Origin of the sequence: Pseudomonas delhiensis (assembly GCF_900187975.1) — a bacterium.
Lineage (GTDB): Bacteria > Pseudomonadota > Gammaproteobacteria > Pseudomonadales > Pseudomonadaceae > Pseudomonas > Pseudomonas delhiensis.
In genome coordinates this window covers 112,387-165,311 of the sequence record NZ_FZPC01000017.1, presented here as the reverse complement: position 1 = coordinate 165,311, position 52,925 = coordinate 112,387, and the positions used below count along the sequence as shown (strand labels likewise).

49 protein-coding genes and 1 pseudogene (1 of these 50 running past the window's edge) are annotated in these 52,925 nt (G+C 66.1%); 28 read left to right on the top strand and 22 right to left on the bottom strand.

Features of this window, described 5'->3' with window-relative positions:
* Positions 1 to 274: 274 nt before the first annotated feature.
* The 9 genes from CHC02_RS16820 to ehuR form a co-directional block, all read right to left on the bottom strand.
* On the bottom strand, positions 275 to 1,654 hold the full coding sequence (locus CHC02_RS16820) for an aspartate aminotransferase family protein (protein ID WP_089392593.1): 1,380 nt from the start codon (positions 1,652 to 1,654) through the stop codon (positions 275 to 277).
* Between the two features lie 13 nt (positions 1,655 to 1,667).
* Positions 1,668 to 3,125, bottom strand: a complete 1,458-nt coding sequence (locus CHC02_RS16815; protein ID WP_089392592.1) for an NAD-dependent succinate-semialdehyde dehydrogenase — start codon at positions 3,123 to 3,125, stop codon at positions 1,668 to 1,670.
* A gap of 131 nt (positions 3,126 to 3,256) precedes the next feature.
* Positions 3,257 to 3,910, bottom strand: a complete 654-nt coding sequence (locus CHC02_RS16810; protein ID WP_089392591.1) for a 7-cyano-7-deazaguanine/7-aminomethyl-7-deazaguanine transporter — start codon at positions 3,908 to 3,910, stop codon at positions 3,257 to 3,259.
* A gap of 447 nt (positions 3,911 to 4,357) precedes the next feature.
* A complete protein-coding gene (locus CHC02_RS16800; protein ID WP_089392589.1) occupies positions 4,358 to 4,840 on the bottom strand; it encodes an Lrp/AsnC family transcriptional regulator in 483 nt (160 codons plus the stop codon).
* Between the two features lie 28 nt (positions 4,841 to 4,868).
* Positions 4,869 to 5,885, bottom strand: a complete 1,017-nt coding sequence (doeB, locus tag CHC02_RS16795) for a N(2)-acetyl-L-2,4-diaminobutanoate deacetylase DoeB (protein ID WP_089392588.1) — start codon at positions 5,883 to 5,885, stop codon at positions 4,869 to 4,871.
* A 4-nt stretch (positions 5,886 to 5,889) separates the two neighbouring features.
* Positions 5,890 to 7,080 carry an ectoine hydrolase DoeA gene (gene doeA, locus CHC02_RS16790; RefSeq protein WP_089392587.1) on the bottom strand — a complete coding sequence of 397 codons (1,191 nt, stop codon included), beginning with the start codon at positions 7,078 to 7,080 and terminating at the stop codon, positions 5,890 to 5,892.
* Positions 7,081 to 7,222: 142 nt separating this feature from the next.
* Positions 7,223 to 8,215, bottom strand: coding sequence for a cyclodeaminase (locus tag CHC02_RS16785; RefSeq protein WP_089392586.1), 993 nt, complete (start codon positions 8,213 to 8,215; stop codon positions 7,223 to 7,225).
* Positions 8,208 to 9,185 carry a hydroxyectoine utilization dehydratase EutB gene (gene eutB, locus CHC02_RS16780; RefSeq protein ID WP_089392585.1) on the bottom strand — a complete coding sequence of 326 codons (978 nt, stop codon included), beginning with the start codon at positions 9,183 to 9,185 and terminating at the stop codon, positions 8,208 to 8,210. Before eutB ends, CHC02_RS16785 begins: the two co-directional genes overlap by 8 nt.
* Before the next feature lie 216 nt (positions 9,186 to 9,401).
* Positions 9,402 to 10,796, bottom strand: a complete 1,395-nt coding sequence (ehuR, locus tag CHC02_RS16775; protein ID WP_089392599.1) for a MocR-like ectoine utilization transcription factor EhuR — start codon at positions 10,794 to 10,796, stop codon at positions 9,402 to 9,404.
* A gap of 405 nt (positions 10,797 to 11,201) precedes the next feature.
* On the opposite strand from ehuR, the gene ehuB reads away from it, so the two are divergent.
* The 4 genes from ehuB to ehuA are packed head-to-tail and all read left to right on the top strand — an operon-like array spanning position 11,202 to position 14,286.
* Entirely contained in the window at positions 11,202 to 12,056 is an 855-nt protein-coding gene (gene ehuB / locus CHC02_RS16770) for an ectoine/hydroxyectoine ABC transporter substrate-binding protein EhuB (protein WP_089392584.1), read from the top strand.
* A 60-nt stretch (positions 12,057 to 12,116) separates the two neighbouring features.
* The gene (gene ehuC / locus CHC02_RS16765) at positions 12,117 to 12,773 is read left to right on the top strand and encodes an ectoine/hydroxyectoine ABC transporter permease subunit EhuC (protein WP_009614465.1); all 657 of its coding nucleotides are present in this window, start codon (positions 12,117 to 12,119) and stop codon (positions 12,771 to 12,773) included.
* A complete protein-coding gene (gene ehuD, locus CHC02_RS16760; RefSeq protein WP_089392583.1) occupies positions 12,773 to 13,429 on the top strand; it encodes an ectoine/hydroxyectoine ABC transporter permease subunit EhuD in 657 nt (218 codons plus the stop codon). The genes ehuC and ehuD overlap by 1 nt, the downstream gene beginning before the upstream one ends.
* 23 nt (positions 13,430 to 13,452) lie before the next feature.
* The gene (ehuA, locus tag CHC02_RS16755; RefSeq protein WP_089392582.1) at positions 13,453 to 14,286 is read left to right on the top strand and encodes an ectoine/hydroxyectoine ABC transporter ATP-binding protein EhuA; all 834 of its coding nucleotides are present in this window, start codon (positions 13,453 to 13,455) and stop codon (positions 14,284 to 14,286) included.
* 384 nt (positions 14,287 to 14,670) lie between these two features.
* Here ehuA and CHC02_RS16750 read toward each other — a convergent pair whose 3' ends face one another.
* The 7 genes from CHC02_RS16750 to CHC02_RS16720 form a co-directional block, all read right to left on the bottom strand.
* Complete coding sequence (locus tag CHC02_RS16750; protein ID WP_089392581.1) at positions 14,671 to 17,124, bottom strand: TonB-dependent siderophore receptor; 2,454 nt, start codon at positions 17,122 to 17,124, stop codon at positions 14,671 to 14,673.
* Positions 17,125 to 17,239: 115 nt separating this feature from the next.
* The gene (locus CHC02_RS16745; RefSeq protein ID WP_089392580.1) at positions 17,240 to 18,190 is read right to left on the bottom strand and encodes a FecR domain-containing protein; all 951 of its coding nucleotides are present in this window, start codon (positions 18,188 to 18,190) and stop codon (positions 17,240 to 17,242) included.
* Complete coding sequence (locus tag CHC02_RS16740; protein ID WP_089392579.1) at positions 18,187 to 18,696, bottom strand: sigma-70 family RNA polymerase sigma factor; 510 nt, start codon at positions 18,694 to 18,696, stop codon at positions 18,187 to 18,189. The genes CHC02_RS16745 and CHC02_RS16740 overlap by 4 nt, the downstream gene beginning before the upstream one ends.
* Before the next feature lie 101 nt (positions 18,697 to 18,797).
* Positions 18,798 to 19,064, bottom strand: a complete 267-nt coding sequence (locus CHC02_RS16735) for a PilZ domain-containing protein (protein WP_089392578.1) — start codon at positions 19,062 to 19,064, stop codon at positions 18,798 to 18,800.
* A gap of 56 nt (positions 19,065 to 19,120) precedes the next feature.
* Entirely contained in the window at positions 19,121 to 20,434 is a 1,314-nt protein-coding gene (locus CHC02_RS16730; RefSeq protein ID WP_089392577.1) for an Nramp family divalent metal transporter, read from the bottom strand.
* A 16-nt stretch (positions 20,435 to 20,450) separates the two neighbouring features.
* Complete coding sequence (locus CHC02_RS16725) at positions 20,451 to 21,338, bottom strand: lysophospholipid acyltransferase (protein ID WP_089392576.1); 888 nt, start codon at positions 21,336 to 21,338, stop codon at positions 20,451 to 20,453.
* A gap of 270 nt (positions 21,339 to 21,608) precedes the next feature.
* A complete protein-coding gene (locus tag CHC02_RS16720; RefSeq protein ID WP_089392575.1) occupies positions 21,609 to 22,175 on the bottom strand; it encodes a DNA-3-methyladenine glycosylase I in 567 nt (188 codons plus the stop codon).
* Positions 22,176 to 22,355: 180 nt separating this feature from the next.
* Here CHC02_RS16720 and glyQ point away from each other — a divergent pair, with 180 nt between their 5' ends.
* From glyQ to CHC02_RS16695, 5 genes are all read left to right on the top strand, one after another.
* Positions 22,356 to 23,303, top strand: coding sequence for a glycine--tRNA ligase subunit alpha (gene glyQ, locus CHC02_RS16715; RefSeq protein WP_058487944.1), 948 nt, complete (start codon positions 22,356 to 22,358; stop codon positions 23,301 to 23,303).
* Positions 23,303 to 25,357: a glycine--tRNA ligase subunit beta gene (gene glyS, locus CHC02_RS16710; RefSeq protein ID WP_089392574.1), complete on the top strand. Its 2,055-nt coding sequence runs from the start codon at positions 23,303 to 23,305 to the stop codon at positions 25,355 to 25,357. The genes glyQ and glyS overlap by 1 nt, the downstream gene beginning before the upstream one ends.
* An 80-nt stretch (positions 25,358 to 25,437) precedes the next feature.
* On the top strand, positions 25,438 to 25,974 hold the full coding sequence (gene gmhB, locus CHC02_RS16705) for a D-glycero-beta-D-manno-heptose 1,7-bisphosphate 7-phosphatase (protein ID WP_176450333.1): 537 nt from the start codon (positions 25,438 to 25,440) through the stop codon (positions 25,972 to 25,974).
* A 13-nt stretch (positions 25,975 to 25,987) separates the two neighbouring features.
* Positions 25,988 to 26,755, top strand: a complete 768-nt coding sequence (locus tag CHC02_RS16700) for a lysophospholipid acyltransferase family protein (RefSeq protein WP_089392572.1) — start codon at positions 25,988 to 25,990, stop codon at positions 26,753 to 26,755.
* Positions 26,756 to 26,924: 169 nt separating this feature from the next.
* Positions 26,925 to 27,725: an NUDIX hydrolase gene (locus CHC02_RS16695; protein ID WP_089392571.1), complete on the top strand. Its 801-nt coding sequence runs from the start codon at positions 26,925 to 26,927 to the stop codon at positions 27,723 to 27,725.
* A 46-nt stretch (positions 27,726 to 27,771) separates the two neighbouring features.
* On the opposite strand, the gene dinD is transcribed toward CHC02_RS16695, so the two are convergent.
* The 5 genes from dinD to dnaA all read right to left on the bottom strand — a co-directional run bounded on the left by dinD (position 27,772) and on the right by dnaA (position 35,025).
* Entirely contained in the window at positions 27,772 to 28,611 is an 840-nt protein-coding gene (dinD, locus tag CHC02_RS16690) for a DNA damage-inducible protein D (protein WP_089392598.1), read from the bottom strand.
* A 167-nt stretch (positions 28,612 to 28,778) separates the two neighbouring features.
* Complete coding sequence (gene gyrB, locus CHC02_RS16685) at positions 28,779 to 31,199, bottom strand: DNA topoisomerase (ATP-hydrolyzing) subunit B (protein WP_089392570.1); 2,421 nt, start codon at positions 31,197 to 31,199, stop codon at positions 28,779 to 28,781.
* A complete protein-coding gene (gene recF / locus CHC02_RS16680) occupies positions 31,196 to 32,302 on the bottom strand; it encodes a DNA replication/repair protein RecF (protein WP_089392569.1) in 1,107 nt (368 codons plus the stop codon). The genes gyrB and recF overlap by 4 nt, the downstream gene beginning before the upstream one ends.
* Positions 32,303 to 32,312: 10 nt before the next feature.
* A complete protein-coding gene (gene dnaN, locus CHC02_RS16675; RefSeq protein WP_089392568.1) occupies positions 32,313 to 33,419 on the bottom strand; it encodes a DNA polymerase III subunit beta in 1,107 nt (368 codons plus the stop codon).
* 37 nt (positions 33,420 to 33,456) lie between these two features.
* Positions 33,457 to 35,025: a chromosomal replication initiator protein DnaA gene (gene dnaA / locus CHC02_RS16670; protein ID WP_089392567.1), complete on the bottom strand. Its 1,569-nt coding sequence runs from the start codon at positions 35,023 to 35,025 to the stop codon at positions 33,457 to 33,459.
* 540 nt (positions 35,026 to 35,565) lie between these two features.
* Here dnaA and rpmH point away from each other — a divergent pair.
* The 7 genes and pseudogenes from rpmH (at position 35,566) to CHC02_RS16635 (ending at position 41,551) form a co-directional block, all read left to right on the top strand.
* Complete coding sequence (gene rpmH / locus CHC02_RS16665) at positions 35,566 to 35,700, top strand: 50S ribosomal protein L34 (RefSeq protein ID WP_003100258.1); 135 nt, start codon at positions 35,566 to 35,568, stop codon at positions 35,698 to 35,700.
* Positions 35,701 to 35,714: 14 nt separating this feature from the next.
* Positions 35,715 to 36,122, top strand: coding sequence for a ribonuclease P protein component (rnpA, locus tag CHC02_RS16660; RefSeq protein WP_074980762.1), 408 nt, complete (start codon positions 35,715 to 35,717; stop codon positions 36,120 to 36,122).
* A complete protein-coding gene (gene yidD / locus CHC02_RS16655) occupies positions 36,115 to 36,363 on the top strand; it encodes a membrane protein insertion efficiency factor YidD (RefSeq protein WP_089392566.1) in 249 nt (82 codons plus the stop codon). The genes rnpA and yidD overlap by 8 nt, the downstream gene beginning before the upstream one ends.
* Positions 36,364 to 36,365: 2 nt before the next feature.
* Complete coding sequence (gene yidC, locus CHC02_RS16650; RefSeq protein WP_089392565.1) at positions 36,366 to 38,114, top strand: membrane protein insertase YidC; 1,749 nt, start codon at positions 36,366 to 36,368, stop codon at positions 38,112 to 38,114.
* A 67-nt stretch (positions 38,115 to 38,181) separates the two neighbouring features.
* The gene (gene mnmE, locus CHC02_RS16645) at positions 38,182 to 39,549 is read left to right on the top strand and encodes a tRNA uridine-5-carboxymethylaminomethyl(34) synthesis GTPase MnmE (protein ID WP_089392564.1); all 1,368 of its coding nucleotides are present in this window, start codon (positions 38,182 to 38,184) and stop codon (positions 39,547 to 39,549) included.
* 299 nt (positions 39,550 to 39,848) lie between these two features.
* Positions 39,849 to 40,477 (top strand): annotated as a pseudogene (locus tag CHC02_RS16640) (type I restriction enzyme subunit R domain-containing protein); the annotation flags it as partial.
* A gap of 30 nt (positions 40,478 to 40,507) precedes the next feature.
* Positions 40,508 to 41,551: a virulence RhuM family protein gene (locus CHC02_RS16635; RefSeq protein ID WP_089392563.1), complete on the top strand. Its 1,044-nt coding sequence runs from the start codon at positions 40,508 to 40,510 to the stop codon at positions 41,549 to 41,551.
* Between the two features lie 119 nt (positions 41,552 to 41,670).
* On the opposite strand, the gene CHC02_RS16630 is transcribed toward CHC02_RS16635, so the two are convergent.
* Positions 41,671 to 42,339, bottom strand: coding sequence for a hypothetical protein (locus CHC02_RS16630; protein ID WP_089392562.1), 669 nt, complete (start codon positions 42,337 to 42,339; stop codon positions 41,671 to 41,673).
* A gap of 793 nt (positions 42,340 to 43,132) precedes the next feature.
* Between CHC02_RS16630 and mnmG the strand changes: the two genes are divergently transcribed.
* The 12 genes from mnmG to atpD all read left to right on the top strand — a co-directional run.
* Positions 43,133 to 45,025, top strand: a complete 1,893-nt coding sequence (gene mnmG, locus CHC02_RS16625) for a tRNA uridine-5-carboxymethylaminomethyl(34) synthesis enzyme MnmG (protein ID WP_089392561.1) — start codon at positions 43,133 to 43,135, stop codon at positions 45,023 to 45,025.
* Entirely contained in the window at positions 45,025 to 45,699 is a 675-nt protein-coding gene (rsmG, locus tag CHC02_RS16620) for a 16S rRNA (guanine(527)-N(7))-methyltransferase RsmG (RefSeq protein ID WP_089392560.1), read from the top strand. The genes mnmG and rsmG overlap by 1 nt, the downstream gene beginning before the upstream one ends.
* Positions 45,692 to 46,480, top strand: coding sequence for a ParA family protein (locus CHC02_RS16615; RefSeq protein ID WP_074980755.1), 789 nt, complete (start codon positions 45,692 to 45,694; stop codon positions 46,478 to 46,480). The genes rsmG and CHC02_RS16615 overlap by 8 nt, the downstream gene beginning before the upstream one ends.
* Positions 46,481 to 46,497: 17 nt before the next feature.
* Complete coding sequence (locus CHC02_RS16610; RefSeq protein ID WP_089392559.1) at positions 46,498 to 47,370, top strand: ParB/RepB/Spo0J family partition protein; 873 nt, start codon at positions 46,498 to 46,500, stop codon at positions 47,368 to 47,370.
* Between the two features lie 149 nt (positions 47,371 to 47,519).
* On the top strand, positions 47,520 to 47,927 hold the full coding sequence (locus CHC02_RS16605) for a F0F1 ATP synthase subunit I (RefSeq protein ID WP_089392558.1): 408 nt from the start codon (positions 47,520 to 47,522) through the stop codon (positions 47,925 to 47,927).
* 16 nt (positions 47,928 to 47,943) lie between these two features.
* Complete coding sequence (atpB, locus tag CHC02_RS16600; protein WP_089392557.1) at positions 47,944 to 48,813, top strand: F0F1 ATP synthase subunit A; 870 nt, start codon at positions 47,944 to 47,946, stop codon at positions 48,811 to 48,813.
* Positions 48,814 to 48,922: 109 nt separating this feature from the next.
* Positions 48,923 to 49,180 carry a F0F1 ATP synthase subunit C gene (gene atpE / locus CHC02_RS16595; RefSeq protein ID WP_003457994.1) on the top strand — a complete coding sequence of 86 codons (258 nt, stop codon included), beginning with the start codon at positions 48,923 to 48,925 and terminating at the stop codon, positions 49,178 to 49,180.
* A gap of 51 nt (positions 49,181 to 49,231) precedes the next feature.
* Complete coding sequence (locus tag CHC02_RS16590; protein ID WP_009614410.1) at positions 49,232 to 49,702, top strand: F0F1 ATP synthase subunit B; 471 nt, start codon at positions 49,232 to 49,234, stop codon at positions 49,700 to 49,702.
* An 11-nt stretch (positions 49,703 to 49,713) separates the two neighbouring features.
* Positions 49,714 to 50,250 (top strand): F0F1 ATP synthase subunit delta, encoded by a 537-nt coding sequence (locus CHC02_RS16585; protein ID WP_089392556.1) that lies wholly within the window; start codon positions 49,714 to 49,716, stop codon positions 50,248 to 50,250.
* An 18-nt stretch (positions 50,251 to 50,268) separates the two neighbouring features.
* Positions 50,269 to 51,813, top strand: a complete 1,545-nt coding sequence (gene atpA / locus CHC02_RS16580) for a F0F1 ATP synthase subunit alpha (protein ID WP_043270154.1) — start codon at positions 50,269 to 50,271, stop codon at positions 51,811 to 51,813.
* A 52-nt stretch (positions 51,814 to 51,865) separates the two neighbouring features.
* Entirely contained in the window at positions 51,866 to 52,726 is an 861-nt protein-coding gene (gene atpG, locus CHC02_RS16575; RefSeq protein WP_089392555.1) for a F0F1 ATP synthase subunit gamma, read from the top strand.
* A gap of 30 nt (positions 52,727 to 52,756) precedes the next feature.
* Positions 52,757 to 52,925, top strand: partial view of a F0F1 ATP synthase subunit beta gene (gene atpD / locus CHC02_RS16570; RefSeq protein ID WP_009614399.1) — the 5' end (the start) only. The gene runs 1,208 nt beyond the window's last position; 169 of the gene's 1,377 nt are visible here — the first part of the coding sequence; its start codon is at positions 52,757 to 52,759; the stop codon falls past the right edge of the window.

Here is a 52,925-nt window from a genome sequence, read left to right as displayed (position 1 = left end):
ACAGGCCTAATACATAGATGCAATCGGGTTCCTCTGTTCAAAAGCGGGTTGACGGTGGGGGTGAGTCCATACATAGGAGCGGGCCCTGCCCGCGATTCGCGCGCAGGGCGCGCTCCTACAAGGGAACGGTGTGGTGGGGCAGCGTAGGAGCGGATCTCATCCGCGAATCGCGCCGCGATGGCCGGCTTTTCGTAGGAGCGAGCTTGCTCGCGAACGGCCCCGCTGCGAAGTCTGTTCGCGAGCAAGCTCGCTCCTACAAGTGCATGCCGGGGGTTCAGAGCACCTCCGCCGCCACCGCGTCCACCGCGGCCTTGGCGATGCCCACCACTTCGTCCGCCTCGGCGCGGGTCAATACCAGCGGCGGGGCGAAGCCGAGGATGTCGCCGTGGGGCATGGCGCGGGCGATCATGCCGCGCTCAAGGCACGCCGCCGAGACCTTCGGGCCGACCTTCAGCGCCGCGTCGAAGGGCGTGCGCGCCTCGCGGTCGGCCATGAACTCCAGCGCCGCCAGCATGCCGTCGCCGCGCACCTCGCCCACCAGCGGGTGGCCCTCGAAGGCCTGGCGCAGCTGCTGGTTGAGGTAGCCGCCGACGTCCGCCGCGTTGGCGGTGATGTTCTCGCGCTCGAGGATGTCCAGGTTGGCCAGGGCCGCCGCCGCGCAGATGGGGTGGCCGGAGTAGGTCCAGCCGTGGCCCATGGCGCCCTCGCGGGTGGAGGCGCTGTCGATCACGTCCCAGACCTTCTCGCCGACGATAACCGCCGACAGCGGCGCGTAGGCGCTGGTCAGGCCCTTGGCGGTGGTGATCAGGTCCGGGCGCATGCCGTAGCGCTGGCTGCCCATCCTGTCGCCCAGGCGGCCGAAGGCGCAGACCACCTCGTCGGCGATCAGCAGCACGTCGTACTTCGCCAGCACCGCCTGGATCGCCGCCCAGTAGCCCTGGGGCGGGACGATGATGCCGCCGGTGCCCATCAGCGGTTCGCCGATGAAGGCCGCCACGGTGTCCGGGCCTTCGGCGAGGATCAGGTTCTCCAGCTCCTCGGCGCAGTGGCGCACGAAGGCCGCTTCGTCCATGCCCGCCGGGGCCTTGTAGAAGTGCGGGCAGAGGGTGTGCTTGACGCCTTCCACCGGCAGGTCGAAGTGCTGGTGGAAGCTGGCCAGGCCGGTGAGGCTGCCGGTGACGATGCCCGAGCCGTGGTAGCCGCGCTGGCGCGAGATGATCTTCTTCTTCTGCGGGCGGCCCAGCACGTTGTTGTAGTAGCGCACCAGCTTGACCTGGGTCTCGTTGGCGTCGGAGCCGGAGAGGCCGTAGTAGACCTTCTTCATACCCGCCGGCGCCCAGTCGCGGATGATCCGCGCGGACAGCTCGATGATCGCCTCGGACGCGTGGCCGACGTAGGTGTGGTAGTAGGCCAGCTGTTTGGCCTGCTCATGGATGGCGTCGGCCACTTCGGTACGGCCGTAGCCGATGTTCACGCAGTACAGCCCGGCGAAGGCGTCCAGCAGCTCGCGGCCCTGGTGGTCGCGGATGCGCACGCCCGAGGCGCCGGTGATGATGCGCCCGGGCAGGGCGCCGCTGGCATGGTCGTGGGCGTGGGTGGAGGGGTGCATGAAGTGCGCACGGTCCTGTTCGAACAGCTTGGCGTAGTCGGTCATGGCGGTGTTCTCCTCAGATGGCGCCGTGGTGCAGGCAGAAGTACTTGGTCTCGACGAAGGGCTCGAAGCCCTCGCTGCCGCCCTCGCGGCCCAGGCCCGAGGCCTTCATGCCGCCGAAGGGGATGGGGTGGCCGGTGAACCGGGCGCCGTTCACCGCGACCATGGCGAATTCCAGGCGGCGCATCAGCGGCCACACCTGGTCGAGGCGCTGCCCACAAATGTAGGCCGCCAGGCCGTATTCGCTATCGTTGGCCAGCTCGACGGCCTGCTCCAGGTCGTCGTAGGCCGTCACCCCGGCGATGGGAGCGAAGTTTTCCTCGCGCCAGATGCGCATGGCCGGGGTGACGTCGGCCAGCAGCGTGGGCTGGTGGAACCAGCCGCCCAGGGCATGGGGCTCGCCGCCGGCCAGCAGGCGCGCGCCGCTGTCGATGGCCTCGCGCACCCGCTCGCAGGTGGCGTCGAAGGCCGCCTGGTGCATCAGCGGGCCTATGTCGCTGCGCTCGTCGCTGGCCGGGCCCACGCGCAGCTTCCGTACGGCGGCGGCGAAGCGCTGCAGGAAGGGTTCGTAGAGTTCGCGGGCGACGAGGATGCGGTTGGCCGCGCAGCAGTCCTGGCCGGAGGTCTGGAACTTGGCGTCTACGGCGAATTTCACCGCCTGCTCCAGGTCGGCGTCGGGCAGCACTATGAAGGGCGCGTTGCCGCCCAGCTCCAGCGCCACCTTCTTCACGTCCTGGGCGGCGGCCTGCAGCACCAGCTTGCCGACGCGGGTGGAGCCGGTGAAGCTGACCGCGCGCACGCGGCTGTCGCGCACCAGGGTCTCCATGGCCATCTGCGGCTCGCCCAGCACCACGTTGAAGGTGCCGGCGGGCAGCCCGGCCTCCTCGGCCAGCTGGGCCAGGGCGAAGGCCGAGTAGGGCGTCTCGTGGGCCGGCTTGACCACCACCGTGCAGCCGGCGGCCAGGGCGGCGGCGGCCTTGCGGGTGATCATCGCCGCGGGGAAGTTCCAGGGGGTGAGCAGCACGGCCACGCCCACCGGTTCCATCACCGTGCCCAGGTGGGCGCCGGGGATGTGGCTGGGGATGTTGCGCCCGTCCAGGCGCCGGGCCTGCTCGGCGAACCAGGGGATGAAGCTGGCGGCGTAGTCGATCTCGCCACGCGCCTCGGCCAGGGGCTTGCCCTGTTCCAGGCAGAGGATCTGCGCCAGGTCCTCGCGGTGCTGGCGGATCAGCTCGGCCCAGCGCAGCAGGGGCGCGGCGCGCTGGTCCAGGGAAAGCTTGCGCCAGGCCGGGAAGGCCGCGGCGGCGGCGTCCACCGCGGCGACTATCTGCTCGCGTTCGAGCAGCGGCACGTGGCCGATGACTTCGCGGTCGGCCGGGTTCTCCACGGCGACGCTGGCGCCGCTGGCGCTGTGCAGCCAGTGGCCGTTGACGTAGCACAGCGACTTGAAGAGCAGGGGATGGGCGTAGGACATGACGGCGTCTCCTCGCAGGTGGCATGGAGACCATCCTAGGGGGAGCGCCGTGGCGGTTTTTTCCTAAGGCCGGGGCGGCGGCGGCAATTCTTTCCGCAGATGCGCCGCGGGCTTGGCGTTTTTCGCCCGCCTCAGCAGGCGCTGGCGGAACGCCGGCCCAGGCCCTGGAGGATGGCGCGCAGCAGCACGCCGTAGAGCGGCACGAAGAGGATCAGCATGACCGCCAGCTTGACGCCGTAGTCCACCGTGGCGATTTCCACCCAGTGCTGCGCCATGAAGGGATTGTCGCTGCGCCAGAAGGCGATGGAGAAGAAGGTGAAGGTGTCCAGCAGGTTGCCGAACAGGGTCGACACCACCGGGGCGATCCACCACTGGCGCAGCCGGCGCAGGCGGTCGAACACCTGGATGTCGAGGAACTGGCCGAGCGCGTAGGCGAGGAAGCTGGCCAGGGCGATGCGCCCGACGAAGGTGTTGAACTCGCCCAGCGCGGCGAAGCCGCGGTAGCCGCCGTCCTGGAACAGCACCGAGACCACGTAGGAGGCCAGCAGCGCCGGCCCCATCACCCGGGCGATGACGCGCCGCGCCGGGCTCTTGCCGAGCAGGCGCACGGTGAGGTCGGTGGCCAGGAAGATGAACGGGAAGCTGAACGCGCCCCAGGTGGTCTGCCAGCCGAACAGGGTCATGGGCAGTTGCACCAGGTAGTTGCTGGCGATGATCACGAGGAGGTGGAAAACGACCAGGCCGGCCAATGCGCCGCGCCGAGCCGCCGGGGAAAGCGCCGACATGCTGGATCCTTTTTCGTCGATGGGGTGAGGGAACCCATGCCCGGCCCTGTGCCGAGCGGGGCGCATTCTATAGGAGATTGAACCTGGAGTCAGGTTTTTTTGGGTGTTTTTTGTGCAGTGGGGTGGGGTTGTTGTGGGGGCAAGGTTGCTCGCGAAGGGTGTTCTGCCGGAAGGGATTGGCTGGGGGGCCAAGAACGCCCTCTCCCTAACCCTCTCCCTGAAGGGAGAGGGGACCGTTGGGCAGACGCTGATGTTCTGGAGTCAGCCGGCGACGCCGAAGGTTTCCGGCTGAAACCATTCCTCCTCTCGGCACGGACTAGCCCCCTCTCCCTTCAGGGAGAGGGCTGGGGAGAGGGAGCGGAGGTGGCCTGAAGTGCCATTGCCTGCGGGAAATGCTGTTCGCGAGCAAGCTCGCTCCTACGAAAAGAAAGACAGCGCAGCGCGGCGTCAGGCGCCCTCCAGCGCCTCCGCCGGCACAGCCGTATCCAGCGTCTTGATCACCTTGGTAACGATGTAGGTGAAATACCGCTCGATCCCCAGGTCCTCCAGCAGCAGCTGGTCGATGAAGCGCTGGTAGTGGTCGACGTCGCGGGCCTGGACCATGGCGATGTAGTCCACCCCGCCGCCGGTGGCGTAGCAGAAGCCCACCTCCGGCGCCTGCTGCAGGCGCTGTTCGAAGCGGCGCATGTCCTGGGCGGTGTGGCGGCCCAGGGTGATCTCCACCAGCACCTGCTGCTGGCGGAACAGCGCCGGCCAGTCGATCTGCGCGCGGTAGCCCTTGATCAGGCCGGCCTCCTCTAGCTTGCGCACGCGCTCCCAGGCCGGGCTGACCGAGAGGTTGATGGCCTCGGCCAGGCTCGATTTGGTGATGCGCCCGTCGCCGGCGAGGATGCGCAGGATCTTCAGGTCGTAGCGGTCGAGCTTGATCATCGCCACCTCCGGCGCCGCGGCGCGCGCATCAGTCCAGGACCTCGGCGACCACCGCCAGGGTGTCGCCGCTCTGCACCAGGCCGGGGAAGTGCCGGGCGGCGAGGATGCCGCCGCGCCTGGCGCGGTACTCCACCGGCGCGGCGCCGGTGCGCAGCACGTCGTGCACCCGCGCCAGCACCTCGCCGCGCTCCACGCGCTCGCCGAGGTCGCGGCACATCTCCAGCAGGCCCTGGTGTTCGCTGGCGACGAAGCAGTCGCCGTCGGGCATGTCGAGCATCACCGAGGGTGCGTGCTCGACCTCGCCACGCAGGATGCCGGCCTGCACCAGCACGTTGCGCACGCCACGGCGGGCGATGGCCACGCTGCGCGCGGTGCTGCTGCCGCCGCCGCCCAGCTCGGTGGTGACGAACAGCTTGCCCTGTTCCTCGGCGGCGGTGTCGTACATGCCCACCGCGTCCAGTTCCAGCATGCGCATGGCGTAGGGCGCGGCGAAGGCGCGCATCAGTGCTTCGCTGGCTTCCTGCTGGGTCTTGTCCGGCAGCACGTGGCAGGCGGCGAAGGGCAGGAAGTCGAGGGTGCGGCCGCCGGAGTGGATGTCCAGGACCAGGTCGGCCAGCGGCAGCAGGGTGCGCTGGAAGTAGTCGGCGATCTTCTGCGTCACCGTGCCGTCCGGGCGGCCAGGGAAGCTGCGGTTGAGGTTGCCGGCGTCGATCGGCGAAGTGCGCTTGCCGGCGAGGAAGGCCGGGGTGTTCATGAAGGGCACGATGATCACCCGGCCGCGGATGTCCTCGGTGCGCAGTTCCTGGGCCAGGCGGCTGAGCGCCACCGGGCCTTCGTATTCGTCGCCATGGTTGCCGCCGGTGAGCAGCGCGGTGGGCCCCGCGCCGTTCTTCACCACGCAGATGGGGATCATCACCGCGCCCCAGGCCGAGTCGTCCCGCGAGTAGGGCAGCTTGAGGTGGCCGTGCTGCACGCCGTCGCGCGCGAAATCGACGCTGGCGGCGATGGGGTTGTCGCGTAGCCCCTTATCGAGTGGCAGTGTCATCGCTTCACTCCTTCACGAACAGCTGGCGCGGATAGTCGCAGAAGGTCTGCACGCCAGTGTCGGTGATCAGGATGCTTTCGGTGATCTCCAGGCCCCAGTCGTCCATCCACAGGCCGGGCATGAAGTGGAAGGTCATGCCCGTCTGCAGCACGCTCTCGTCGCTGGGACGCAGGCTCATGGTGCGTTCGCCCCAGTCCGGCGGGTAGCTGATGCCGATGGGGTAGCCGCAGCGGCTGTCCTTGTGGATGCCGAACTTCTGCAGCACGCCGAAGAAGGCGCGGGCGATGTCGCCGGTGGTGTTGCCCGGCTTGGCTGCCTCCAGGCCGGCGGCGATGCCTTCGACCACGGCCTTTTCCGCGTCGAGGAAGTGCTGCGGCGGCTTGCCCAGGTAGACGGTGCGCGACAGCGGGCAGTGGTAGCGCTTGTAGCAGCCGGCGATTTCGAAGAAGGTGCCGGCGCCGCGCTGGAAGGGCGTGTCGTCCCAGGTCAGGTGCGGCGCGCTGGCATCCGCCCCGGTGGGCAGCAGCGGGACTATGGCCGGGTAGTCGCCGCCGTGGCCGTCGGCGCCGAGGATGCCGGTGCTGTAGATCTCCGCCACCAGCTCGTTCTTGCGCATGCCCGGCTCGATGCGTTCGAGGATGTGCGCGTGCATCTTCTCGACGATGCGCGCGGCGATGCGCATGTATTCGATCTCGCGCGGGGACTTTACTGCGCGCTGCCAGTTGACCAGCGCTGTGGCGTCGACGAAGCGCGCCTGCGGCAGGTTGGCCTGCAGCGAGCGGAAGGAGGCGGCGCTGAAGTAGTAGTTGTCCATCTCCACGCCGATGGCCAGGGCGTCCCAGCCCCGCGCGGCGATGACCTCGCGGGCCAGGTAGTCCATGGGGTGGCGCTCGCTGGACTGCACGTAGTGGTCCGGGTAGCCGACGATGTCGTCGGCGCCCATGAACACCGTGCGGCGCGCGCCATTGGCGTCCTGGCCGCGGCCGAACCACACCGGCTCGCCGTCCAGCGCCAGCAGCACGCACTGGTGCACGTAGAAGGACCAGCCATCGTAGCCGGTGAGCCAGGCCATGTTCGACGGGTCGCTGACCAGCAGCAGCTCGATGCCGCGCTGCTGCATGCTGGCGCGGACCTTGGCCAGGCGCTGGGCGTATTCCTCCCGCGCGAAGGGGAGGTTGACGACGATTTCGGGCATGCGGAAATCCTCTGGGTGAGTGGTGTCACGGGGGGCTCTTGTAGGAGCGAGCTTGCTCGCGAATCCGCCCAGCGCCGGCGCGGCCGAAGAATCTGTTCGCGAGCAAGCTCGCTCCTACAGGTGTTTGTCCGGTATGAAGCGGTCAGCTGTGGAACTTGAACCCCTTGCCCATGCGCTGCGCGCGCTGGAAGGCCAGGCCGGCGATGGCGGTGTCCTGGGCGCCGGTGCCGGTGAGGTCGCAGAGGGTCACGTCGCGGGCGCCGCGGCGGCCCGGGCGCTGCCCGGCGATGACCTGGCCGAGTTCGGCGAAGTCGGCGCCCGCCGCCACCGCGCCGGCCTCGATGGCGTGGTGCAGCTCGCCCAGCACGCGAGTCTGGCTCAGGCGGTCGGCGACGTAGCAGTCCAGCGCCGCCAGCGCGTCGGCGGCGATCTCGTTCTTGTGCTCGGCGTCCGAGCCCATGGCGGTGATGTGCAGGCCCGGGCGCAGGTGGCGCCTCTCGATCAGCGGCTCGCGGCTGGGGGTGGTGGTGATGGCGATGTCGGCGCCTTCCAGGGCCTCGTCGACGCTGGCGCAGGCGGTGACCGGGATGCCCAGGGCGCTGCTCAGTTCCGCGGCGCACTGGCGCGCCTTGGCCGTATCGCGGGCCCAGAGGCTGGCACGCTCGATCGGCCGCACCAGGCACAGCGCCTTGAGCTGCAGGCGCGCCTGCTCGCCGGCGCCGAGGATGGCCACCTGGCGGGCGTCCTCGCGGGCCAGCCATCTGGTCGCCACGGCGCCGGCGCAGGCGGTGCGCACGGCGGTGAGGTAGCCGTTGTCCAGCAGCAGGGCGTCGAGCAGGCCGGTGTGTGCCGACAGCAGCATCATCATGCCGTTGAGGCTGGGCAGGCCGAGCCTGGGGTTGTCGAAGAAGCCCGGGCTGACCTTGATGGCGAAGCGCGGCAGGCCGGGCAGGTAGGCGGTCTTCACGTCCACCTCGCCGTTGTGCTCGGGGATGTCCAGGCGCAGGATCGGCGGCATCGCCACCGCCGCCGTGGCCAGCAGGCGGAAGGCCTGCTCGACGGCGTCGAGGCTTTCGGGGTCCAGCGCCACGCAGGCGCGCAGGTCGGCTTCGCTGAGCAGGGTGACGTCAGCCATGGAGGTCTTCCTCGATGATGCGTTGGTGTTGTTCGATGGCGATGTTGCGGCCGCTGACCACCACCACCACCGGCCCTTCGGCGGCGATGCGGCCCTCCAGCAGCGCGGCGATGCCCACCGCCGCGGCGCCTTCCACCACCTGGCGCTCCTCGCGGTAGGCGTGGCGGATGCCGGCGGCGATGGCGTTCTCGTCGAGCAGGTGCAGCTCGTCGCAGTAGGCGCGGGCGAGTTCGAAGGTGTAGCGGTTGTCCAGGCCGATGCCGCCGCCGAGGGAATCGGCGAGGGTCGGCAGCTCTTCCACCTCCACCGGGTGGCCGGCTTCCAGGCTGGCGGCCATGGCCGCGCCGCGGGCCATGCTGATGCCGTGCAGGCGGATCGACGGGTCGGCGGTTTTCAAGGCCAGGGCCACGCCGCCGAACAGCCCGCCGCCGGACAGCGGCACCAGCACCTGGCGCACCTGCGGCAGCTGTTCGAGGATTTCCAGGCCCAGGGTGCCCTGGCCGGCGATAACTTGCGGGTGGTCGAAGGGCGGCAGCAGGGCGGCGCCCTGCTCGCGGGCGATGCGTTCGGCCTCGGCCTGGGCGTCGTCCTGGCTGTCGCCGACGATGCGCACCTCGGCGCCCAGGGCGCGGATGGCCTCGACCTTGTTCGCCGGCACCAGGCGCGACAGGCAGATGCTGGCCGGCACGCCAAGCGCGCGGGCGGCATGGGCGAGGGCGCGGCCATGGTTGCCGGTGGAGGCGGCGACCACCCCGCGGGCCTTCTGCGCGTCGTCCAGCTGGGCGATGGCGTTGCTGGCGCCGCGCAGCTTGAAGCTGCCGGTGGCCTGCTGCGATTCCAGCTTCAGGTACACCGGCGCGCCGAGCAGCGCGGACAGGCTGGGCGAGTGCTCCAGCGGGGTCTGCCGCACCAGGCCGCGGATGCGCTGGCGGGCGCGGTACAGCTCGATCAGGGGGATCTCGTTGGCCATGGCGGCCTCCCGACAATGCAGTCGGGCCGAGTGTATGAGCGGGAAATTGTCGCGTTGAATGTACTAGGACGATGTCGTGGAGATTGTCATTCGGCGTGGTAATGGACGATGGGTATCGCTGCGCCGGCGTTTGTCCCACACCTGTAGGAGCGGGCCCTGCCCGCGATTCGCGCGCAGGGCGCGCTCCTACAAGGGGAAGGGGCCTCGGTGGGTCGTTCAGAAATCGTGGATCTTCGGGTATTGGCCGAACAGCTCGCGCATGTCGTCCAGGGCCTGGGCCATGCGTTCGTCGCTGCATTCGGCGCCCATGCACAGGCGCACCGCGCGCGGGCGCGGGGTGCCGCGGACCATGAAGGGGTCCGGCGAGGTCACGGCGATGTGGCGGTGGCGCAGTTCGCGCACCAGGCTGTCCAGCTCCCAGTGCTCGGGAATGCCGATCCAGCAGCTCAGGGCCTGCGGCGCATGGCCCAGCAGGTGCTCGGCGAAGCGCTCGGACACCAGCGCCTGGCGCGCCGCCAGCAGGCGGCGCTGGCGTTCCACCAGGGCCTGGGCGTTGCCGTTGTGGATCCAGCGGGTGGCCACTTCGGCCAGCAGCGGCGCGGCCATCCAGCTGTTCACCCGCAGGATGCTCTCGGTGCGCAGGGCCAGGCGCCGCGGCACCACCAGGTAGCCGATGCGCAGGCCGGTGAGCACGCTCTTGGTGAAGCTGGTGCAGTAGAACGACAGGTCCGGCAGGTAGTGGCTCAGGGGCGGCGCGCGGCGCTCGCCCAGCAGCGGGCCGTAGACGTCGTCCTCGATGACGTAGACGCCGAAGCGCTGGGCGATGGCGGCGATCTCCCGGCGCCGCGCGTCGCTCATCAGGCTGGAGGTGGGGTTGTTCAGGTTGGGCGTGCACACCAGCGCGGTGACCCGCTCGTTGGCGCAGAGGTCCTCGAAGTGCTCCGGGTCGATGCCCTCGCGGTCGATCTCCACGCCCTTCAGGGTGAAGCCGAGCACCTGGGAATTGCCGATCACCCCGTGGTCGGTGAGCTGCTCGCAGAGCACCACGTCGTCGGGCCCGGCCAGGGAGGCGAGGGCGAGGAAGATGGCGTGGGCGGCGCCGTTGGTGATCAGCAGGTCGTCGCGCTCGCAGCGCAGGCCCTGCTGCGCCAGCCATTGCGCCGCCGCCTCGCGGTGGCTGTCGAAGCCGGCGATCGGCCGGCAGGCGCGCATCCACGGCTGGTCCGCTTCCTGGGCCAGCTGGCGGCAGGTGTCCTGCCACAGGCGGTCGTGCTCGTCGGTGTGTACGATGCTGGCGATGGAGAAGTCCACCAGGGCGCGCTCCGGGTGGTCGAGCATGTAGCGCGACACGCCCTCGGTCATGCGCCGCGAGACAAAGCTGCCGCGGCCCACCTCGCAACGCACCAGGCCCTGGCGCTCCAGCTCCTTGTAGGCGTTGGTCACCGTCTGCACGCTGATGCCCAGGCCGTCGGCCACCTGGCGTTGCGGCGGCAGGCGCTGGCCGTCGTGCAGGCGGCCCTGCTCGATTTCCGCGGCGATGGCCTGGACCAGTGTCTTGTACTTGGATTCGCCGACCCGCAGGCCGGCCAGCGCCTGGCGCCAGCTTTCCATGATGGGCATTCCCCTTCGGTCTCCGGCACAGGGTGATGGATCAGGGCATTTCCATGGATTGTCCTAGTGCAATTCCGGTACTGGGAAGCCTTTTGTATGCTCGGGCCGACCAGCCGGTCATGCCGCCGCCCGCCGCGGCGCAAGGCCGGCGCAGAAAAAAGCCGCGGATGGGGCGCTCGCGACAGGGCGTTTTTTCCGCCGCGACGGCGCCGATCGGGAACAGCCGCAAGGCCGGACGGCTTAGTCTGCAACGCAACGAATGCCCTGCGTCGGGGCAGTACTTCGGAAGGCCCGCCCGGCGGGTCCCACATAACAACAACAGTCGCACGACATCGCTACCTGCCATCCACCGCCGCGCCCCAACACCACAACAAGGCCGGCACGAGAAGATCAGGAGATCCGAAGATGAGTACCGCCCCCCTTTCCCTGCGTCGCCTGAACCTGGCCTGCGCCCTGCTGGCGGGCCTTGCGGCCAGTTTCGCCAGCCAGGCCGAGACCACCCTGGAACGCATCCAGAGCACCGGCACGGTGCGCATCGGCTACGCCAACGAGGCCCCCTTCGCCTACACCGAGACCTCCGGCAAGGTCACCGGCGAGTCGCCGGAGATCGCCACCAAGGTGTTCGCCGCCATGGGCGTGAAGAAGGTCGAGCCGGTGCTCACCGAGTGGGGCGCGCTGATCCCCGGGCTGCGCGCCGGGCGCTTCGACGTGATCGCCGCCGGCATGTACATCACCCCGCCGCGCTGCCAGCAGGTGATCTTCACCGACCCGCACTACCAGATCCCCGACACCCTGCTGGTGAAGAAGGGCAACCCGAAGAACCTGCACAGCTACGCCGACGTGGCGAAGAACCCGGACGTGCGCCTGGCGATCATGTCCGGCACCGCCGAGCTGGGCTACGCCCGCGCCGAGGGGGTGAGCGACGAGCAGATCGTCCAGGTGCCGGACACCACCGCGCAGCTGCAGGCGGTGCGCGCCGGCCGCGCCGACGCCAGCGTCGGCACCGCGCTGACCATGAAGGGCCTGGCGGCCAAGGGCGGCGACGGTGTCGAGGCCATCGCCGACTTCAAGGACGACCCGGCCCACATCGGCTACGGCGCCCTGGCCTTCCGCCCGGAGGACAAGGACCTGCGCGACGCGGTGAACCAGCAACTGAAGAAGTGGCTGGGCAGCGACGAGCACCTGCAGACGGTCAAGCCGTTCGGCTTCGACAAGTCCAACCTGACCGACAAGAGCGCCGCCGAGCTCTGCAAACAGTGACCGCAGGGGGCCCCGCCCCCTCGGCCGTTCCGTCGAACCTGTCGATACGGGATGCGCAACATGGGTGAATTGCTTCCGCTGCTGCTGGAGGGCGCCTGGGTCACCGTCCAGGTCACCTTCTTCGGCTCGCTGCTGGCCGTGGCCCTGGCCATAGTCGCCGCACTCGGCCGCCTGGCGCCCTGGCCGGCGGTACGCTGGCTGGCCATCGGCTACATCGAGCTGTTCCGCGGCACCTCGCTGCTGGTGCAGCTGTTCTGGCTGTTCTTCGTACTGCCGCTGCCGCCGTTCAACCTGGAGCTGGGCGCCTACACGGTGGCCATCCTCGGCCTGGGCCTGCACATCGGCGCCTATGGCGCGGAGGTGATGCGCGGGGCCATCGGCTCGGTGCCCAAGGGGCAGTACGAGGCGGCGCTGGCGCTGAACATGACGCCGTTCACGCGCTTTCGCCGGATTATCCTGCCGCAGGCGCTGCTGTGCGCCATACCGCCGGGCACCAACCTGCTGATCGAACTGCTGAAGAACACCTCGCTGGTGTCGCTGATCACCCTCTCGGACCTGACCTTCCGCGCCCGCCAGCTGGACCAGGCAACCTTCGAGACGCTGAAGATCTTCACCCTGACCCTGGTGCTGTACTTCGCCATGGCCCAGGCCATCGTCTTCCTCATGCGCCGCCTGGAACGCCGGCTGGGGCATGGGCGCATCCGGGGAGGCCTGTGATGAAGCTGTTCGACTGGCAATTCGCCTGGCAGATCCTGCCGCAGCTGCTGCACGCCTCGCTCAAGACCATCGGCATCACCCTGGTCGGCTTCGCCCTGGCGGTGGTCTTCGGCCTGCTCTTCGCCCTGGCCCGGCGCAGCCGGCACATCTGGCTGTCGTGGCCGGCGGCCTGGCTGATCGAGTTCATCCGCAGCACGCCGCTGCTGATCCAGGTGTACTTCCTGTTCTACGTGCTGCCCAGCTACGGGCTGAACATGACCTCGCTGGTGGCCGGCACCCTGGGCATCGCCCTGCACTACGCCTGCTACACCGCCGAGGTCTACCGCGCCGGCCTGGAGTCGGTGCCGCGCGGGCAGTGGGAGGCGGTCACGGCGCTGAACTTCTCGCCGTGGCGGGCCTACCGCCAGGTGATCCTGCCCCAGGCCATCCGCCCGGTGCTGCCGGCCCTGGGCAACTACCTGATCGCCATGTTCAAGGACACCCCGGTGCTCTCGGCGATCACCGTGGTGGAAATCATGCAGCAGGCCAAGAACATCGGTTCCGACAGCTTCCGCTACCTGGAGCCGATCACCCTGGTCGGGGTGTTCTTCCTGCTCATCAGCATCAGCCTGGCCGGCGTGGTCCGCCAGGTGGAAAAACGCACGGCACTGCCATGAAAGCGCCCACCGGAGGAAACCCCATGACCGTCCTGTCCATGACCACCCGGCCGCTGGCCGACGAGGCCCCGCGGGCACAGACCGCCCAGCCGATGGTGCGCTTCCGCGACGTGTGCAAGAGCTACGGCAGCTTCACCGTGCTGAACCACCTGGACCTGGAGGTGGGCGCCAACGAGAAGGTCGCCATCATCGGCCCCAGCGGCTCCGGCAAGTCGACCCTGCTGCGCGCCCTGATGACCCTGGAGAGCATCGACAGCGGGGTGATCGAGGTGGACGGCGACCCGCTCACCCACCAGTTGCGCAACGGCGAGCCGGTGCGCGCCTCGGAGGCCCACGTGCGCCGTGTGCGCGGCAAGATCGGCATGGTGTTCCAGAGCTTCAACCTGTTCCCCCACATGAGCGCCCTGAAGAACGTGATGGAAGCACCGGTGCAGGTGCTGGGCATGCGCCGCGACGAGGCCCGCGAGCGCGCGGTGGAGCTGCTGGAGATGGTCGGCCTGGGCAACAAGCTGGAGCACTACCCCTCGCAGCTCTCCGGCGGCCAGCAGCAGCGCGTGGCCATCGCCCGCGCCCTGGCCATGCGGCCGAAGGTGATGCTGTTCGACGAGGTGACCTCGGCGCTGGACCCGGAGCTGTGCGGCGAGGTGCTCAACGTGGTACGCCGGCTCGGCACCGAGCACAACCTGACCATGCTGATGGTCACCCACCAGATGGGCTTCGCCCGCGAGTTCGCCGACCGGGTGTGCTTCTTCCACCAGGGCAACATCCTGGAGCAGGGCACCCCGGAACAGCTGTTCGGCCACCCGCAGCACGAGCGGACGCGGTGTTTCCTGAGTGCGGTGAACGAGGCGAGTTGATGGGGTGGTTTTTGTAGGAGCGAGGGGGGCGCCTAGCTCTTGCTCGCGAACAGGGCTCAACTGTGATGTCAGTGTGTTGGCTCAGCTCCGCTCCCTCTCCCCAGCCCTCTCCCTGAAGGGAGAGGGGGCTTGTCCGTGCCGAGAAAAGGAATGGTTTCAGCCGGCAGTCCCTGTGCTAGCCGGCTGACTCCAGAACATCAGCGTCTGCCCAACGGTCCCCTCTCCCTTCAGGGAGAGGGTTAGGGAGAGGGCGTTCTTTGGCCCCCTGCCAATTCCTGCCGACGGAACACCGTTCGCGAGCAAGCTCGCTCCTACGAAAAGCCAAGCCCACCCACACCGTAGGAGCGCGCCCTGCGCGCGATTTCGCGGGCAGGGCCCGCGGTATCAGAACCGATACTCCGCACTGACCAACAGGTTGCGCGGCTCGCCGTAGTAGCCGCCGTAGAAGGTGGTATCCAGCGCGCTCAGGTACTTCTTGTCGAACAGGTTGTTGACGTTGAGCGTCGTCGACAGCTGCTCGCTGAGCTGGTAGCGCGCCATCAGGTCGACCACCGTGTACTGCTCCTGCCTGGCCTTGACCGTCTTGCCCAGGTCCCAGGGCGTGTCGGTGAAGTGGATGCCGCTCTGCCAGTTGGCGCCGCCGCCGACGGTCAGGCGGCTCCAGGCGCCTGGCAGGCGGTAGGTGGTCCACAGCTTGAACATCTCCGCCGGCGCCACCGTGTTGATGCGCTCGCCCTCGGCGTCCTTGGTGACGCTGTGGCTGTAGCTGGCGGTGAGGTTCCAGCCCGGCGCCAGTTCGCCGCCGGCCTCCAGGTCGAAGCCCTTGGTCCTGGCGCCCTGCACGGCGCGGTAGGCGGGTTCGTCGAGGGTGCCCACTACGACCTGCCCGGGGTCGGCCTCGGCCAGGTTGTCCTGCTTGATCTCGTAGTAGGCGATGCTGGTGTTCAGGCGGCCGTCGAAGAACTCGCTCTTCAGGCCCACTTCGTAGTTGTCGCCCTCGCGCGGGTCCAGCGGCCGGCCGCTGCGGTCGCGCTCGCTCTGCGGGCGGAAGATGCTGGTGTAGCTGGCATACACCGAGTGCTGCTCGCTGAGGTCGTAGACCACGCCGGCGTAGGGCGTGACCTGGCCGCTCTCGCGCATGCGCGTGGTGCTGCTGAAGTCGGCGAAGGCGGGCACCACGTAGTCCAGCGAGTAGCTGTACTTGTAGTCGCTGGCGCGGGCGCCGAGGATCACCGACAGGGCGTCGGTGGGGCGCAGGCGGGTGGCCAGGTAGACGCCCTGCTGGTAGATCAGGGTGTCGTTGTCCATCAGTTGGCCCTCGGACACCGGGCGCGGCGTGCGGTTGTCCCAGGTGTAGATGTTCACCTCGCGGCCTTCGAGGTCGTCGAGGTCGGGGTCGTTGTGGTCCTCGTACTTCGACCAGCTGTAGCCGAGCACCAGCTCGTGCTCGCGGCCCAGCAGCTGGAACGGCCCCTTGGCCATCAGGTCGACGCCGGTCTGCTTCTGCCAGCCGCTGCCGTTGCCACCGTACAGGCGCAGGCCGTCGCCGGTCACTTTGTCCGGGTAGCCCCAGCTGGCCGAGGCCAGGGACAGGTCGCGGGTGCTGTAGAGCTGGTTGAGCGCGAGTTTCAGCGACCAGTCGCCGGCCAGGCGCTGCTCCAGGGTGTAGAAGGTGCTCAGGGTGTCCTGGTCGCGGTGGCTCCAGCGCGAGGCCGGGTTGAAGGAGCGGGAGAAGTCGGTCTGGCTGCCGTCGCTGTAGAAGATCGGGAAGCTGCCATAGGAAACGCCGCGCGGCGCGTACTTCTGGTAGTCGACGCCGAGGGTGAGCAGGGTGCTGTCGCTCAGGTCGGCCTCGAGGATGCCGTAGTAGACCTGCTTTTCCTGCTGGTAGTGGTCGACGTAGCTGTTGTTCTGCTGGTAGGCGATGACACTGCGCCCGCGCAGCCGGCCGTTGTCGGTCAGCGGCCCGGAGACGTCCGCCTCGGTGCGGTACAGGTCCCAGGAGCCGAGGCCGGCGCTGACGTAGCCCTGGAACTCGGCGGTGGGTTTCTTGCGCACCAGGTTGACCGTGCCGGAAGGGTCGCCGGCGCCGGTCATCAGCCCGCTGGCGCCGCGCAGCACTTCCACCCGGTCGTAGATGGCCATGTCCGACAGGCTCTGCGGTGTGGCGGTGGTGCTGGGGATCAGGGTGGTGGGCACGCCGTCGTACTGGAAGCTGTCCACCGTGTAGCCGCGCGACCAGATGTTGAAGCGCTCGCTGTCGTAGTGCTGCACCGAGACGCCGGGGGTCTGCTCCAGCACGTCGGTGAGGCTGTGCAGGCCCTGGTCGGCGATGCGCTGGCGGGTCATCACGCTCACCGTCTGCGGCGTCTCGCGCAGGGACAGGCCGAGGCCGGTGGCGGTGCTGCTGGCGCCGGTGGTGTAGGCGCGGGTGGCCTCGCTGGGCGCGTCGGGGGCGAACTCCGAGACCACGGTGTCGTCCATCTTCAGCGCCGCGTCGGGCCGTGGCGCCAGGGTGTAGCTGCCGTCGGCCTGGCGCTCGGCCTGCAGGCCGGTGCCTTCGAGCAGGCGGTCCAGGGCGGTTTCCACCGGGTAGCTGCCCTGCAGCCCGGGGCTGCGCTTGCCGGCGGTGAGGTTGGCGTCCACCGAGAGCAACACCCCGGCCTGGCTGGCGAAGCGGTTCAGGGCCTGGTCCAGGCCGCCGGCGGGAATGGCGTACTGCTGCTGCGCCTCGGCCGCCCAGGCCGGCGGGCAGAGCAGAGGGGTGACGGCCAGCGCGGCGGCGAAGGTGCCGGGGCGCAGGGCGGCGGCCAGGCGAGCGAGGGGCATTCTGGGCATTGCGGGAGGTTCCTCTTGGGCAGGGCTCTGCAGGGGGTTCAAGAGGTATCCCGGACGAGCCGGCGAAACCGACAAGCGCCGCTGGAGTTTTTTTCGATGAACCGTTGGCGGCGAGTCAGGCGCGGCGTTCCACCGTCACCCAGTAGCGGGTGCGGTAGCTCACCCGCACCGGCAGGCTGCGCTCCAGGGCGGCGAGCACACGGCCGGTGTCGGCCAGCGGGAACACGCCGGTGAGCAGCAGCCCGGCGGCATCCTCGGCGCAGCGCAGCAGGCCGGGGCGGTGGCGCCCCAGTTCGGCGAGGAACTGCCCCAGCGGCTGGCGCTCGGCGATCAGCCGGCCTTCGCTCCAGGCGCTGGCGTTGCCGTCGGCGGCCTGCAGCGCACCGATGCCCCCGGCGTTGAACCACAGGCGCTGGCCGGCCTGCAGGCGCACGGCGGCGGCATGCCGCGGCAGGATGTCGAGCTGCCCCTGGTAGAGGTCGACGCGGCTGCCGCCGTCCAGTTCGCGCACGGCGAAGCGCGCGCCGCGGGTGCGGATGTCGCCGGCGGCGGTCTCGACCACCAGCGGCCGCGCCTCCTGCACGGCCTGGCAGAGGATTTCCCCGGCCAGCAGGCAGATGCGCCGCTGGCTGGCGTCGAAGCGGATGTCCACGGCGCTGTCGCTGTTCAGGTCCAGCTGGCTGCCGTCGGCCAGGCGCAGGTGGCGCCGTTCGCCCTTGGCGGTGCGCTGGTCGGCGAAGGTCTCGCGCCAGGGCAGGTCGCCGGCCAGGTAGGCGCTGCCGCCGGCGGCCAGCAGCAGGCCGAGCGTCTTCAGCAGATCGCGGCGGCGGCGGTCCGGCAGCTCGCCCAGCACCTGGCGGGCGGTGGCGGCGGGCACGCTGGCTAGGGTGCCCTGCAGCTGCTGCAGGCGCTGCCAGGCGCGGCGGTGCTCGGGGTCGGCGGCATGCCAGGCGGCGAAGGCGGCGTGCTGGTCGGTGTCCAGCTCGCCGCCCCAGTGCAGCATCAGCCACTGGCTGGCGCGTTCGACCACGGCCGGGGCCACCGGCGCTTCGGCTGGGCGCTTCATGCTTCGTAGAGCACCTGGTAGCAGGCCTGGATGGCGCGGATCATGTACTTCTGCACCGAGCTGAGGCTCACCCCCAGGCGCTCGGCGATCTGCGCGTAGCTCAGCCCCTCGAACTGCGACATGAGGAAGGCCGCGCGCACCTTGGCGGGCATGCGCTCGAGCATGGCGTCGATGCGCACCAGGGTTTCCAGGATGATGGCGCGGGTTTCCAGGGACGGGGTTTCCGGCTCGGGCAGCTGGGCGATGCTGTCCAGGTAGGCCTGTTCGATGCGCTGCCGGCGCCACTGGTCGACCACCAGGTTGCGGGCGATCTGCACCAGGTAGCTGCGGCCTTCCTGGCGGGCCGGGTAGCGGCCGGAGACCAGCAGGCGCAGGAAGGTGTCATGGGCGATGTCGGCGGCGCGCTCGCGGTCGCCCAGGCGCCGCCGCAACCAGCCGTGCAGCCAGCCGTGGTGGTCGAGGTAGAGCTGCTGCAGGGTTTGCTTCGCGCCAGTTGCCGCCGACATGGGCCGCCCATCCGCTCAATTGATAAGTATTATCATTAACGTCTTGGCGGCGGAATATACGGCCCAGCCGGGGCCGGCGGCAAGCCTGGGCGCGGCGAACCTCAGTCGGAGTCGACGAAACGCAGGCCGGCGCCCTCGGCGTCGGTGCGCATGACTTCCATCTGCAGCACCGGCGCTTCCATGGGCAGGTCCTGCACCTGGCCCTGCACGCGGGTGCCGGGAGGGAGCGCGGCCAGCGCCGCGTGGCGCACGTAGACACCGCCGTCGGAGAGGTCACGGGTGTGGCCGATGACCTCGCCGAAGCTCGCGTGGACGATCTTGATCCTGCACTTCATCGGGGTACGCGGGTACTGCCTCTGATTCGCCATGCTCGGCATCCGTCCGGAATGTCAGCGGCATAGTCGGCCCGATCCGCCGCCGCCGGTCAAGCGGCCAGTTGCCCCAGCAGCCAGAGGTTGGCGCCGCTGATGACGACGAAGAGCAGCCAGGCCAGCGCGCGGGTCGGCCAGCGGTTGGCGAATTCGCCCATCAGCGCGCGGTCGCCGGTGAAGCGGATCAGCGGCCAGAGCGCGAAAGGCAGTTGCAGGCTGAGCACCACCTGGCTGAACACCAGCAGCTTGCCCACCGCCCTGTCGCCCATCAGCATCACCCCCAGCAGCGCCGGGATCAGTGCCAGGGCGCGGGTGATCAGGCGCCGCTGCCAGCAGGGGATCTTCATCTGCAGGAAGCCTTCCATGATCACCTGGCCGGCGATGGTGCCGGTGAAGGTGGAACTCTGCCCGGAGGCGAGCAGCGCCACGCCGAAGAGGATCGCGGCCAGGCCGGCGCCGACCAGGGGTTCGAGCAGGCGGTAGGCGTCCTGGATCTCGGTGACGTCGGAATGCCCGGTCTCGTGGAAGGCGGCGGCGGCGAGGATCAGGATGGCGGCGTTGATCAGCAGCGCCAGGCTCAGCGAGACCACGGTGTCCAGCCGCGCCAGGCGGATCGCCGAGGCCTTGCCCTGGCGGCCAGCCACCGCGCGGGTCTGCACGATGGAGGAGTGCAGGTAGAGGTTGTGCGGCATCACGGTGGCGCCGAGGATGCCGATGGCCAGGTACAGCGGCTCGCGCTGGCCGAGGGTGTCCAGGCTGGGCACGAAGCCGGCGGCGACGTCCGGCCAGTAGGGCTTGATCAGCACCAGCTCGACCACGTAGCAGGCGCTGATGGTGATGATCAGCCCCAGCATGATCGCCTCCAGGTGGCGGAAGCGCTGGCCCTTGAGGCCGAGGACGATCAGGGTGTCGAGGGCGGTGAGGAGGATGCCGCCGGTGAGGTTCACGCCCAGCAGCAGGTGGAAGGCCAGGGCGCAGCCGAGCACTTCGGCCAGGTCCGTGGCGATGATCGACAACTCCGCCAGCAGCCACTGCGCCTTGGCCATGGCCGGGCTGTAGCGCTGCCGCGAGAGCTGCGCCAGGTCCTGCCCGGTGACGATGCCCAGGCGCATGGCCAGGCACTGCAGGACCATGCCGGCCAGGCTCGACAGCAGCACCACGTAGAGCAGCTGGTAGCCGAAGCCGGAACCGGCCTCGATGGCCGTGGCCCAGTTGCCCGGGTCCATGTAGCCGATGGAGACCAGCAGGCCGGGCCCGGCGAACTGCAGGATGCGCTTCCACAGCGGCGCGCTGGGCGAAACGACGACGCTGCCCCTGACCTCGGAAGGGCAGAAGGGCGCGGTGGCGGTGGTCGGTAGTCCCCACATGCTGGCGTCCCTCAGCTCAGTACCACTTGGCTTCGCCTTCGGGGCGTTTCTTGAAGCGCTTCATGGTCCACATGTACTGGCTCGGGTAGTCGCGCACGTAGCGGGCCAGCTCGCGGCTCAGGGCGGCGACCGAGACTTCCATGTTCTTGTCGTACATGTCCGCCGGCGCGGCCTCGAGGATCACCTTGTAGCCGCTGCCGTCGGGCAGGCGCACCGCGTGGAAGAACACCCCGCGGGCCTTGCCGCGCGACAGCAGGGACGGCACGAACTTGCTGGTCAGCGCGGTGGTGCCCAGGTAGGGCACGAACAGCCCCGAGCCCAGGTCCGGCTCCGGGTCGCACGGGATGCCGACGCAGCCACCGCGCTTCACTTCCTTGATCACGCTCATGATGCCTTCCGGGGTGGACGGCGCCACGCGGTTGCCCAGCTGCACGCGCTGCTTCTTCAGCAGCTCGTCCACCGCCTTCAGCTTCGGCGGACGGTAGAAGATGATCGGCTTGGCGTAGGAGCAGTAGAAGTGGTTGAGCACTTCCCAGTTGCCCAGGTGGCTGGTGATGCCGACCAGGCCGTCGCCGGAGGCCAGGGCCTCTTCCAGCACCTCCATGCCCTCCACCTCGCGGATGTACTGCAGCGACTTCTGCGGCGGCCAGATCCAGGCGCAGGCGCTCTCGGTGAGGGTCCTGCCGATGTCCATCAGGCTGCGCCCCACCAGCTTGTCCAGCTCCGCGGCGGACAGCTCGGGGAAGCAGTGCGAGATGTTGATGCGCGCCACCTCGCGGGAGCGGTTGGGCAGCTTCCACATCAGCCAGCCGATGGCGGCCCCCAGCCCCTGCACCGCCCGCCAGGGCAGCATGGCGAACAGGCGCAGCCCGCCCACCACCAAGGCACCTTTGAATTTCTCCACGGAATGCTCCTTCAGCCGAATGCGCACATTCTAACCAGCGGGCATGGGCGAAGGCGAAAGGCGCGCGGCAATGGGGGCGATAGAAACAGCTTGAATCCACCGTAGGGCGCATAACGCCTACAGCGTTATCCGCCGTTTGGCCTTGGTCCAAGGCAGCTCCGGGTTTGGCCACGGAACGCCTCTTTCCGAGTGCTCCGAGCTCAACCGCGAAGCCGAGCATGAGCTAGGTGAAACGGCGTATAACCGCGAACGGTTATACGCCCTACGGTGCTACGAACTCCATCCGCGATCGGACAGCTCCGCGTGACGATCGCAATCGAGAGTGTGGTCCATCACCATCCCCGTGGCCTGCATGAAGGCGTAGCAGATGGTCGGCCCGACGAAGGTGAAGCCGGCCTTCTTCAGCGCGCGGCTCATGGCCTCGGCTTCGGGCGTCACCGCCGGGACGTCGCCGCGGCCGCTGAAGCGGTTGACCTTCGGCCGGCCGCCGACGAACGACCAGAGGAACTCCACCGGCTCGGGCAGCGCCAGCCAGGCCTGGGCGTTCTGCCGCGCGGCCCTGAGCTTGGCCAGGTTGCGGATGATACCCGGGTCCTGCATGCGCTGCTCGATCTCCTCGTCGCTCATGCGCGCCAGGCGCTGGGGGTCGAAGCCGAACAGCACCTCGCGGTAGCGCTCGCGCTTGCGCAGCACGGTGATCCACGACAGCCCGGCCTGGGCGCCCTCCAGCACCAGCATCTCGAACAGCGCCTGGGGGTCCCTCTGCGGCACGCCCCACTCGGTGTCGTGGTAGGCGATGTACAGCGGGTCGTCGTTGCACCAGAAGCAGCGGGGCATGGCGGTCGTCCTGAGGGGCCGGGGGAAACCCCACTATAACCGCAATACTGTATGTAGATACAGTCATCGCACGCTTTCCGCCGCTTGCGTACCCCCCGAAAATGCGTGTGCACCCCAAGCGGCACGCGGCTTCGGGTATACTGCGGGGTTTTCGTCGCATACCCAGCACAGGTGAAATTCGTGAGCCAGACTACGCCCGCCGTGCGCACCTTCCAGGACCTGATCCTCGCCCTGCAACAGTACTGGGCCGACCAGGGCTGCGTGGTGCTGCAGCCCTACGACATGGAAGTTGGCGCCGGCACCTTCCATACCGCCACCTTCCTGCGCGCCATCGGCCCGGAGACCTGGAACGCCGCCTACGTGCAGCCCAGCCGCCGACCCACCGACGGCCGCTATGGCGAGAACCCGAACCGCCTGCAGCACTACTACCAGTTCCAGGTGGTGCTCAAGCCCAACCCGGAGAACTTCCAGGAGCTCTACCTTGGCTCGCTGAAGGCCATCGGCATCGACCCGCTGGTGCACGACATCCGCTTCGTCGAGGACAACTGGGAATCGCCGACCCTCGGCGCCTGGGGCCTGGGCTGGGAAATCTGGCTGAACGGCATGGAAGTCACCCAGTTCACCTATTTCCAGCAGGTGGGCGGCATCGAGTGCTACCCGGTCACCGGCGAGATCACCTACGGCCTGGAACGCCTGGCCATGTACATCCAGGGCGTCGACTCGGTGTACGACCTGGTCTGGGCCGACGGCCCCTTCGGCAAGGTCACCTACGGCGACGTGTTCCACCAGAACGAGGTGGAGCAGTCGACCTACAACTTCGAGCACGCCAACGTCGAGAAGCTGTTCGAGCTGTTCGACTTCTACGAAAGCGAAGCCAACCGCCTGATCGAGCTGCAGCTGCCGCTGCCGACCTACGAGATGGTCCTCAAGGCCTCGCACACCTTCAACCTGCTGGACGCCCGCCGCGCCATCTCGGTGACCGAGCGCCAGCGCTACATCCTGCGCGTGCGCACCCTGGCCCGTAACGTGGCGCAGAGCTACCTGCAGGCGCGCGCGCGCCTGGGCTTCCCCATGGCCACACCCGAACTGCGTGACGAAGTACTGGCCAAGCTGAAGGAGGCCGAATAATGAGCGCGAAGGATTTCCTCGTCGAACTGGGCACCGAAGAGCTGCCCCCCAAGGCCCTGAAAAGCCTCGGTGAAGCCTTCCTGGCCGGCATCGAGAAGGGCCTGAAGGCCGCCGGCCTCTCCTACTCGGCCGCCCGCTACTACGCCGCGCCGCGCCGCCTGGCCGTGCAGATCGACCAGCTCGCCGTGCAGCAGCCCGACCGCACCGTCAACCTCGACGGCCCGCCGCTGCAGGCCGCCTTCGACGCCGCCGGCAACCCGACCCAGGCCGCCCAGGGCTTCGCCAAGAAGTGCGGCGTGGACCTGGCGCAGATCGACAAGAGCGGCCCCAAGCTGAAGTTCAGCCAGAGCATCCCCGGCCAGCCGGCCGTGGGCCTGCTGCCGGGCATCGTCGAGACCTCGCTGGCCGAGCTGCCGATTCCCAAGCGCATGCGCTGGGCCGCCCGCCGCGAGGAGTTCGTGCGCCCGACGCAGTGGCTGGTGATGCTGTTCGGCGATGAGGTGGTGGATTGCGAGATCCTCACCCGCAAGGCCGGCCGCGAGTCCCGCGGGCACCGCTTCCACAACCCGGACAACGTGCTGATCTCCAGCCCCGCCAACTACCTGGAAGACCTGCGCAGCGCCCACGTGCTGGCCGACTTCGCCGAGCGCCGCGAGATCATCGCCAAGCGCGTCGCCGAACTGGCCGCCGAGCAGCAGGGCACCGCCATCGTGCCGCCGGCCCTGCTGGACGAAGTGACCGCCCTGGTCGAATGGCCGGTGCCGCTGGTGTGCTCCTTCGAGGAACGCTTCCTCGCCGTGCCCCAGGAAGCGCTGATCACCACCATGCAGGACAACCAGAAGTACTTCTGCCTGCTGGACGCCAACGGCAAGCTGCTGCCGCGCTTCATCACCGTGGCCAACGTGCAGAGCAAGGCCCCCGAGCACATCGTCTCGGGCAACGAGAAGGTCGTGCGCCCGCGCCTGACCGACGCCGAGTTCTTCTTCAAGCAGGACCAGAAGCAGCCGCTGGAGACCTTCAACGAGCGCCTGAAGAACGTGGTGTTCCAGGCCCAGCTCGGCACCGTGTTCGACAAGGCCCAGCGCGTCTCCGCCCTGGCCGCCTTCATCGCCGAGCGCATCGGCGGTGACGCGAAGAACGCCGCCCGCGCCGGCATCCTGTCCAAGTGCGACCTGGCCACCGAGATGGTCGGCGAGTTCCCGGAGATGCAGGGCATCGCCGGCTACTACTACGCCACCGCCGGCGGCGAGGCCAGGGATGTCGCCCTGGCGCTGAACGAGCAGTACATGCCGCGCGGCGCCGGCGCCGAGCTGCCGAGCACCCTGACCGGCGCCGCGGTGGCGGTGGCCGACAAGCTCGACACCCTGGTCGGCATCTTCGGCATCGGCATGCTGCCCACCGGCAGCAAGGACCCGTACGCCCTGCGCCGTGCCGCCCTGGGCGTGCTGCGCATCCTCATCGAGAAGCAGCTCGACCTCGACCTGGGCGAGGCCATCGCCTTCGCCGTCGGCCAGTACGGCGACAAGGTCAAGGCCGAGGGCCTGGCCGCCCAGGTCCAGGACTTCATCTTCGACCGCCTGCGCGCGCGCTACGAGGACGAAGGCGTCGACGTGGCCGTGTACCAGGCCGTGCGCGCCCTGACGCCGACCGCGCCGCTGGACTTCGACCAGCGCGTGCAGGCCGTGCAGGCCTTCCGTCAGCTACCCGAAGCCGAGGCCCTGGCCGCCGCCAACAAGCGCGTGTCGAACATCCTGGCCAAGGCCGAGGGCGAGGTGCCGGCAAGCGTCGACGCTGGCCTGCTCAACGAGGCCGCCGAGAAGGCGCTCGGCAGCGCCGTGGCGAACGCCGAAGGCGAAGTGGCTCCGCTGGCCCAGGCTCGCGACTACCGCGCCGCCCTGGCCCGCCTGGCGGCCCTGCGCGCACCGGTGGATGCCTTCTTCGAGGAAGTCCTGGTCAACGCCGACGACAGCGCCGTGCGCGCCAACCGCTACGCCCTGCTGGCGAAGCTGCGCGGCCTGTTCCTCGGCGTTGCCGACATTTCCCTGCTGGGCTGACGCCCAGTGGCTACAGGCTTCAGGCCCCAGGCTGCAGGTGATGCAGCCCGGCCTGCAGCCTGTGGCTTGCAGCCTGTAGCCTGAACATGAAACTACTGATCCTCGACCGCGACGGTGTCATCAACCAGGACTCCGACGCCTACATCAAATCCCTCGACGAGTGGATTCCGCTTCCCGGCGCCATCGCCGCCATCGCCCGCCTGAGCCGGGCCGGCTGGACGGTCGCGGTGGCCACCAACCAGTCCGGCATCGCCCGCGGCTACTACGACCTCGCCACCCTGGAAAGCATGCACGCGCGCCTGCGCGAACTGGTGGCGGAGCAGGGCGGCGAACTGGGGCTGATCGTCCATTGCCCCCATGGACCCGACGAAGGCTGCGAGTGCCGCAAGCCGAAGCCGGGTATGCTCAGGCAGATCGCCGCGTACTACGACGTTTCGCTCAAGGGCGTCTGGTTCGTCGGCGACACCCGGGGTGACCTGGAAGCCGCCCTGGCCGTCGATTGTCAGCCCGTGCTGGTGAAGACCGGCAAGGGCGAACGCACCCTGGCCAAGGCGCTGCCCGAAGGCACGCTGGTCTTCGACGACCTGGCCGCCGTCGCCTCCCACCTCTTGCCCTAAGGACCCGCTGACCATGTCGACAGTGCAGGCCATCAGAACCGTTCTCTTCTACCTGCTGCTGTCGGCCAGCGCCTTCCTCTGGGGCACCCTCAGCCTGCTGATCGCGCCCTTCCTGCCGTTCCGCGCGCGCTACCGCTTCGTGGTCCAGCGCTGGTGCCGCTTCGCCGTCTGGCTGGCCTGGCACATGGTCGGCGTGCGCTATCGCCTCAGCGGGCTGGAGAACATCCCGCAGAAGCCCTGCGTGATCCTCTCCAAGCACCAGAGCACCTGGGAGACCTTCTTCCTCTCCGGCTACTTCGAACCGCTGAGCCAGGTACTCAAGCGCGAACTGCTGTTCGTGCCCTTCTTCGGCTGGGCGCTGGCCCTGCTCAGGCCCATCGCCATCGACCGCAGCCAGCCCAAGCTGGCCCTCAAGCAGCTCGCCAAGCAGGGCCACGAGCGCCTGCAGCAGGGCGCCTGGGTGCTGATCTTCCCGGAGGGCACGCGCATCCCCACCGGCGAGCTGGGCAAGTTCTCCCGCGGCGGCGCGGCCCTGGCGGTGAACGCCGGCCTGCCGGTGCTGCCCATCGCCCACAACGCCGGGCACTGCTGGCCGAAGAACGGCTGGGCCAAGCACCCGGGCACCATCGAGGTGGTGTTCGGCCCGCTGATTCACGCCGAAGGCGAGGGCCCGCGCGCCATCGCCGAACTCAACCAGCGCGCCGAGGAATGGGTGGCCCGGACCCTGCGCGAGATGGGCGAGCTGCCGGCGCAGGCGGCGCCCAAGGCCGACGTGGCCTGAGCCGGATAGCCAGGCTGTAGAGGACAGGGCCCAATGGGCCCTGTTTTCGTTTCTGGCGCACGATCGGGCGCCACGGCACCCATCCCCTGGTTTTTGTCCGATACGCCCTCCACGCGCGCCCCAGGCGGCCTATAAGCTCAAAGGCAGGCCCCAGGGAAGAGCGCTCGCCATGCCCCCGATCGAACCGCGTCCAGCCACCTCCATCCTGCTCCTGCGCGAAGCGGAGGAGGGCACGGGGCTGGAAGTCTTCATGCTGCAGCGCAACCCCCAGGTGGCCTTCTGCGGCGGCGCCCTGGTGTTCCCTGGCGGCAAGCTGGAAGACGCCGACGGCCACGCACGGCTCCGCCAGCACTGCCTGGGCGCCGATACCCTGGACGACGACGAACTGCGTTTCCGCGTGGCTGGCCTGCGTGAGTTGTTCGAGGAGAGCGGCGTTCTGCTGGCCCGCCGGCAAGGCTGCGAAGGGCTGCTCGACGGTGCCGCCCTCGCCGAGCTGAAGGCTCGCTGGCAGCGCCACATCCAGGGCGACGCCAGGCGCTTCCTGGAACTGCTGCAAGAGGAGGCCCTGCTCCTCGCCATCGACCAGCTGGAACCCTTCGCCCACTGGGTCACCCCGGCCTTCCTCGACAAGCGCTTCGACACCCGCTTCTTCATCGCCGCCGCCCCGGCCGGGCAAGCCGCCCTGCACGATGGCGGCGAAGCGGTGGACTCGCTGTGGATCAACCCACGGCGCGCCCTGGAGGAAGGCGAAGCGGGCCGCCACAGCCTGGTCTTCGTCACCGCGCAGAACCTGCGCCTGCTGCTGGGCATCGACAACCTCGCCCAGGCCCTGGCCATGGCCCGTCAACGCCCGAGGCGCAGCGTGCAACCCTGGCTGGAGGACATCGGCGGCATCCGACACCTGTGCATTCCCGAGGATGCCGGTTATCCCGAGGCGGTCTTTCCGTTGCGGCCGGGTGGGGGGTTCTGAGAGTTGTCAGTTCACGCTGAATGGAAGCTTCAGCTCACCCAGGCCCTCAGTCATCGAGCGAAGACTTGCCTTGGAGTTTCCTGGTCGTGGATTCGATCTGCTTGATACTGTTTTCGGGAGTAGGGAGATCCTCGGGCATGGTCCCTCCCAACTCGGCAATGGTTTGTCGAACCTTGCTGCCGACTTCGAAGTGAACTTCGTTGGCCTGCTGCTTGCCTTGGATATTATCGCGACGCAGCTTTTCTTCTGCCTGTGTTGCGCGGAACAGATTGGCAGCCAGCTCGGTAGAGCCCATGTGATCGAGAATCTTCTGGCTCTTCTTCAATCCCTTGCGTCGGTGGATGGCTTTTTGGTCCAAACCACCATAAAGGCCCTGATAGCCGTGGTTCTGGAAGATGGCGAAATCCAACCCCGTCACCACACCGGCCTGCTGCGCTGCCTCCACCAGTTGCTTGTTGTGCTCGCGTAGCTCGTTGCGCAGAAGCAACCGTTTCTGGTCCTCCTTGAGCTGCTGGAAGGCCGCATCGTTGGCCAGTTCCTGGCGGCGTGTCTGCACGGCGAAGTAAGTTTGGCCAGCGGCAATCACCGGTTTGGAAGGATCACCGTTCTGTACGACCAGATAGCAGGCGTAGCGTGAAAGCCTTACATCCTGCAGTTCACGCTGGGCTCCCGAGCCAATGACAACCATTCCGAGCGCATCCTCGAAATGGTCTTCGATAGCATGTCCGCTGTTGCTACAGGCTTCTTTCGCACGTGCCAGTACCGGTAGGAAGTGACGATACTCCGAGTAGTCGAGCAGCTTGGCCAGGCTTCTTGCCGACCAATACTCCATGCCGCCTTCATCTACCTGTTTCAGTTGCTCAAACGAATGATGTTGCTCGTCCATCGTTCCCCTCCGCGAGTAACTCCGGTTGGTCATGGAGTTCTTTCACCCCCATGCCGACGGATTCTCGATCAAAAAAAGCCCCGGCACCAAGCCAGGGCTTTTTACGGGATATTAGCGGTAGCACCCGCATGGCGGGTCCAGCCAGATGGCTCTGCTACCGCGAGCCATCAAACATCCAGGTTGGACACCGCCAGGGCGTTGCTTTCGATGAAGTCGCGGCGCGGCTCCACGGCATCGCCCATCAGGGTGTTGAAGATCTGGTCGGCGGCGATGGCGTCCTCGATGGTCACCTTCAGCATGCGGCGGACGTTCGGGTCCATGGTGGTTTCCCATAGCTGGTCCGGGTTCATCTCGCCGAGGCCTTTGTATCGCTGGATGCTGTGGCGCTTGGTGCCTTCGGCCATCAGCCAGTCCAGGGCCTCCTTGAAGCTGGATACGCTCTTCTTGCGCTCGCCCTTCTGCACGTAGGCGCCTTCTTCCATCAGGCTGTTCAGCTTGGCGCCCAGCTCGGTGACCGAGCGGTAGTCGTTGCTGGCGAAGAAGTCGCGGTTGAAGGTCACGTAGTTGGACAGACCGTGGGCGATCATCTCCACCTCCGGCAGCCACAGGTGGCGCTCGCGGTCCTCACGCAGGCTGGCGGTGTAGGTCAGGCCGGACTTCTCGGAGGTCTTCAGGCGCGCCTGGTACTGCTCCAGCCAGGCCTGCATGGCGGCCTGGTCGCCCAGTTGCTCGACGTCGATGCGCGGCAGGTAGACGAAGTGCTCGGTCAGGTCCTGCGGGTACAGGCGCGACAGCCGGGAGAGGGTGCGCATGACGGTACGGTACTCGTTGACCAGCTTCTCCAGCGCCTCGCCGGACAGGCCCGGGGCGCTTTCGTTGACGTGCACGCTGGCGTCTTCGAGGGCCGACTGGGTCATGTATTCCTCCATGGCCACGTCGTCCTTGATGTACTGCTCCTGCTTGCCTTTCTTCACCTTGTACAGCGGCGGCTGGGCGATGTAGATGTAGCCGCGCTCGACCAGCTCGGGGAGCTGGCGGAAGAAGAAGGTCAGCAGCAGGGTACGGATGTGCGAACCGTCGACGTCAGCATCGGTCATGATGATGATGTTGTGGTAGCGCAGCTTGTCGATGTTGTACTCCTCGCGCCCGATGCCGCAGCCCAGCGCGGTGATCAGGGTGCCGACCTCCTGGGAGGAGAGCATCTTGTCGAAGCGAGCCTTCTCGACGTTGAGGATCTTGCCCTTGAGCGGCAGGATCGCCTGGGTCTTGCGGTTGCGGCCCTGCTTGGCAGAGCCGCCCGCGGAGTCACCCTCCACTATGTAGAGTTCGGAGAGGGCGGGGTCCTTCTCCTGGCAGTCGGCGAGCTTGCCCGGCAAGCCGGCGATGTCCAGCGCGCCCTTGCGGCGGGTCATCTCGCGAGCCTTGCGCGCGGCCTCGCGGGCGCGGGCGGCGTCGATCATCTTGCCGACCACGGCCTTGGCCTCGTTGGGGTTCTCCAGCAGGAAGTCGGCGAAGTACTTGCCCATCTCCTGTTCCACCGCGGTCTTCACCTCGGAGGACACCAGCTTGTCCTTGGTCTGCGAGCTGAACTTCGGATCCGGCACCTTAACCGAGATGATCGCGGTCAGGCCTTCACGGGCGTCGTCGCCGGTGGTGGCGATCTTGTACTTCTTCGCCAGGCCTTCCTGCTCGATGTAGTTGTTCAGGTGGCGGGTGAGGGCGGAGCGGAAGCCCGCCAGGTGGGTGCCACCGTCACGCTGCGGAATGTTGTTGGTGAAGCAGAGGATGTTCTCGTTGAAGCTGTCGTTCCACTGCAGGGCGACTTCCACGCCAACGCCGTCTTCCTCGCGCTGGGTGTTGAAGTGGAACACCTGGTTCACGATGTTCTTGTTGGTGTTCAGGTACTCGACGAAGGCGCGCAGGCCACCCTCGTACTTGAACAGCTCTTCCTTGCCGGTGCGTTCGTCGCGCAGCAGGATGCCCACGCCGGAGTTCAGGAAGGACAGCTCACGGATACGCTTGGCCAGAATGTCCCAGCTGAAGTGGATGCTGGTAAAGGTCTCGCCGGAGGCCTTGAAATGCACCTCGGTACCCGAACCGTCGGTCTCGCCCACCGGCCGCAGGGGGAACTGCGGCACGCCGTGGCGGTAGATCTGCTCCCAGACCTTGCCTTCGCGGCGGATGGTCAGGCGCAGCTCCTCGGAGAGCGCGTTCACCACGGACACACCCACGCCGTGCAGACCACCGGACACCTTGTAGGAGTTGTCGTCGAACTTACCGCCGGCGTGCAGTACGGTCATGATGACCTCGGCTGCGGAAACCCCTTCTTCCTTGTGGATATCGACCGGAATGCCACGGCCGTTGTCGCGGACGGTGATCGACTCGTCGGTGTGGATGGTGACGCTGATCTCGCTGCAGTAGCCAGCCAGGGCCTCGTCGATCGAGTTGTCCAGCACCTCGAACACCATGTGGTGCAGGCCGGTGCCATCGTCCGTGTCGCCGATGTACATACCCGGACGCTTGCGTACCGCGTCCAGCCCCTTCAGCACCTTGATGCTGTTAGAGTCGTACGTGTTGTTCTCGCTCATTCTTCACTCCCGAGGGTGGTCTGAGAGACATGCCCATGTTCCACGTGGAACATGGCAACCGGCGTATCCGTTCGCCAGCCGTCCTTCAAAGGTTCAGGGTCGACACAGGTGATGAATACCTGGCAACCCAAGTCTTCAAGCAACCGGCACAACGAACGCCGGTGCTTTTCGTCGAGTTCCGAGGGAAGGTCGTCCACCAGGTAGACGCACTGCCCTCGCTTGGCCTGATTGATCAGGTGCCCTTGGGCGATACGCAGGGCGCAGACCACCAGTTTCTGCTGCCCCCGCGACAGGATGTCCGCCGCGTTATGCCCGCCCAGGCGGATTCGTAGATCGGCTCGCTGCGGCCCGGCCTGGGTGTGGCCCATCTGCTGGTCGCGCAGCAAGCTGCCGTTCAATACTTCGCCCAGCTCACGATCCTTGTCCCAGCCGCGGTAATAGCTGAGGGTGAGCTGGTCCAGCTGGATCAACTCGCCCAGCGTCCGTTCGAAGACCGGTTTGAGCGTCTGGATATAGGACCGCCGATAGCCATCGATTTCGTCGCTGGCACTGCACAATTCGCGGTCCCAGGCAGCCTGCGAAGCACCGTCCAGTCTACCATGTCGGAGCCACGAGTTCCGCTGGCGCAGCGCTTTCTGCAGCCGCTGCCAGGCGACCATGAAGCGTTGTTCCACGTGGAACACACCCCAGTCGAGGAACTGCCGGCGAATCTTCGGCGCCCCCTCCAATAGACGGAAGCTGTCCGGGTTGATCAACTGCAACGGCAAGGTTTCCGCCAGCTGGGCGGTGCTGCGTGCATTCTGGCCGTCGATGCGGATCTGGAACTCGCCCTGGCGCTCCCGGGAAATACCCAGGTTGCTGATCATGCCATTGGCCAGCTGGACCTGGCCGAAGACGGTGCAGGCAGCCTGTTCGTACTGGATGACCGGTTGCAGGCGCTGGCTGCGGAAGGAACGGGCGAGGCCGAGCAGGTGGACGGCTTCGAGCACACTGGTCTTGCCGCTGCCGTTTTCGCCGTAGAGGATGTTGATGCGAGGGGAGGGGGAGAAGGTCACCGGGTGCAGGTTGCGCACCGCGGTGACCGAGACGCGGGTCAGGGACATTCAGTGAAGGTCAGAGACGCATCGGCATGACGACGTAGGCGGAGTCGTCGTTGTCGGCTTCCTGCAGCAGGGCGCTGCTGTTGGCGTCGGAGAGGATCATGCGAACCTGCTCGGTGCCCATCACGCCCAGTACGTCCAGCAGGTAGCTGACGTTGAAGCCGATTTCCAGGCTGCCGCCGTTGTAGTCGACCTGCACTTCTTCTTCCGCTTCCTCCTGCTCCGGGTTGTTCGCCTGGATCTTCAGCAGGCCGGAGGTCAGTTGCAGGCGAATACCGCGGTACTTCTCGTTGGAGAGGATCGCGGTGCGGCTGAAGGCCTCGCGCAGCAGCTGGCGGTCACCGATCACCAGTTTATCGCCGCCCTTGGGCAGCACGCGCTCGTAGTCGGGGAACTTGCCGTCCACCAGCTTGGAGGTGAAGGTGAATTCGCCGGTGGTGGCGCGGATGTGATGCTGGCCGAGGACGATGTCCACCTGGCCGTCCTGCTCGGTGAGCAGGCGCGCCAGCTCCAGGATGCCCTTGCGCGGCACGATGACCTGGTGGCGGTCCTGGGCCTCAGGCACGCCGCCGCTGAAGGAGCACATGGCCAGGCGGTGGCCGTCGGTGGCCACGGCGCGCAGGGTGCCGTTGGACACTTCCAGCAGCATGCCATTGAGGTAGTAGCGCACGTCCTGCTGGGCCATGGCGAAGCTGGTGCGGTCGATCAGGCGGCGCAGCTTGCTCTGCACCAGGCTGAAGGTCAGCGAGCCCGGGCCTTCCTCGACGGTGGGGAAGTCGTTGGCCGGCAGGGTGGACAGGGTGAAGCGGCTACGGCCGGCCTTCACCAGCAGCTTCTGCTCGTCGACGCGGATGTCGATCAGCGCGTCGCCGGGCAGGCTCTTGCAGATGTCCATGAGCTTGCGTGCCGGGACGGTGATCTCGCCCGGTTCGGCCGGTTCTTCCAGGGTGACGCGGCCAACCAGTTCGACCTCGAGGTCGGTGCCGGTCAGCGACAGCTGCTGGCCCTGGACCACCAGCAGCACGTTGGAAAGAACCGGCAGCGTCTGGCGGCGCTCGACCACACCAGCGACCAGTTGCAGGGGTTTCAACAGAGCTTCGCGTTGAATGGTGAAATGCATGGTCTAATCCCTTGCCTCGTGGGGCTGCAGCTTGGCCTCAGGTGGTCAGCGTACGCAGCAGGTTCTTGTAGTCCTCGCGGATGTCCGCGTCGGATTCCTTCAATTGAGCGATCTTACGACAGGCGTGCAGCACCGTGGTGTGGTCCCGACCACCGAAAGCCACGCCGATTTCCGGTAGGCTGTGGTTGGTCAGTTCCTTGGACAGCGCCATGGCCACCTGGCGCGGACGCGCCACCGAGCGCGAACGGCGCTTGGACAACAGGTCGGCGATCTTGATCTTGTAGTACTCGGCGACGGTGCGCTGGATGTTGTCGATGCTGACCAGCTTGTCCTGCAGGGCCAGCAGGTCCTTCAGCGACTCGCGGATCAGCTCGATGGTGATCGGCCGGCCCATGAAGTGGGAGTGGGCGATCACCCTTTTCAGGGCACCCTCAAGCTCGCGCACGTTGGAACGAATGCGCTGGGCGATGAAGAAGGCCGCGTCGTGCGGCAACTCCACCTTCGCCTGCTCGGCCTTCTTCATCAGGATGGCCACGCGGGTTTCCAGTTCCGGCGGCTCCACCGCCACCGTCAGGCCCCAGCCGAAGCGCGATTTCAGGCGCTCTTCCAGGCCTTCGATCTCCTTCGGGTAGCGGTCGCTGGTGAGGATCACCTGCTGGCCGCCTTCGAGCAGGGCGTTGAAGGTGTGGAAGAACTCTTCCTGGGAACGCTCCTTGCGGGCGAAGAACTGGATGTCGTCGATCAGCAGGGCGTCCACCGAGCGGTAGAAGCGCTTGAACTCGTTGATGGCGTTCAGCTGCAGGGCCTTGACCATGTCCGCGACGAAGCGCTCCGAATGCAGGTACACGACCTTGGCGTTCGGGTTCTTCTTCAGCAGGTGGTTGCCCACGGCGTGCATCAGGTGCGTCTTGCCCAGGCCCACGCCCCCATAAAGGAAGAGCGGGTTGTAGCCGTGCTTGAGGTTATCCGCCACCTGCCAGGCCGCGGCGCGGGCCAGTTGGTTGGACTTGCCCTCGACGAAGTTCTCGAAGGTGAAGGTGCGGTTCAGATAGCTGGTGTGCTTGAGCGCGCCTTCCACCTGCACGTTGCGCTCGGTGCGCACCGCGGGCGCCGAGGGCATGGCCGCGGCGGCGGCGAGCGGGTCGATGCTCGGGCTGGACTCATCGATGTCGGGCATCGGCTCCTGCACGTTGAGCTGCATCTGCTGCACCCGGCTGGCCGCTTCGGCCTGGGCGGGCGCCTCGGCCTGGTAGGCCTGGGCCTTGGCGGCGCGCACCTGCGCCGGCGACGGCGGCGGGGTGATGGTCGGCGCGGGCATCGCGTGACTCTGCGGCATCAGCGCAGGGCGCGGGGCTCGGCTGCGGCGGCTGCCGATGAGCAGCGAAAGGGCGGGTATCTGCCCATTGCCGCGTTCACCCAGCAGTTCGAGCAGACGCCCCATGTATTTTTCGTTGACCCAGTCCAACACGAAACGGTTCGGTGCGTAGACACGCAGCTCCCCGCCCTCGGCCTCGACCTGCAGCGGCCGGATCCAGGTGTTGAATTGCTGGGATGGCAGCTCGTCGCGGAGCAATTCCACGCACTGCTGCCAGAGTTCCACGGACACGGGTATCCCCCAGGATTTGGAAAGGAATGGAACGAAAAGGAAAGCGCAATTGTAGCCGTGCGCTACGGACTTATCCACATGAGAAATCAACAAGTGGGCAAGCAAAATCAAGGTGTTAATGATGGCATATGGCGATGGCCGGCGCACCCTGAAAGTTGTGGATAACCCCTGCATCGAGCCAGGGATGGATGGGGGTGGAAAGCTGTTGAAAACCATCGCTGTGGACAAACAGGTCTTTCTTCCCCAGATTATCCACCGCAGCTGCACAGGAGGGTCACCGCTTCTCGACACCTTCATGAAATCCGCCATGGCCCGCAAACAGTGGCCGGAATTGACTTATCCACAGATTTGGCGGCGCCCTGTAATAGTCGCTTTCACTATCCTTTAAAGACCTTTTCTCCCTGTCTTTTATTTCAGCGCAATTCCACTGGGCGATTCCGGCTGGTTGGAAATTGACCTGACTCGGGGTTTTCACTAGAATCGCCGGTCTCTTTAAACGGGGTCCCTGCGACCTCAGGTCATCAATCCAGGTACCGAACAATGAAACGTACTTTCCAACCCAGCACTCTCAAGCGCGCTCGCGTCCACGGTTTCCGCGCTCGCATGGCCACCAAGAACGGCCGTCAGGTTCTGTCGCGTCGTCGCGCCAAGGGCCGCAAGCGTCTGACCGTCTGATTCGCCCGGCACAGGTGGTGAGTCGAGGATTCGACCGGGAAAAGCGTCTTCTGACAGCCCGGCATTTCACAGCGGTCTTCGACTCCCCCAGCGCCAAGGTTCCCGGTAAGCATGTCCTGCTGCTGGCGCGCGAAAACGCTCTGGATCACCCCCGCCTCGGCCTGGTGATCGGCAAGAAGAACGTCAAGCTCGCCGTCGAGCGCAACCGCCTCAAACGCCTGATCCGCGAATCGTTCCGGCACAACCAGGAAGCCCTGGCCGGCCTGGACATCGTGGTCATTGCGCGCAAGGGGTTGGGTGAATTGCAGAACCCCGAATTGCACCAGCAATTCGGCAAGCTCTTCAAACGCCTGCTGCGCAACCGACCCCGGCCGGAAAGCGCAACCGAACCTCCGGGGGTCGCCGACAGTTCCCATGCGTAGACTGGCGCTGTTTCTCATCCAGTTTTACCGCTACGCCATCAGCCCCTTGATGGCCAGTCACTGTCGCTTTCACCCCAGCTGCTCCTGCTACGCGTACGAAGCCATCGAACACCATGGCTTCCTGCGCGGCGGCTGGCTGGCCCTGCGTCGCCTGGGCCGCTGCCATCCCTGGCATCCCGGTGGCTATGATCCCGTGCCGCCCGCCACTTCCAAGCATCGCCCATCCTCGACGGCCGAGTAACCATGGACATCAAACGCTCGATCCTCATCGTCGCCCTGGCTATCGTGTCCTATGCGCTGGTTCTCCAGTGGAACAAGGACTACGGTCAGCCCGAACTGCCGGCCCAGACCGCGTCGTTCAACCAACAGTCCCAGGGCCTGCCGGATACGTCCGTGCCTGCCACCGGCACTGCCAGCGCCGACGTACCGACCGCCCAGAGCGGCGAAACCGGGCTGCCCAGCGCCCAGCAACCGGCAGCCGCCAACGGCCAGCTGATCCAGGTGAAGACCGACGTCCTCGACCTGGCCATCGACCCCCGTGGCGGTGACGTGGTGCAACTGGGCCTGACCCAGTACCCGATGCGCCAGGATCGCCCGGACCTGCCCTTCGCCCTGTTCGAGCATGGTCAGCGCACCTACCTCGCGCAGAGCGGCCTGACCGGCACCGACGGTCCGGACGCCGCCGTCGCCGGCCGCCCGCTGTACAGCAGTGCCAAGACCCAGTACCAGCTGGCCGACGGCCAGGACCAACTGGTGGTCGACCTGAACTTCGCCCGCGATGGCGTCAGCTACATCAAGCGCTTCACCTTCCACCGCGGCCTGAAGACCGACTGCAGCGACAAGGAAAAGGCGCAGAAGAAGCTCGACTGCATCAACCCGAACGCCTACCAGATCGACGTCACCTACCTGGTCGACAACCAGAGCGGCAAGCCCTGGAACGCTTCGCTGTTCGCCCAGCTCAAGCGCGACGCCAGCGCCGACCCGTCGTCCACCACCGCCACCGGCGTGTCCACCTACCTGGGCGCCGCGGTCTGGACCCCGGAGAAGCCCTACGTGAAGGTGTCCATGAAAGACATGGACAAGGAACCCTTCAAGCAGAGCCTGCAGGGCGGCTGGGTAGCCTGGCTGCAACACTACTTCGTCACCGCCTGGGTGCCCGCCAAGGGTGACACCCACAACGTGATGACCCGCAAGGACCCCCAGGGCAACTACATCGTCGGCTTCACCGGCCCGACCCTGAGCGTGCCCGCCGGCGCCAAGGGCGAGACCAGCCTGACCCTGTATGCCGGTCCCAAGCTGCAGAAGTACCTGGGCGAGCTGTCCCCGGGCCTGGAGCTGACCGTCGACTACGGCCCGCTGTGGTTCATCGCCCAGCCGATCTTCTGGCTGCTGCAACATATCCACAGCCTGGTCGGCAACTGGGGCTGGTCGATCATCCTGCTGACCGTCGTCATCAAGCTGGCCTTCTTCCCGCTGTCCGCCGCCAGCTACAAGTCGATGGCGCGCATGCGTGCCGTCTCGCCGAAGATGGCCGCGATCAAGGAACAGCACGGTGACGATCGCCAGAAGATGTCCCAGGCGATGATGGAGCTGTACAAGAAGGAGAAGATCAACCCGCTGGGTGGCTGCCTGCCGATCCTGGTGCAGATGCCGGTGTTCCTCTCCCTCTACTGGGTACTGCTGGAAAGCGTCGAGATGCGCCAGGCCCCGTGGCTGGGCTGGATCACCGACCTCTCGGTGAAGGACCCGTTCTTCATCCTGCCGATCGTCATGGGCGCCACCATGCTGGTCCAGCAGATGCTCAACCCGACCCCGCCGGATCCCATGCAGGCCAAGGTGATGAAGCTGATGCCGATCATCTTCACCTTCTTCTTCCTGTGGTTCCCGGCCGGCCTGGTGCTGTACTGGGTGGTCAACAACTGCCTGTCCATCGCCCAGCAGTGGTACATTACCCGGCAGATCGAAGGCGCGAGCAAGGCCAAGACCGCCTGACGCCACGCCCTCGGCCCAGCCTACAGAACGCCCCCTCGTGGGGCGTTCTGCTATCCGGAGGAAAGCCATGAACGCCGCCCGTGAAACCATCGCCGCCGTCGCCACCGCCCAGGGCCGGGGCGGCGTCGGCATCGTCCGCGTCTCCGGGCCCCGGGCGCTGCCCATCGCCATCAGCCTCAGCGGCCGCGAGCCGCAGCCGCGCTTCGCCCACTACGGGCCCTTCTACGACGACGAAGGCGAGGTGATCGACGAAGGCCTGCTGCTGTTCTTCCGCGGCCCCAACTCCTTCACCGGCGAGGACGTGGTTGAGCTGCACGGCCATGGCGGCCCGGTGGTGCTCGACATGCTCCTGCAGCGCTGCCTGGAGCTGGGCTCGCGCCAGGCCCGCCCCGGCGAGTTCAGCGAGCGCGCCTTCCTCAACGACAAGCTCGACCTGGCCCAGGCCGAGGCCATCGCCGACCTCATCGAAGCCAGCTCGGCCCAGGCCGCGCGCAATGCCGTGCGCTCATTGCAGGGCGAGTTCTCGCGGCGCGTGCACCAGCTCACCGAACAGCTGATCCAACTGCGCATCTACGTCGAGGCGGCCATCGACTTCCCCGAGGAGGAAATCGACTTCCTCGCCGACGGCCACGTGCTGTCGCAGCTCGACAAGGTCCGCGCGGAACTCGCCGGCGTCCTGCGCGAAGCCGGCCAGGGCGCGCTGCTGCGCGACGGCATGACGGTGGTGATCGCCGGCCGGCCCAACGCCGGCAAGTCCAGCCTGCTCAACGCACTGGCCGGGCGCGAGGCGGCGATCGTCACCGACATCGCCGGCACCACCCGCGACGTGCTGCGCGAACATATCCACATCGACGGCATGCCGCTGCACGTCGTGGACACCGCCGGCCTGCGCGACACCGAGGACCATGTGGAAAAGATCGGCGTGGAACGCGCGCTCAAGGCCATCGGCGAAGCCGACCGGGTGTTGCTGGTGATCGACTCCACCGCGCCGGAAGCCGCCGACCCCTTCGCTCTCTGGCCGGAATTCCTCGACGAGCGCCCGGACCCGGCGCGGGTCACGCTGATCCGCAACAAGGCCGACTTATCCACAAGCCCGGTGGGCATCGAGGAAAGCGCCGACGGCCACGTCACCCTGACCCTCTCCGCGCGATCCGGCGAAGGCCTGGACCTGCTGCGCGAACACCTGAAGGCCTGCATGGGCTTCGAACAGACCGCCGAAAGCAGCTTCAGCGCCCGCCGCCGCCACCTGGAAGCGCTGCGCCAGGCCGGGCAGCACCTCGACCACGGGCACGCCCAGCTGTTGCTCGCCGGCGCCGGAGAACTGCTGGCCGAAGACCTGCGCCATGCCCAGCAGGCCCTGGGGGAGATCACCGGGGCGTTCAGCTCCGACGACCTGCTGGGGCGGATCTTCTCCAGTTTCTGTATCGGGAAGTGAGGCTTGATGATATCGATCGGCCCCGTAAAGTAGAGCGCCTCATCATCCCTCTTTAATCTGCAAATCTTTAAGGATCGTGTATGGCGCGGATGTGGATGGTACGCGGTGAAGGCGGAAGTCTGTATGAAGCCTTCAGAGAACACGGAATTGCAGCGATCGGCTGGCAACAGATCTCGGCGCAAGCTAAACCGGGAATTGCCCGCAAGCAACTGATCGCCTTGTACCAATCAGCCGAGCCGCAAATGAAGCAAGGTTCCGTGATCTCTGGCGCCTCGCAAGTGTGGCGCTTCGTCAATGAGATTCAGGACGGGGACACGCGGGCGGTGTTTGGCGATTACGTCAGCATCTACGACATCCAGGATGCGGTGGATGATGGCGCCACAGTGCCCATCTACTATGAAAGCCGCCTGGCCAAGCTGGAGCCGAGATCGACGCGCTCAATGCCCAGGTGGATGAGGTCATCGAAGACGAGGAAGACATCACTGCCCGCGAGAAGACCAAGAGTGATTGGGCAGCGCTGACCAAGTTGGTGGGTGCCCGGCCACGTCTGGAGCAGGTAGCGGCGGATCTGGTGCAGCACTTTGAAACACGTACAGCCACGCTGGAAGGCAAAGCGATGATCGTCTGCATGAGCCGCGACATCTGCGCCGAGCAGTACAACGCCATCGTCACTCTGCGTCCGGACTGGCACGACGCCGACCCGGAGAAGGGCTCGATCAAAGTGGTCATGACCGGCTCGGAGGCGGACAAGCCCTTGCTGCAACCGCACCTGTACAGCCAGCAGGTCAAGAAACGCCTGGAAAAGCGTTTCAAGGATCCCGCGGACCCGTTGAAACTGATGATCGTGCGCGACATGTGGCTGACCGGCTTCGACGCGCCCTGCTGCCACACCATGTATGTGGACAAGCCCATGAAGGGTCACAACCTGTCGAAGTGATGGCCGCATAGGGGGCTTGGTATGAATGGCAAAAAATTGATCCGCAACAGCACAGCCGAGTTTCTGATCTTCACTGGCCAGGCCGGCGAACAGAGCATCGAGGCCCGCTATGAGGACGAAACCCTGTGGCTGTCTCAGAAGCTGATGGCCGAACTGTTCGGGGTAGATGTGCGCACCGTCAGCGAGCACCTGAAGAACATCTTTGCCAGCCAGGAGCTCGTAACGGAGGCAACTATCCGGAAATTCCGGATAGTTCAGCAGGAGGGCCAGCGGGAAGTGTCCCGGTCGGTGGACTTCTACAACCTCGACGCCATCATTTCCGTCGGCTATCGGGTCAACTCCATACGCGCAACGCAGTTCCGCCAGTGGGCGACCGGCGTCCTGCGTGAGTTCGCCATCAAGGGCTATGTGCTGGATCGTCAGCGCATGGAAAACGGCAGCTTCCTGGGCGAGGACTACTTCGAGCGGCTGCTGGCGGAAATCCGCGAGATCCGCCTCAGCGAGCGACGCTTCTACCAGAAGATCACCGACATCTACGCCACCAGCGTGGATTACAACAAGGACGCACCGACGACCAAGGCATTCTTCGCCAAAGTACAGAACAAACTGCATTACGCCATCCACGGCCATACCGCTGCAGAGTTGATCCGCAAGAGGGCCGATAGCAGCAAGCCACATATGGGGTTGACTTCCTGGGCGAGCGCGCCCGAAGGCAAGATCCTGAAAACCGATGTAGCCGTGGCCAAGAACTACCTGACCAAGGACGAGCTGGACTCATTGGGGCGTATCGTCAACGCCTATCTGGAACTGGCTGAGGATCGTGCTCGCCGCAAAATTCCCATGAGCATGGAAGACTGGTCCAAGCGTCTGGACGCCTTCCTGGAGTTTGATGACCGGGAAGTGCTGCAGAACAGCGGCAAGATTTCTGCGAAACTTGCCCAGACGCATGCGGAAAGCGAATTTGAGAAGTACAGAATTGTGCAGGATCGACTGTTTGAAAGTGACTTCGACAAGGCAGTGAAAAATTTGGCAGCCAGTGATCCGAACGCTCAAGATGACGGATAAGCCTCAGGTTCCCAAATAGATCGACGTCACTTTCAACCTTTCATGCCTGAGTTCATGGCGAGCCCTACGTCTCGCCCCTATCGGGTTTGCGCCTGAAAACAAACTCTCCAGTGACTTCGCTAACGGGCCGAAGCGATCGCCTCCGCGCGTTCACAGAGTTCGGCCACGCGACGCCTGGCGGTCCCAGCGCATGGCTCCGCAGCCGCGTCCAGCAGGTCCTGGTCGATCTCGAGGAACTCCACCAGGGCTTGCTGCGCTGTGGATAACTCCGCGAGGCCCGACGGGACCTCGGGTTCCTCATCCTCAGCTTCCAGGAAAGGCGCACCCGCCAGCCAACCCAGGTAGAGCGGGCGCAGGTCGCCGCCCCGCAATTCTTCCCGCAGCGGCAGCAGGCGCGGCATCCACTGCGTGCCATCGTCCATGGCGAAACGATCGAAGTTCTCGGTCTCGTCGAGCATCCAGTTGAAGCACCAATGCGAATCGCTGGCGACGATGGAAAAACTGAAGGGGCAGAGGGCGAAGGGTAACACCCGTTCCGCCGGGAAAGCGGACCTGGGCAGCCGCAACGACAGCCGGCAGCTGGCAAAATTGGCGAAATAGACGAAGGCGTCGAAATAACGCTGCATCCACTCATCCGGATCGCCGTCGAGATCACCCCAGTTGTAATGGTTGGTGAAAGCGCTCGGAGTGATGACGGCACGGCCGGACCTGGCTCGCAGTTCGGCCATCTCTTGCGGGGTGAGCGGCCGATCGATGGCCGCGAATTCGTAGTACTGGTACTCACTCATGACTGGCTGTCTTGGTTTGGATGAAGATTGTCGATAGTACACGCGCGCTTCTGCCCAGCCTCCCTCCTAGGGACTTAAGAACGGATGCCGTTTCTCAGCCAGGGAGAAACGGCATTTTCATATGGGTGAGGTCATGGCCTGGTTCGTGAAGCCCGATCCTGTGCCCCGATATTCCCGCGAACGGGCGTCCGGTGTTCGCGAGCAAGCTCGCTCCTACGAAGAGCCGTGCCCGCTTTTGGAAGTCGTTCCCCATGGCTCCTGGTTTGCTCACAGGAAGAAGTAGCCTGTGGATGGCCGCTTTCCCCTGGCTGCTTGTGGACCGATCCACCGGTGGAACACAACAAAACCACCGTGGAATCTGGCCTGCATGATCCTATTCACATGAATCCTGAACCCTGTGGAAAACTACCGTATAGGTCCGTAGACAACCCGGTGGCCAAACCCGTGGATATCCGCCCTGTGCATAACCCTGCTTTCCATACACAGGCGTTCAACCGGAAATGCCCCGCTTCCCGACACCTTCGGCACAGGCTTATCCTTGGCTGTAAATATCGTCGCAGAAGGGCTCGTCCCACTTATCCACAAAAAATGTCCACACCAGACATAATCACTAGCTCTAAAAAGATTTAAAAATTCCCTCTCTCTTTTTTTTTGTGAATGAAGCATTCCCCGGTGTGACACCCGAAAGGCCGATTGGCTACTTTTCATACAGGTCCCTTCAATCGGCAGGGCTTAGCCCCTATACTGTGCGGCTCTCTTTTTCTTTCCCTGATCGACAGGCACGAGGTGCGTGGTGGATTTCCCTTCCCGTTTTGACGTGATAGTGATCGGCGGTGGCCATGCCGGCACGGAGGCCGCGCTGGCGGCCGCACGCATGGGCGTGAAGACCCTGCTGCTCACCCACAATGTGGAAACCCTGGGCCAGATGAGCTGCAACCCGGCCATCGGCGGCATTGGCAAGAGCCACCTGGTCAAGGAAATCGATGCCCTGGGCGGGGCCATGGCCCACGCCACCGACAAGGGCGGCATCCAGTTCCGCGTGCTCAACAGCCGCAAGGGCCCTGCCGTGCGCGCCACCCGTGCCCAGGCCGACCGCGTGCTGTACAAGGCCGCGGTCCGCGAGATCCTGGAAAACCAGCCGAACCTGTGGATATTCCAGCAGGCCTGCGACGACCTGATCGTCGAGCAGGACCAGGTGCGCGGCGTGGTGACTCAGATGGGTCTGAAATTCCACGCCGACCAGGTGGTACTGACCGCAGGCACCTTCCTCGGCGGACTTATCCACATCGGCCTGCAGAACTACTCCGGCGGCCGCGCCGGTGACCCGCCGGCCATCGCCCTGGCCAAGCGCCTGCGCGAGCTGCCGCTGCGCGTCGGCCGGCTGAAGACCGGCACGCCGCCGCGCATCGACGGCCGCAGCGTCGATTTCTCGGTGATGACCGAACAGCCCGGCGACACCCCGATCCCGGTGATGTCCTTCCTCGGCTCGAAGGAAGAACACCCGCGCCAGGTCAGCTGCTGGATCACCCACACCAACGCACGCACCCACGAGATCATCGCCGCCAACCTCGACCGCTCGCCGATGTACTCCGGGGTCATCGAAGGCATCGGCCCGCGCTACTGCCCGTCGATCGAGGACAAGATCCACCGCTTCGCCGACAAGGACAGCCACCAGGTGTTCCTCGAGCCGGAAGGCCTGACCACCCACGAGCTGTACCCCAACGGCATCTCCACCTCGCTGCCGTTCGACGTGCAACTGGAGATCGTGCGTTCGATCCGCGGCATGGAGAACGCCCACATCGTGCGCCCGGGCTACGCCATCGAGTACGACTACTTCGATCCGCGCGACCTGAAGTACAGCCTGGAGACCAAGGTCATCGGCGGCCTGTTCTTCGCCGGCCAGATCAACGGCACCACCGGTTACGAAGAGGCCGGCGCCCAGGGCCTGCTCGCCGGCGCCAACGCCGCGCTGCGCGCCCAGGGCCGCGAGGCCTGGTGCCCGCGCCGCGACGAGGCGTACATAGGCGTGCTGGTCGATGACCTGATCACCCTGGGCACCCAGGAGCCCTACCGCATGTTCACCTCGCGCGCCGAGTACCGGCTGATCCTGCGCGAGGACAACGCCGACCTGCGCCTGACCGAGAGGGGCCGCGAGCTGGGCCTGGTGGACGACCGCCGCTGGGCGGCCTTCGAGGCCAAGCGCGAAGGCATCGAGCGCGAGGAACAGCGCCTGAAGAGCACCTGGGTGCGGCCGAACACCCCGCAGGGCGATGCCATCGCCGAACGCTTCGGCACCCCGCTGGCCCACGAGTACAACCTGCTCAACCTGCTGGCCCGCCCGGAAATCGACTACGCCAGCCTGGCCGAGGTGACCGGCGCCGGCGCCGAGGACGCGCAGGTCGCCGAGCAGGTGGAGATCCGCACCAAGTACGCCGGCTACATCGACCGCCAGCAGGAAGAGATCGCCCGCCTGCGCGCCAGCGAGGACACCCGCCTGCCTGTGGATATCGACTACACGAGCATTTCCGGACTCTCCAAGGAGATCCAGAACAAGCTCGGCCAGGCCCGCCCGGAGACCCTCGGCCAGGCCGGCCGCATCCCCGGCGTCACCCCCGCGGCCATCTCGTTGCTGCTGATCCATCTGAAGAAACGCGCCACTGGCCGCCAACTGGAGCAGAGCGCCTGATGTCCCTGGTCACCCAAGCCCACGCCGACGAACTCGTGCGTGGCGCCGCGGCGCTCGGCGTCGAACTCGACGAAGCCGGCCGCCAGGGCCTGCTCGCCTACCTCGCCCTGCTGGCGAAGTGGAACAAGGCGTACAACCTCACCGCGGTGCGCGACGTCGACGAGATGGTCTCGCGCCATCTGCTCGACAGCCTCAGCGTCGTCCCGCACTTTCTCGCCGCCGGCGGCGACAACTGGCTGGACGTCGGCAGCGGCGGCGGCATGCCCGGCATCCCGCTGGCCATCCTGTTCCCGGGCAAGCGCCTGACTCTGCTCGACAGCAACGGCAAGAAGACCCGCTTCCTCACCCAGGTGAAGCTGGAGCTGAAACTGCACAACCTGGAAGTTATCCACAGCCGGGTCGAGGCCTACCAGCCGGCCCAGGCATTCGACGGCATCGTCTCCCGGGCCTTCAGCAGCCTGGAAGACTTCTGCAACTGGACCCGCCACCTCGGCGACGGCAGTACGCGCTGGCTGGCGATGAAAGGCGTGCACCCTGCGCAGGAGCTTGCGGCACTCCCGGAGGATTTCCGGGTCGAAGCCGAGCACGCCCTCAGCGTGCCGGGTTGCCAAGGCCAGCGGCATCTGCTGATACTGCGCCGGAGCATGACGGGGACGGGGGAAAACCATGGCTAAGGTATTCGCGATCGCCAACCAGAAGGGCGGTGTCGGCAAGACCACCACCTGCATCAACCTCGCCGCCTCGCTGGTCGCCACCAAGCGCCGCGTGCTGCTGATCGACCTCGATCCACAGGGCAACGCCACCACCGGCAGCGGTGTGGATAAGTTGTCCCTGGAATACTCCATCTACGACGTGCTCACCGGCGAGGCCGACCTGGCCCAGGCCATGCAGTTCTCCGAGCATGGCGGCTACCAGATCCTGCCGGCCAACCGCGACCTCACCGCCGCGGAAGTGGTGCTGCTGGAGATGGACATGAAGGAGCACCGCCTGCGCCAGGCCCTGGCCCCGGTGCGCGAGAACTACGACTACATCCTCATCGACTGCCCGCCATCGCTGTCGATGCTCACGGTCAACGCCCTTTCCGCCGCCGACGGGGTGATCATCCCCATGCAGTGCGAGTACTACGCCCTGGAAGGCCTGACCGACCTGATGAACAGCATCCAGCGCATTGCCGAGCGCCTGAATCCGACGCTGAGCATCGAGGGCCTGCTGCGGACCATGTACGATCCGCGCATCAGCCTGACCAACGACGTCAGCGCTCAGTTGCAGGAACACTTCGGCGACAAGCTCTACACCACCGTGATCCCGCGCAACGTGCGACTGGCCGAGGCACCCAGCTTCGGCATGCCGGCGCTGGTCTACGACAAGCAATCGCGCGGGGCCATGGCCTACCTGGCGCTGGCCGGCGAACTCTCGCGCCGACAGCGCGCCGCCCGCAAAGCCGCCACCGCATGACGAACTAAGGAACCCGCATGGCCGTTAAGAAACGAGGTCTCGGACGCGGGCTGGACGCCCTGCTCAGTGGCTCCAGCGCCGCCACCCTGCAGGAAGAGGCCGTCCAGGCGGACAGCAAGGAACTGCAGCACCTGCCGCTGGACCTGATCCAGCGCGGCAAGTACCAGCCGCGCCGCGACATGGACCCCCAGGCTCTGGAAGAGCTGGCGCTGTCCATCAAGGCCCAGGGAGTGATGCAGCCCATCGTGGTGCGTCCCATTGGCAAGGGCCGCTACGAGATCATCGCCGGCGAGCGCCGCTGGCGCGCCACCCAGCAGGCCGGCCTGGACACCATCCCGGCGCTGGTGCGCGAGGTGCCGGACGAAGCCGCCATCGCCATGGCGCTGATCGAGAACATCCAGCGCGAGGACCTCAACCCCCTCGAGGAAGCCGTCGCGCTGCAACGCCTGCAGCAGGAGTTCCAGCTGACCCAGCAGCAGGTCGCCGACGCCGTCGGCAAGTCCCGCGTCAGCGTGGCCAACCTGCTGCGCCTGATCGCCCTGCCCGAGGAGATCAAGACGCTGCTCTCCCACGGCGACCTGGAGATGGGCCATGCCCGCGCACTGCTCGGCTTGCCCGAGGCGCGGCAGGTGGAAGGTGCGCGACATGTTGTCGCACGCGGCCTCACCGTGCGCCAGACCGAGGCACTGGTACGCCACTGGCTCAACGCCCCCAGCGAACCTGCCAGGGTGGTCAAGTCCGACCCCGACATCAGCCGCCTGGAACAGCGCCTGGCCGAGCGCCTGGGCGCTCCGGTGCAGATTCGCCACGGCCAGAAGGGCAAGGGGCAACTGGTGATCCGCTACAACTCGCTGGACGAGTTGCAAGGGGTTCTCGCCCACATTCGCTAAGACCATCGTCTGTGTAGCGATAGTCGGAAATCACTACCCGGCTGTTGAATGGGTATGCCCGGCCCCCTATACTCTGCGCGCAATTTTGTCGGCACAAAGTATGCCAAGTTGTTGATTTGCGAAGCCGACGCCAGAGGACTTTGAGACAGATGGAACCCAGCAAGCCGAACCGCCTGCCCTTCCATCGCCAACCGGCCTTGCGCCTGTTGCTCGTCCAACTGGCCGTGGTGCTTCTGGGGGCTGGCGTCCTGTTTTTCACCCGGGGCGTGGTGGCCGGCTATTCTGGTCTGCTCGGCGGGCTGATCGCCTGGCTGCCGAACGTTTATTTCGCATACAAGGCGTTCCGCTACAGCGGGGCGCGCTCGGCTCAGATGATCGTCCGCTCCTTCTATGCGGGCGAGGCCGGGAAGCTGGTTTTGACGGCAGTGCTCTTCGCACTGGCGTTCGCAGGCGTGAAGCCGCTGGAGCCCCTGGCTCTGTTCGGCCTCTACCTGCTGACCCTGATGGTCAGCTGGTGCGCACCCCTGCTGATGGGACACACATTTACAAGACCTTAGAGCGATTGAGGCAAACATGGCAGCAGAAAGCGCTTCGGGTTACATCCAGCACCACTTGCAGAACCTGACCTTCGGTCGTCTGCCGGAAGGTGGCTGGGGGTTCGCCCACACAGCCGAACAAGCCAAGGAAATGGGCTTCTGGGCATTCCACGTCGACACCCTGGGCTGGTCGGTATTCCTCGGCCTGGTGTTCATCCTGATCTTCCGCATGGCGGCCAAGAAGGCCACCAGCGGCATCCCGGGTGGCCTGCAGAACTTCGTCGAAGTGATGGTGGAGTTCGTCGACGGCAGCGTGAAGGACACCTTCCACGGGCGTAACCCGCTGATCGCGCCGCTGGCGCTGACGGTGTTCGTGTGGATCTTCCTGATGAACCTGATCGACCTGGTGCCGGTGGACTTCCTGCCGCTGGCCGCCGCGAAGATCGCCGGCAACGACCACCTGTTCTTCCGCGCCGTGGCCACCACCGACCCGAACGCCACCTTCGGCATGTCGATCGCGGTGTTCGCCCTGATCATCTTCTACAGCATCAAGGTCAAGGGCATCGGCGGCTTCCTCGGCGAGCTGACCCTGCACCCGTTCCACAGCAGCAACATGCTGGTGCAGATCATCCTGATCCCGGTGAACTTCCTGCTGGAGTTCGTCACCCTGATCGCCAAGCCGGTTTCCCTGGCCCTGCGTCTGTTCGGCAACATGTACGCCGGCGAGCTGATCTTCATCCTCATCGCCGTCATGTTCGGCTCCGGCATCCTCTGGCTGGGCGGCATGGGCGTGGTGCTGAACTGGGCGTGGGCGGTGTTCCACATCCTGATCATCACCCTGCAGGCCTTCATCTTCATGATGCTGACCATCGTCTACCTGTCGATGGCCCACGAAGACAGCCACTGATCCAAAGATTCTGACCGCTCCCCGCCACGTCGGCGGGGGCGGAAGGGAAGTTTCACCACCTTAACTTGCTTCAAAACTTAACCAACACGACAGAAAGTCGGGAGGAAAAATGGAAACTGTAGTTGGACTCACTGCTATCGCCGTTGCTCTGCTGATCGGTCTGGGTGCCCTGGGTACCGCCATCGGTTTCGGCCTGCTGGGCGGTAAATTCCTGGAAGGCGCTGCTCGCCAGCCGGAAATGGTTCCGATGCTGCAGGTGAAAATGTTCATCGTCGCCGGTCTGCTCGACGCCGTGACCATGATCGGTGTTGGTATCGCCCTGTTCTTCACCTTCGCTAACCCGTTCATTGCTCAGGTAGCCCAGTAATTTCCGGATTCCGGAAATTCGTGACTGACAACGAACGAGCGAGGTGTTGGCGTGAACATTAATGCAACTCTGATCGGCCAGGCCATTGCGTTCGCCATCTTCGTCATCTTCTGCATGAAGTTCGTATGGCCTCCGGTCATCGCGGCTCTGCACGAGCGTCAGAAGAAGATCGCTGACGGTCTGGACGCAGCCAACCGTGCTGCTCGTGACCTGGAACTGGCCCACGAGAAAGCGGGCCAGCAACTGCGCGAGGCCAAGGCTCAGGCGGCCGAAATCATCGAGCAGGCGAAGAAAAGCGCCAATCAGATCGTTGATGAAGCCCGTGAGCAGGCCCGTGCCGAAGGCGATCGCATGATCGCCCAGGCCAAGGCCCAGATCGAACAGGAACTGAACAGCGTCAAGGATGCCCTGCGTGCCCAAGTGGGCGCCCTGGCCGTGTCCGGCGCCGAGAAGATCCTGGGTGCTTCGATCGATGCCAACGCGCAAAAGCAGCTGGTTGACCAACTGGCCGCCGAGATCTAAGCGAGGGCGATATGGCAGAACTGACCACGTTGGCTCGTCCTTACGCGAAGGCGGCTTTCGAGTACGCCCAGGCTCATCAGCAATTGGCCGATTGGTCCGCTGCTCTGGGTGTGCTGGCTGCAGTGTCGCAGGACGACACCGTGCGCCAGCTGCTCAAAGAGCCTCAGCTGACCGCAGCGGCCAAGGCCGATGCCCTGATCGACGTCTGTGGCGATAAGCTCAATGCTCCGGCCCAGAACTTCGTGCGGACCGTGGCTGAAAACAAGCGGCTGGACCTGCTGCCGACCATCGCTGAGATGTACGAGCAGCTCAAGGCCGAGCAGGAAAAGCTGGTCGAGGTAGAAGTCGTGAGCGCCTTCGCCCTGGACCAACAACAGCAGGACAAACTCGCCAAGGCTCTCAGCGCCCGGCTCAGTCGCGAAGTGCGACTCCATGCGTCGGAAGACGCGAGCCTGATCGGCGGCGTGGTGATCCGCGCCGGTGACTTGGTAATCGATGGCTCGGTGCGCGGCAAGATCGCGAAACTGGCTGAAGCGTTGAAATCTTGAGTTTGAAGGGGCAGCGGCATGCAGCAACTCAATCCTTCCGAAATTAGTGAAATCATCAAGGGGCGCATCGAGAAGCTCGATGTCGCCTCGCAAGCGCGCAACGAAGGCACCATCGTCTCCGTATCCGATGGCATCGTGCGCATCTTCGGTCTGGCCGACGTCATGTACGGCGAGATGATCGAATTCCCGGGCGGCGTCTACGGTATGGCGCTGAACCTGGAGCAGGACTCCGTCGGCGCCGTGGTGCTGGGTGAGTACCAGGACCTCAAGGAAGGCATGAACGCCAAGTGCACCGGCCGCATCCTGGAAGTTCCGGTCGGTCCGGAACTGCTGGGCCGCGTGGTCGACGCGCTGGGCAACCCGATCGATGGCAAGGGCCCGATCGATGCCAAGCTGACCGACGCCGTCGAGAAAGTGGCACCGGGCGTGATCTGGCGTAAGTCGGTGGACCAGCCGGTGCAGACCGGCTACAAGTCGGTCGACGCCATGATCCCGGTAGGCCGTGGCCAGCGCGAGCTGATCATCGGCGACCGTCAGATCGGCAAGACCGCCCTGGCCGTCGACGCCATCATCAACCAGAAGGACAGCGGCATCCGCTGCGTCTACGTGGCCATCGGTCAGAAGCAATCGACCATCGCCAACGTCGTACGCAAGCTGGAAGAGAACGGCGCCCTGGCCAACACCATCGTGGTCGTTGCCAGCGCCTCCGAATCCGCTGCCCTGCAGTACCTGGCGCCGTACTCCGGCTGCACCATGGGCGAGTACTTCCGCGACCGCGGCGAAGACGCCCTGATCGTGTACGACGACCTGTCCAAGCAGGCCGTTGCCTACCGCCAGATCTCCCTGCTGCTGCGCCGTCCGCCGGGCCGCGAAGCCTACCCGGGCGACGTGTTCTATCTCCACAGCCGCCTGCTGGAGCGCGCTTCCCGCGTTTCCGAGGAATACGTCGAGAAGTTCACCAATGGTGCCGTGACTGGCAAGACCGGTTCCCTGACCGCCCTGCCGATCATCGAAACCCAGGCTGGCGACGTTTCCGCGTTCGTTCCGACCAACGTGATCTCCATCACCGACGGTCAGATCTTCCTGGAAACCTCCATGTTCAACTCGGGTATCCGTCCGGCCGTCAACGCCGGTATCTCGGTATCCCGTGTGGGTGGTGCGGCCCAGACCAAGATCATCAAGAAGCTCTCCGGCGGTATCCGTACCGCTCTGGCGCAGTACCGCGAGCTCGCGGCCTTCGCCCAGTTCGCTTCCGACCTGGATGACGCCACCCGCAAGCAGCTCGAGCACGGTCAGCGCGTTACCGAGCTGATGAAGCAGAAGCAGTATGCGCCGATGTCCATCGCCGAGATGTCGCTGTCCCTGTACGCCGCCGAGCGTGGCTTCCTGCAGGACGTCGAGATCGCCAAGGTGGGCGCCTTCGAACAGGCGTTGATCGCTTACTTCCAGCGCGAGCATGCCGCTCTGCTGGCGAAGATCAACGAGAAGGGTGACTTCAACGACGAAATCGACGCGGGCATCAAGGCCGGCATCGAGAAGTTCAAGGCCACCCAAACCTGGTAAGCCGCAGCGGGGGCCGGTAATGGCCCCCGCCTGCTAACCCGATAGGTGTGAAATGGCAGGCGCAAAAGAGATTCGCAGCAAGATTGCGAGCATCAAAAGCACGCAGAAAATCACCAATGCCATGGAAAAGGTGGCGGTGAGCAAGATGCGCAAGGCACAAATGCGCATGGCGGCCGGCCGTCCCTACGCGGAGCGCATTCGCCAGGTGATCGGCCATCTGGCCAACGCCAACCCGGAGTACCGTCACCCGTTCATGATCGAGCGCCCCGTCAAGCGCGTCGGTTACATCGTGGTGAGCTCCGATCGCGGCCTGGCCGGCGGCCTGAACATCAACCTGTTCAAGGCGCTCGTCAAGGACATGTCCGCCCAGCGTGAAGCCGGCGCGGAGATCGACCTGTGCGTGATCGGTGCCAAGGGCGCATCCTTCTTCAAGAACTATGGCGGCAACGTGGTCGCTGCCATCAGTCACCTGGGCGAAGAGCCGTCGATCAACGATCTGATCGGCAGCGTCAAGGTCATGCTGGATGCCTACCTGGACGGGCGTATCGATCGCCTGTACGTGGTTTCCAACAAGTTCGTCAACACCATGACCCAGAAGCCGACCGTGGAACAGATGGTTCCGCTGGTGGCCGAGGACAACGAAGCCCTGAAACACCACTGGGACTACCTCTACGAGCCCGACGCCAAGGCCCTGCTCGACGGCCTGCTGGTGCGCTACGTGGAATCCCAGGTGTACCAGGCGGTGGTTGAGAACAACGCCTGTGAGCAGGCGGCCCGGATGATTGCAATGAAGAACGCTACCGACAACGCCGGTGACCTGATCAGCGAACTGCAGCTGGTCTACAACAAGGCGCGTCAGGCGGCGATCACCCAGGAAATCTCGGAAATCGTCGGCGGCGCTGCCGCGGTGTAAGAACAGGTTCAAAATTCAGAGGAACCAGACATGAGTAGCGGACGTATCGTTCAAATCATCGGCGCCGTGATCGACGTGGAATTCCCGCGCGATGCCGTGCCGAGCATCTACGAGGCCCTGAAGGTTCAGGGCGTCGACACCACTCTGGAAGTCCAGCAGCAGCTGGGCGACGGCGTGGTCCGTTCCATTGCGATGGGTT

Coding starts and splice junctions, on each gene's coding strand:
- CHC02_RS16820 (WP_089392593.1), bottom strand. CDS start 1,654: ATGACCGACTACGCCAAGCTGTTCGAACAGGACCGTGCGCACTTCATG.
- CHC02_RS16815 (WP_089392592.1), bottom strand. CDS start 3,125: ATGTCCTACGCCCATCCCCTGCTCTTCAAGTCGCTGTGCTACGTCAAC.
- CHC02_RS16810 (WP_089392591.1), bottom strand. CDS start 3,910: ATGTCGGCGCTTTCCCCGGCGGCTCGGCGCGGCGCATTGGCCGGCCTG.
- CHC02_RS16800 (WP_089392589.1), bottom strand. CDS start 4,840: ATGATCAAGCTCGACCGCTACGACCTGAAGATCCTGCGCATCCTCGCC.
- doeB (WP_089392588.1), bottom strand. CDS start 5,885: ATGACACTGCCACTCGATAAGGGGCTACGCGACAACCCCATCGCCGCC.
- doeA (WP_089392587.1), bottom strand. CDS start 7,080: ATGCCCGAAATCGTCGTCAACCTCCCCTTCGCGCGGGAGGAATACGCC.
- CHC02_RS16785 (WP_089392586.1), bottom strand. CDS start 8,215: ATGGCTGACGTCACCCTGCTCAGCGAAGCCGACCTGCGCGCCTGCGTG.
- eutB (WP_089392585.1), bottom strand. CDS start 9,185: ATGGCCAACGAGATCCCCCTGATCGAGCTGTACCGCGCCCGCCAGCGC.
- ehuR (WP_089392599.1), bottom strand. CDS start 10,796: ATGGAAAGCTGGCGCCAGGCGCTGGCCGGCCTGCGGGTCGGCGAATCC.
- ehuB (WP_089392584.1), top strand. CDS start 11,202: ATGAGTACCGCCCCCCTTTCCCTGCGTCGCCTGAACCTGGCCTGCGCC.
- ehuC (WP_009614465.1), top strand. CDS start 12,117: ATGGGTGAATTGCTTCCGCTGCTGCTGGAGGGCGCCTGGGTCACCGTC.
- ehuD (WP_089392583.1), top strand. CDS start 12,773: ATGAAGCTGTTCGACTGGCAATTCGCCTGGCAGATCCTGCCGCAGCTG.
- ehuA (WP_089392582.1), top strand. CDS start 13,453: ATGACCGTCCTGTCCATGACCACCCGGCCGCTGGCCGACGAGGCCCCG.
- CHC02_RS16750 (WP_089392581.1), bottom strand. CDS start 17,124: ATGCCCAGAATGCCCCTCGCTCGCCTGGCCGCCGCCCTGCGCCCCGGC.
- CHC02_RS16745 (WP_089392580.1), bottom strand. CDS start 18,190: ATGAAGCGCCCAGCCGAAGCGCCGGTGGCCCCGGCCGTGGTCGAACGC.
- CHC02_RS16740 (WP_089392579.1), bottom strand. CDS start 18,696: ATGTCGGCGGCAACTGGCGCGAAGCAAACCCTGCAGCAGCTCTACCTC.
- CHC02_RS16735 (WP_089392578.1), bottom strand. CDS start 19,064: ATGGCGAATCAGAGGCAGTACCCGCGTACCCCGATGAAGTGCAGGATC.
- CHC02_RS16730 (WP_089392577.1), bottom strand. CDS start 20,434: ATGTGGGGACTACCGACCACCGCCACCGCGCCCTTCTGCCCTTCCGAG.
- CHC02_RS16720 (WP_089392575.1), bottom strand. CDS start 22,175: ATGCCCCGCTGCTTCTGGTGCAACGACGACCCGCTGTACATCGCCTAC.
- glyS (WP_089392574.1), top strand. CDS start 23,303: ATGAGCGCGAAGGATTTCCTCGTCGAACTGGGCACCGAAGAGCTGCCC.
- CHC02_RS16700 (WP_089392572.1), top strand. CDS start 25,988: ATGTCGACAGTGCAGGCCATCAGAACCGTTCTCTTCTACCTGCTGCTG.
- CHC02_RS16695 (WP_089392571.1), top strand. CDS start 26,925: ATGCCCCCGATCGAACCGCGTCCAGCCACCTCCATCCTGCTCCTGCGC.
- dinD (WP_089392598.1), bottom strand. CDS start 28,611: ATGGACGAGCAACATCATTCGTTTGAGCAACTGAAACAGGTAGATGAA.
- gyrB (WP_089392570.1), bottom strand. CDS start 31,199: ATGAGCGAGAACAACACGTACGACTCTAACAGCATCAAGGTGCTGAAG.
- recF (WP_089392569.1), bottom strand. CDS start 32,302: ATGTCCCTGACCCGCGTCTCGGTCACCGCGGTGCGCAACCTGCACCCG.
- dnaN (WP_089392568.1), bottom strand. CDS start 33,419: ATGCATTTCACCATTCAACGCGAAGCTCTGTTGAAACCCCTGCAACTG.
- rpmH (WP_003100258.1), top strand. CDS start 35,566: ATGAAACGTACTTTCCAACCCAGCACTCTCAAGCGCGCTCGCGTCCAC.
- yidD (WP_089392566.1), top strand. CDS start 36,115: ATGCGTAGACTGGCGCTGTTTCTCATCCAGTTTTACCGCTACGCCATC.
- yidC (WP_089392565.1), top strand. CDS start 36,366: ATGGACATCAAACGCTCGATCCTCATCGTCGCCCTGGCTATCGTGTCC.
- mnmE (WP_089392564.1), top strand. CDS start 38,182: ATGAACGCCGCCCGTGAAACCATCGCCGCCGTCGCCACCGCCCAGGGC.
- CHC02_RS16635 (WP_089392563.1), top strand. CDS start 40,508: ATGAATGGCAAAAAATTGATCCGCAACAGCACAGCCGAGTTTCTGATC.
- CHC02_RS16630 (WP_089392562.1), bottom strand. CDS start 42,339: ATGAGTGAGTACCAGTACTACGAATTCGCGGCCATCGATCGGCCGCTC.
- rsmG (WP_089392560.1), top strand. CDS start 45,025: ATGTCCCTGGTCACCCAAGCCCACGCCGACGAACTCGTGCGTGGCGCC.
- CHC02_RS16615 (WP_074980755.1), top strand. CDS start 45,692: ATGGCTAAGGTATTCGCGATCGCCAACCAGAAGGGCGGTGTCGGCAAG.
- CHC02_RS16610 (WP_089392559.1), top strand. CDS start 46,498: ATGGCCGTTAAGAAACGAGGTCTCGGACGCGGGCTGGACGCCCTGCTC.
- CHC02_RS16605 (WP_089392558.1), top strand. CDS start 47,520: ATGGAACCCAGCAAGCCGAACCGCCTGCCCTTCCATCGCCAACCGGCC.
- atpB (WP_089392557.1), top strand. CDS start 47,944: ATGGCAGCAGAAAGCGCTTCGGGTTACATCCAGCACCACTTGCAGAAC.
- atpE (WP_003457994.1), top strand. CDS start 48,923: ATGGAAACTGTAGTTGGACTCACTGCTATCGCCGTTGCTCTGCTGATC.
- CHC02_RS16585 (WP_089392556.1), top strand. CDS start 49,714: ATGGCAGAACTGACCACGTTGGCTCGTCCTTACGCGAAGGCGGCTTTC.
- atpA (WP_043270154.1), top strand. CDS start 50,269: ATGCAGCAACTCAATCCTTCCGAAATTAGTGAAATCATCAAGGGGCGC.
- atpG (WP_089392555.1), top strand. CDS start 51,866: ATGGCAGGCGCAAAAGAGATTCGCAGCAAGATTGCGAGCATCAAAAGC.